Raw genomic sequence first — 55,825 nt, forward strand, 5'->3', positions numbered from 1 at the left:
TCGTCGAACTGCCCGCCCTCGCGTGCCGCCTTGGCGGCAAGCTCGCGCTTGGCCTTGGCATTCAGGCCATCGGCCAGAACGGGCTGCGCGCTGAGCAACGCCGCAAGGACAATGGAGAGCGTGCGCTTCATGTAGCGGAAACCTGGATGGAGCCGTCGGCCATCACCGTTCCGGAAAGCACCTTGCCGCTGTCGACATTGCGGACCTTGATCAGGTCGCCGGCGGAGCCTGGCTGCAAGGTTACCGCGGAGGCGGAGATGGTGAGCACGCCGGCCGTGAAGAAGACCTGGACGGTGGCACCCTGTTCGACCAGCCATGCATCGCGCACCGAGTTGGCCGGGATGTAGCGGCCTGGCAGCAAGGTGCGCTTGGCGACCTTGCCGTCGAGTTCGGTGGCGACGGTAGCCACGCCATCGGGCTTGCGCTTGCCAGGAGCGAGCGTGACTTCCTTCAACGCGGCAAGGGCGATCGTTTCGCCGGGATAGATGACGCGGTTGGGGATCAGCACGACCTCGCCGGCGAACGCCGGCAGCGCACCCATGGCCAGAGCCAGGGTGAGTGCCAGAGGACGGGACATGGAGCAGAGAGCGTGCCGGATCATCGCTGTCACCGGATGTTCTTGGAGACGACCGCGGCCATTTCGTCGGCCGCCTGGATAACCTTGGAGTTCATCTCATAGGCCCGCTGGGCGGAAATCAGGTCGGTAATTTCCTTGACCGGATCGACATTGGAGTTTTCGACATAGTTCTGACGGATGGTGGCGAAGCCCGGATCTCCTGGCACGCCGACATTGGCCGGGCCCGATGCTTCCGTCTCCTGGAAGAGATTGTCGCCGAGCGGAGCGAGACCCGCTTCGTTGGCGAAGGTGGCTACGGTCAGTTGGCCGAGGTTCTGCAATTCCAGCTGGCCGTCGACGCGGGCGAAAACCTGGCCAGACTTGTTGACGATGAGTTCCTTGGTATCCAGCGGCACGGTGATGGCCGGAACGATCGGTGCACCGTCGACAGTCACCATCTGGCCTGTCGCGTTCGTGTTGAACGTGCCGGCGCGCGTGTAGAACGTCTGGCCGTCAGCGCCTTCGATCTGGAACCAGCCCTTGCCGTCGAGGGCAAGATCATAGGCATTGCCGGTGTTGGTGAAGCTGCCCTGGATGTGGACATTGCGCACCGCGCTGGTCTTCACGCCGAGACCGATCGATACGCCTTCCGGCACGACCGACGTGTTGCCGCGATCGGGAACGCCCTGGGTACGGTCGACCTGGTAGAGCAGATCGGAGAACTCGGCGCGCGCGCGCTTGTATCCGGTCGTGTTGATGTTGGCGATGTTGTTGGCGATGACTTCCAGATTGGTCTGCTGGGCGTTCATGCCTGTGGCTGCAATGGCAAGAGCTTTCACGGGTGCGTCCTCAGATGCTCATGCGGCTGACTTCGAGATAGGCCGTGACGATCTTGTCGCGGATGGCGATGGTCGTCTGGAGCGCCTGCTGCGCGCCCATCACGGCGTCGACGACCTGCCGGGTGTCGACGTCGCCTTTCAAGGCCTGGAGGGAAACCTGTTCGGCATTTTGAAGCGTATTGACCGTCTTCGTCGCGGCCTGGTTCAGTGCTTCGGCGAATGTGGACGCGACCTGCGTGCCGGTGGGCTGGGTGCCCGTTGTGCCGAAAAGATCGGTCGAGGTTTCCGAGCCGCTGGTGGCGGGTTTCAGTTGGACTGCGCCGATACCGCCAATCATGATTGGTTCCTCATAAGGTCTATGGTCATCGAGATAAGGTCGCGAGCCTGTTTCACGACCTGCAGGTTCGCTTCGTAGGAGCGGTTCGCCTCGGTCATGTCGGCCATTTCAATCAGCACGTTGACGTTGGGCATCTTGACGTAGCCCTTTTCGTCGGCGGCCTGGTTGCCGGGCTGGAACTCGACCGGGAAATCGGATGGATCCTGGGCGATCGAATTGATCTCGACCGTCGAACCGCCGGAGGCACGGTCGAGCTCCGAGACGAAGGAGATCGTCTTGCGTCGATAGGGGTCGGCACCCGGCGTGGTGCCGGTGGATTGCGCATTGGCGAGGTTTTCGGAAACGACGCGCATCCGTTCGGACTGGGCGCCGAGGCCGGAAGCTGCAACCTTGAGTGCGGCGGTGAGAGCGTCCATCAGGTCAGCCCTTTATCGTCGTCATCATCATCGTGTGGAATGCCTTCACGATGGCCGTGTTCAGCTCGAACGACCGGCGGATTTCACCGGCTTTCATGAGTTCGTTCTCCATCACCACCGTGTTCTTGGACGGCATGGCTGGGCCCGTGGGCTCCTGCGGCTTTACGGTGAAGCCGGCCTCGGTGGCGCCGCCGAGATGGCCGCTCTGCGTCGCGCTCAGGCGAACGGCGGTGCGATCCAGAACCTTTTCGAAAGGCTCGACGTCGGTCGCGGTGTAGCCAGGCGTGTTCGCATTTGCGATGTTGCCGGCGACGGATGACTGGCGCACCGACAGCCATTGGGACTGTCTGGTCGCGAGATCGAAAAGGTTGACGGGCCCCATGGGAATCTCCGGATCGTTAACCGGAAATTAGGACACCAGTCTTGCGCGGGCCTTGCGCGTGACTGCAAGGCCGAACGGTCGCTAATTGGAGATTTCGAGTACGCGGTCGGTGTTGGTGACCAGAACCCATTTGCCCGCGCGCTGTTCGATCGATTTCACGCGCGAGGAATCCGGCAGCGTCGAACCGGCCTGCACGACCCACAGACCCGCATTGTCCTCGATCATGGCCCGGCCATTTGCGATATGGACCAGACGGAAGGCTACGGCTTCGATGGGATAGGGTTGTTCTTCGACGCCCGGCGCCTGCTCGGGCGCCAAGGGCCGGCTCTGCAGCGTGGCGGTGAAGGACATGTCGAGGTTTGGTTCCAGCGCTTCGGCCTGACCCGCCATCGGGTTGGTTCCGCTGCCGTCGGGCGCCACCACCAGGCGTCCGGCATTCTGGCCACGGCCACCGAACTTGATGCCCTGCACGCCGAACTGTTCCGGATTGAAAAAGATGTACCAGGGGAAGAGTGCGCAAACGAGGCCGAGCATGACGCCCGAGGCCGCCATGACGAAGTCGCTGCGCCTGGTATCCTTCTTCATCCTCTGGAACGGCTCGCTCGCATGCAGGGGCCGATTGCCAAGGGAATCGGTTCCGGCAGTTCTAGCGGGTCGGCGGCTTAGATTTGGTAAATGGGCCTTGGGTTCAGGCGTGATATCCGGCGGCGCGAACAGCTCGGCCAGCGCATCGACGCTGCAGATTCCCTGTTCGGCGCTGTCTGCCTTGGTTGATTTGCCCGCTGATGTCCGCTTGCGTCCCAGCCCTCGAAGCGGGTTTGACAGCCTGGACAGCAGCCGGTTCTTTGGCCGCGCGCGCTGTTCGGCAGCTGTCGCTTCGGCCAGCATCTCATGCAGCAGCGCTTCGGTCTGCTGCAAATCAGTCTGTCGGATCGGCATTGTGCCTGCCTCTCAGATGATGGGCGAGATCCGAGAAGGGATCAGGCGAGGCGCCGTCCTTCGGCGATTGCGTCAGGGCTTCGTAGATCAGCGGCACCTGACGCACGGCCATGTCGAGTTCGGGGTCCGCGCCCCCTTGATAAGCGCCGAGCAGGCGGATGTCGCGGGTGTCCTCGAAGCGCGAGATCATCGACTTCAGCCTGGTCACCAACGTCTGCTGGTCCGGCGTCCAGGCTTTCGAGGCGAGACGCGAAATCGAGGCAAGCGGATTGACCGGCGGATAACGACCCTGTTCGGCGATCGAACGATCGAGCACGACGTGACCGTCAAGAATGCCACGCACGGAATCGGCGACAGGGTCGTTGTGGTCGTCGCCATCGACCAGCACGGAGATGATGGCGGTGATCGAACCGGTGCCTTCAAGGCCGGGACCAGCGCGCTCAAGCAGTTTCGGCAGGTCGGTGAAGACCGACGCTGGATAGCCACGCGCCACCGGCGGCTCGCCGGTACCCGTCGCCACCTCGCGCAAGGCATGTGCAAAACGCGTGATCGAGTCCAGAACCAGCAGCACGCGATCGCCTTGATCCCGGAAATATTCGGCTACCCGCATGGCGGTGTCGGGCGCGCGTCGCCGCATCATGGCGCTCTCATCGCTTGTTGCGACCACAGCCACGGTCTTGGCCATCGCGGTCGCACCGATCGTGTCCTCGAGGAACTCGCGCACCTCGCGACCACGTTCGCCGACGAGTGCCACAACCACCGTGTCGAAAGCATCCGCGCCGGCCAGCATGGCGAGCAGCGTCGACTTGCCGACGCCTGAGCCAGCGAAGACGCCCATGCGCTGGCCAAAGCAGAGCGGGGTGAAGATGTCGATGACCCGCACACCCGTCATGAACGATGTCCCGACGCGTTGCCGCGCCATGGCGCCGGGAGTGGCGTCATGCGGAAGTTCGCTTCCGGTCTTGCGCAACAGGGGCGCTCCACCATCGATGGCGCGCGCAAGCGCGTCGATGGTGCGGCCGCGCCAGGACGCATGTGGGGTCACTGCAAGCGGCCCGCGCCGGAAGACAGTATCGCCTATACCCGCATCCGGGCTGCGTTCGAAGGGAGCGACAACGATGTCGTCGCGGCCGATGTGGACGATTTCGCCGCGCCGATTGCCGCTGCGACTGCGGTGTTCGACAATGTCGCCGAGCCTTGCGATATCCGACAGACCGCGCACCTTGTAGTGGGTAGCCGACACTTCCGCGACGAGACCACCCCGCTTCAGCATCGCTTCGTCACCGTCGAAGCGGCGCCAGACATTTTCCAGCACAGCGAGCCGGTTTTCAGGCCTGGCATCGCGTTCAGTGGTGCGGATCAGGGACCGGTCGGCGGCCATCGCGTGTTACTTCGAACCCAGCGTCTTGATCGCCTCGTCGGTCGAACTGCCGGCTTGCCGGACCATCGCAGCGACATTCTCGAAGGCACGCTGTACTTGGATCAGCCGCATCATTTCCATGACTGGATTGACGTTGGACTCCTCCAGGAAGCCCTGTGCCACGCCGACGTCCGTACGATCCGTGATCGGTTCAGGCGCGCGCGGCGGCACAATTCCGGAATTGCCGTAGCGGGTGAAGTTGACGCCGGGATCGAAGGTGAACAGGCCGATGGCGCCGACCTGGCGGTCACCTTGATGCAATGCACCGTCCGCTCCGACCTTGGGTGGTCCGCCACGCGGATCGAGCTGGATCGGGGCACCGCCGGCGTCGAGCACGGGATGGCCTTCGATCGACAGCAATTCGCCGTTCTCGTTCATGGAGAAACGGCCGTCGCGCGTCATGATGGTGCCCGATGGCGTCTGGATGCCGAACCAGGCATTGCCCTTGACCGCGAAGTCGAATGGATTGCCGGTTTCCTGCATGCCGCCATTGGCACCGGAAAGAAAGGTGTCGCCCGTGGAAGCAAAGGCGACAGACCGCTGTCCCGTGCCGGAGACGATATCTTCGAATTTTACCCCCGTGGCCCGAAAGCCGATGGTCGAGGCATTGGCGACATTGTCGGCAATCGTGTTGAGGCGCTTTTCAAGCGCGATCTGGGAGGACAAGGCGACGTAGAGACTGTCTTGCATGGTGGTCAGAACTTCAGCCGCTGCATGGCAAAGAGGAGATCGGTGGAAACGCCGACGGTGGTCGGCTGGGCAAACAGGATGGTAGCCGCAGACATCTGGGGCGACGACGGATTGTTGAGTTCGTACATGGTGGTGTAGCGGGTGATGAATTTGCCGAGCTTCACCGGGTCGGCGAAATCCTTGATGTTGAATTTGCTTTCGAACAGCTTCACTTGCTTGTCGATGTCGGCCTTTGCGAAGGCTTCGGGCAGACCAAGCGCCGTGCGTACCACCTGGGAAAGCGCCTTGTCGGCCAGCACCTCGTACCAGTTGGTGAGCGTCGGCGCCTTGCGCTGGAAGTAGAGAGCCAATCTAACGCCCTCGTTGGTCTTGCCGGCGTCCTGTTCGAGTGTCTGGCGCACATATTTGTCGGTCGCCGGTTGTTGTGCCTGCGAACGGGTCATCGCCTTCTCGCCGTACTGCGCAAAGTTGAAGGCAGTGACGAATGCTACATAGTTCTTGCTGCCCGACTTGTTGGCCGGACTGTTCGGATCGGTGATACCGCCTTCCAGCAGCTGCCGGATGCGCGCCGGCGTTTCCCGGGTGGGGTCAAGACCATAAGCTGTCAGTGCGTAGTTCAGCAGGCGCTTGTCGGCCATCAGGTCGTCAATGGAGCCCAGCTTGACGACATTGGCGTTGTAGTAGGCGGTCTCGGCGGCGACGTAATCGGAACCGGGCTTGATCAGGCCAAGTTGGCTCTTGGTGGTGTAGAGCTTCAGCGTGTCCTTCTGCACTGCATCGCGTGCAGTCGTATCCCGGCCGTATTCGACAAAATTGAAAGCAGTGACGAAGTCGACATAGGCTTTGTTGCCCGACAGGTTGGCTGGGCTTGTCGGGTCGGTGACACCGCCCTCCAGCATCTTGCGGATGACCTTTGGATCCTCTGCATCGGCATCCAGCCCATAGGCAGCCATGGCGACCCTGAGCAGACGCTTGTCGTTGAGCAGATCGTAGCTCGATGTCACCTTGCCGATATTGGCCTTGTAGTAGTCGCTCTCTGCCTTGGTGTATTCCGCGCGCGGAATGATCGTGGTGAGCCCGACGGCCGTAATGAACTGCTTGGGTACGATACTTTGAACTGCATCCTTCGATGTGGTGTCGGCACCATATTGGGCGAAATCGAAGGCGGCGACGAAGTTCGCATAGCGCTTGTCTCCCAGATCGCTCAGCTTGTTGGCCGGGCTGTTTGGATCGCTGACCCCGCCCTCCAGCATTTCGCGAATGCGCTCTGGTGTCTCTTTCTTGGCATCCAGTCCGAAAGCACCCATTGCAACGTAGAGCAGTCGGGAATCGGCCATCAGGTCGTCGATCGATTTCACGCTCGAGATGTTGCCGATGTAATAGCCGACTTCGTCTTGAACGAAGCCCAAGCCCTGCTGCGTGTAGGTGATGCCGACCTGCAGGTTGAAATTCGTCGGTACGTCGTGCTGCGCCCCGTTGTAGGTGGTCGCCAACTCGCCATAGCGCGCGAAGTTGAAGGCCTTGACGAACTCGGCATACCGCTTGTCCGTCAGCTCGTTGGCGAACGAGTCGGGCTTGTCGATGCCTTCGGTCAACGCCTTTTTCATGAAGGCCTTTGCATAGGCCATATCCTCGAGGCCGAAAGCCTTCATGGCGTATTTGAAAAGGCGATCGTTCTTCATGAATTCATCGATCGACTTCACCTTGCCGATGTTGTCGAGATAATACTTCGTATCGCGTGAGACTGTGGCCTGCTTGCTGGTCCGGTCGAGCGAACGGGCAAGATCCCTGGTGATCAGTTGGTAGTCCAGATACGTATTCACGCACGCCTCCCGCTGAAGCAGTTCGTGCCAAAGTAAGGCAACTTCCTTGCGCGAGGCTGAATCGTGTCGGTCAAAAGCGATGCGGGTGCGGCTCCACGATTCAAGCCTCACACAAGGCACGGCGTCTATTGCGTGATGCAGTTGAATTGCGGAAGGACCGGCAGTGGGCATTCTGATCGGCTTGGTGGTGACGCTCGGTTGCGTTCTTGGCGGCTTCATGGCCATGGGCGGGCACGTCCAGGTGCTGATCCAGCCATGGGAAGCCGTGATCATCTGCGGCGCGGCGCTGGGTTGTTTCCTCGTCGCCAACCCGATGAAGACGGTGAAGGACACCGGCAAGGGCATCATGGAAGCCTTCAAGCAGTCGGTGCCGAAGGAGCAGGATTATCTCGAAACGCTGGGCGTTCTGCATTCGCTGATGCGCGAATTGCGTTCCAAGTCGCGTTCCGAGGTCGAAGCCCATATCGACAATCCGGAGGAGTCACCGATCTTCCAGGCGTTTCCGACGGTGCTCAAGAACCACGACCTCACCCATTTCATCTGCGACTACTGCCGCATCATCATCATCGGCAATGCCCGTCCGTTCGAGATCGAGGCGCTGATGGATGAAGAGATCCAGACCATCAAATCCGACAAGCTGAAGCCCTATCATGCAATGGTTGCCGTCGGTGACGGCCTGCCGGCGCTCGGCATCGTGGCGGCAGTGCTGGGCGTGGTGAAGGCGATGGGTGCGCTCGACCAGTCGCCGGAGATCCTGGGTGGTCTCATCGGCGCCGCGCTTGTCGGCACCTTCCTTGGCATCTTCCTTTCCTATGCCGTGGTGGGTCCCATCGCCACCAAGATCAAGATGGTGCGCGAGAAGAAGAACCGGCTCTACATCATCGTGAAGCAGACGCTGCTCGCCTACATGAACGGTTCGCTGCCGCAGGTCGCGATCGAGTTTGGCCGCAAGACGATCTCGTCTTATGATCGTCCGTCAATCGACGCCGTCGAGCAGAGCACGCTGAGCACAGGCGCCGCGGACAAGAAGGCGGCGTGAGCATGGCGTGCAAGGGCAACTGTGTGATGGCGTCATGAGCGGTCTTGCCACCATGGACGACAGCCGCGCGCTGGTGATCGAGCGGCTGGTCGGCGACAGCGGAGAAGCGTCGCATGTGATCGGCGCTGGCCGGTCCATGGCCGAACGCATTGTTTCCCCGCTGCAGAAGCGCCTTTCCGGCGAGATCGGTGCGCAGGTTACGATTGACCTGCGCGCGGTCGAGGTATCCCGCACCACCCAGGCGCGTTCGCATGCAGGCGACTATTTCGCCATGGCAGTGGTGCCTTCGACGGTTTCGTCGGACGCTCTGACGATGGTGATGGATGCGCAGGCCGTGGCGGTCATGGTCTGCGCCCTCTTCGGCGGAGATCCGGAAGCCGCGATCTCGCCTATCGAGCGCGACCTGTCACCGCTGGAAGCCGATGTCGCCACACTGGTTTTCGAAGAAATCGCGCAGGCACTGAATGGATCGGGCAAGCGCTCGCTCGATCTGCGCTTTCCTGTTCCCCGCGCTATCTCGGGCCTGGAAGCCCGGCGGCGCGTATTGCGCGATGGCGCGGCTGTGCGCCTCATCTTCGGCCTGTCGACGCCGGCGGAAAGCGGCACGATAACCGTGATGATCCCGCAGCGCGTGCTGTTGGTACAGCGCAACGGCGCGGCGGTCGGCGAGGACGAGACGTCTTCGCAAACCGACTGGCACGAACGCTTCTCCGAAGAGGTGATGCGCTCGGCCGTCACTCTCGAAGCGACGATGCCGCTGGCAAGGATGACGCTGGGCGACCTCGCGCGGCTTCATGTCGGGCAAGTGCTCGATATCGAGGAAAACGCGCAATCGCAGGCGCAACTTTCGGCCCGCAACAAGACGCTGTTTGTCTGCGAGTTCGGCAAGCTCGGTCAGAATTACACGGTCCGCATCAAGCAACCCTTTGATGCAGGCCAGGACTTCATCGACGGGTTGATGCCTGGCTGACGCCGGGAAATATTTGGAGACGACGCATGAGCAAGACCAACCCGGAAGCCGACCTCGAAGCCTCGGACGATCAGCTCAACCGCGCGATCGAAGAGTTGCGCGGTGTCCTGCAGGAAGAAGAGCAGCGGGCCGGCGCTCCGGCGCGTGAGGCGACCGCGACCAATCCCGGCGTCATTCTCAACATCCCGGTCGACGTACAGATCGTGCTCGGCAGCGCCGAGATGCAGGTATCGGACCTGATGGCCTTGCAGAAGGGATCGACCGTGGCGCTCAACCGTCGCATCGGCGAACCCGTCGATGTCGTCGTCAACGGCCGGCGCATCGCGCGCGGCGAGATCACGGTTCTTGAGAACGACCCGTCGCGCTTCGGCATACGCCTGACCGAAATCGTGACCACCAAGAAGGGCGGCTAACTGGACATGCGACCCGCCAGGCAAGCAGCGAGGACGAGGGGATGAGCACGCCGCTGACGCTGACCCGCGCGCAGAAGGCCGCCGCGATCCTGGTTGCGATGGGCAAGCCTTCGGCCAGCCGGCTCCTGAAGTTCTTCAAACAGGAAGAACTCAAGGCGCTGATCGAGGCGGCACGCCTGCTGCGGACCATTCCGCAGGCCGATCTGGAACGCGTCGTCGCGGAATTCGAGGCGGAATTCACGGAAGGAGCGGGCCTTCTCGATTCCGCCGACAAGATGGACACCATCCTCAACGAGTCTTTGTCGCCGGAGGAAGTCGACGCCATCATGAGCGGCAAGAAGGCGGAACCGGAGCCGGCTGGCCCGCCGTCGATATGGCCGCAACTGGAGAAGCTGGAGCCACAGCGGTTGGGCAGCTTCCTGGCCGGGGAACATCCACAGACTTCAGCGGCAGTCCTTTCGATGCTGTCGCCGCAGCCAGCGTCGGCGGTGCTGCTCACGCTGGACAAGCCGCTGCGCAGCGAGATTCTGCGGCGCATGGTGACGATGAGCGTGGTTCCGGAAGCCGCGACCAGGATCGTCGAAAGCCAGCTTCGTGCGCGCGTACTGGCCGAAACCGCATCGAAGGATACGACGGCAGGACAGATCCGCGTTGCCAGCCTGCTCAATGAAATGGACAAGGCCCAGCTCGATGAGACGATGCTGGACCTCGAGGCCGTGGGCACGCCCGATCTCGACGGCGTGCGTGCCCGCATCTTCAATTTCGACGATCTGCCGCTGCTTGTTCAAAAAGCGCGCGTGCTCGTATTCGACGGTCTGTCCAGCGAGGTGGTGACACTCGCCCTGCGTGGCGCGCCGCCGGCGCTGACCGAAGCCGTGCTGTCCTCGATCGGCCAGCGTTCCCGCCGCATGATCGAGGCGGAACTCAGCCAGGGTTCGGAGGGCATTCCTCTGGCCGACATCATGGCGGCGCGCAAAACCGTCGCAGCAGCGACGGTTCGCCTTGCGCGCGAAGGGGCGTTCGAGTTGCCAGCGGCGCAAAGCGCCGATGCGGCCTGATCCGAAATAGCACGGCAGGCGCGGCATGGCGGAAGCCGACGACAAGGATTCCAAAACAGAGGAACCCACCGAGAAGAAGATCCGCGACACGATGGAGAAGGGCAAGCTGCCCCACTCCAAGGAGGCCGCGCTCCTTACCTCCTTCGTAGCCATCCTGGTCTTCACGATTTTCTATGCGCGCGAAGCGACCGTGAGTCTCAGCGTCTTCCTGGCTTCGTTCCTAGAGCGGCCGGAATCCTGGTCGATCGATACCGAGACGGATGTCATTCATCTCTATGGAATGGTCATGGCCGAGATCGGTCGGGCTGTGGTTGCCCTGCTGGTGCTTCTGGTAATCGCGGGCGTTGGTGCTTCGGTATTCCAGAATGTACCGCAGTTCATTGGTGAGCGGATCAGACCGCAATGGTCGCGCATTTCGCTCGCCCAAGGCTGGAAGCGGCTGTTCGGCCTGCAGGGATTCGTCGAGTTCCTGAAGTCACTCGCCAAGCTCGGCTTCGTCATCGCCGTGCTGATCTTCACCTTGTCGCAGGACCATCGCCGACTGCTCAACGGCATGATCACCGGTCCCGTCGAATTCAGTCTGGTCATCCGCTCGATCGCCATCCAGATCCTTGTGGCGATCGTCTTCGTCATGACGGTCATCGCCGCCGCCGACTTCGTCTGGTCACGCTTCCATTGGCGGCGCGATTTGAGAATGAGCAAGCAGGAAGTGAAGGACGAGCTGAAACAGTCGGAAGGCGACCCGATCGTCAAGTCGAGATTGCGCTCGCTGGCGCGCGACAGGGCAAGGCAGCGCATGATGACGGCGGTGCCCAATGCCACACTCGTCATCGCCAACCCGACCCATTTCTCGATCGCGCTGCGCTACGTCCGCGATCAGGATGCGGCACCGGTGGTGCTCGCCAAGGGTCAGGACCTGGTGGCGCTGCGCATCCGTGAAATCGCGCGCGAGCACAATATCCCGATTTTCGAAGACATTGCGCTTGCTCGCTCCATGTACAAGCAAGTTTCGGTTGATAGCGTCATCCCATCACAATTTTACCAAGCAGTGGCAGAGCTGGTACGCATCGTCTACTCGAAAAAGGCAGAGCGCCGACGGACCTCATGAACCGACAGCCACACACACTTTCGCGCGAAGTCATCGTAGCCCGTGCCATCGAACAGGTGGTGGCCGAACTAAGGCTCATCGATGTCGCCGACTACATCGCTTTCATCCGGCTCGAGCATTTCGCGTGCCTGTCGGATCTGGTGGATTCAGCATCCGAACTGTTCTTCGTTCCGGGCACGCTGCGGCTCGGCAATGGCGGCGAGGCGCATGTCGACTGGAGCGGCTCGCCGCGCATCGTGCTCGACCTGGAGCTCAGGCCCCGCGGCGTCACGGTCTATTTCCAGCTCACGCTGACCGAAAACGAAGCCTCCGTGGTGTTGAACTACATTTCGTTCGAGAAACCGGACGAAGATCCCGAGCGAAACACCGCGTTGCTGGAGACGATGTTGGAGAGCTCCCGCATACGGCGTCCGGAACCGATCGGATAAAGCAGGCTCAGTCGATGAGGCCGAGGCGCAACGCCTTGGCGACCGCCTGCGCGCGGTTTACCGCATCGAGCTTTTGCGCCGACTGGGTGAGATATTGATTGGCGGTGTGAACTGACAGCTTCAGAAGCCGGGCGATCCCCTCGCTGGTGTAGCCATTGGCGGTCAACTTCAGGCACTCCAGTTCGCGCTTCGACATGGTTCGCGCCCGACTGGCATCACTTGGCTGGATGCGAGACACGGCATCGAACAGCGAGAAGCAGCGGGCGTGGATGTCGTAGATGACGTCGCCGAGCAGCGGTGTGATGTTCGTGCCGAAGAAAACAACCAGTCCACTCTGGCTACGCTCGGCATGGACGGGGAAGGCGATGCCGGTTGTATTGGAAACCAGGGCGGTCGTGCGCTCGATCCAGGGAAAGACGTTGCTGCTCTCGGCGCTATGGTCAGCTTCATCCGACCAGCATCGCGGGCCGGTGGAGCGGCGCGCATGCAGGATGATCTCCTCGCTGGCGGCAGCGGAAATATTGCGGGTTGCTCCGGCCAAACCCGGATAGTCGGAATCGAAACACGGCATCAGCCGTGGCCGGTCGGCCGACGGGGTGATGAAATAGAGACCGAATGCGCTGGCGTTGATGTCCATGGCGATCCAGCGGCAGCGGCGCACCGCGTCGGGTATCGTGACTGTATAGAGATCGGAGTTCGCCGTTGCGGCGCCGAAAGGATTGCGATGCGCAAAGAACGGATCGTCCGCAATCTCGTGTGCGCGAGCGTGGGTCAAATGATGCCACTCCTGATCGCTGTCGCAATTGCCATCGCCCGGTTGGAAGCGGAGAACTTCTGGATGGCGTGTGTAATGTAGCTGTTGACCGTGTTGGCGGAGACGCCAAGGATGACGGCCACCTCCTCGGTGGTCTTGCCTTCCGAGACCCAGAACAGGCATTCGCGCTCGCGGTCGGAAAGCGGGTCCTGGAGCGCGGCGGCAGCGAGAAGCTGCGGCACCTGCGAGAGCGCATAGCAGCATTTCAACTGGGCCCTGCTGAGGGCTGCCTGTTGGATGCTGCCGGCCTCAGCCGCGGAGAACAACACGAAAAGACGCTGACGGCCGACATCGAGACGCAGAGAATAAAGCTCTCCGTGCCCCAGCACGTCGAGCAGCCTGGCTTCCTCACCACTCAACAGCCCCGCCGACGTTTCTGCGTGGGAGGCTACCAGTGCGCGAGGGCGATTGCCCGGCGAAGAGGTGAGGGGACCGTAGGCAAGAGCGGCGATCAGATGTTTGCCGATCAATTCGATCGCATCGTACAGCCAGTTCGAGGCGACGATGCGGGCATCGTTGCGTTCCTCGTCATGAATGATGGCCACCAGCATGTAGCTGTCGGCACCGATCTCGTCGGAGAGCTGGGTCAGAAACCCGGTCAGGTCCGCGCGAGAGGCCAAACGTGTTCCGATCGTGTCGGACGTTATAGGCGCTGCAAAGGCTGTCATAGTCTTCAGGCCAGAATCGATTCTTATGCCCGGTGCTGGTTCAGCAGCCCCGGACGCCGGTACGCGTCACATTCACCTAAAACGCACGCTTGGCGCAGAACGGCGCCTGTCGGCCGAATCCGGAAGGGAACGCGAAACCCATCGCGTCTTGCGCCGGAAAATTCCGGTACAACAGGACTTTAGAAGGTTCGCCGCGCCCCCGCGGAACGGCTGATTCGGGTTTAATTTAGCTGTTGATGAATCTGACTTCAAACGGGAATTGACAGATTGTGAATCAGCGGACTCACAAGCCCGACTCAGGCCTTGCATTTGCTGGATTTCGAGCCGTGAAAAAATGCCTCGCGGACTGTCGTCCGCAAGGCGGACGGGGATCTAACGCCCCTCGAACCCGGTCAGGACGCCAACCGCATTCACGCCGATTTCGTCGACGGCATAGCCGCCTTCCATCACGAACAGTGTCGGCAGGTTCAACTTGGCGATGCGCGAGCCGATCTTGGGATAGTCGCTGCTCTTGAGCTTGAACTGGCTGATGGGATCCTTTTCGAAAGTGTCGACGCCAAGTGAAACGACGACGATGTCCGGGCCATAGGCCGTGAGTTTCGCGCAGGCGTCCTCCAGGGCGGCATTCCAGGTTTCCCAGGTCGTGCCGAAGGGCAGCGGGTAGTTGACGTTGAAGCCTTCTCCGGCACCCTCGCCACGTTCATCGGCGTGGCCGAGGAAGTAGGGGTATTCAACCATGGGGTCGCCATGCAGGTTCAGCACCTGCACGTCGGGCCGGGAATAGAAGATCTCCTGCGTGCCGTTGCCGTGGTGATAGTCGACGTCGAGGATTGCGACGCGTTTTGCGCCCTGGTCGAGGAACCATTGCGCGGCGACGGCAGCGTTGTTGATGTAGCAATAGCCGCCCATGAAACCGGCGCCGGCATGGTGACCGGGCGGGCGGCACAGCGCGAAGGCAGCCGGCTCACCATTCTTGACCAGCTTGGCTCCGGTCAGAGCCACGTCATAGGACGACTTGATCGCTTCCCATGTGCCTTTGACGAAAGGCGCGCCGGCGTCGAAGGAATAGTAGCCCAGTTTGGCATCGATGGTGCCGGGCACGACATCGCCCCGCAGGCCGCGCGTCGGCCAGGCGTAGGGGATAGCCGAGCCGGAACGGCCAAGCGCTTCCCATTCAGGATAGACGGTTGGCAGGAAGTCGATGTAGTCGGCCTTGTGAATGCGCCTGGCTGCGACAAGGTCATGGATCTCCGGCGCCAGGATCGGCCCCAGCTTTTCGCTCTCGACGCGTGCCTTGATGATCTCGGCGCGGGACGGTTTTTCGAAGCCGGGGACTATCGCACCCGACATCAACTCCATCGTGCCGGCGTGGCCGGCATGGAGTGGCGAATAGACGGTCTTCATGAAGTTCCTTCCCTGGAGTGGTTATTGGTTGAGGTCGAGATAGGGAGTAACCAGGGCGATCCACATGATCTCGACATCGTCCTGGATGAGATCGAAGGTCCTGCGGTCCTTCTTGAGGCCGACGAGGCGGCAGACGTGCCCGACCTCCATCATCACCACACCCAGCCGGCTCGCGACTTCGCCTTCAAGTGAGGGGTTCACGTGCCGCAGCCAGGCTGCGTAAAGGGCGATGATCTGGTCATCGTATTCGTTCTGGATAGGCCTCAGATCCGGATTGCCGGTGATGGCCTCGATGACCGGCATCAGACTGGCATTTTCAAGATAGAGCCTGGATGTGTCGATGAAGAGTTCGCGCACTTCGCGCTGAAACGCATCGCGGGTCGTCGGGCGCGGAACTCTGGTGCGTTTCTCGATCACTTCGGGAAATGCTCCCAGCCAACGCCGGGCGAGGTCGAGAAGAATGGCTTCCTTGTTGGGATAGTATTGATAGATCGAGCCGACAGACAAGCCGGCGCGCTGCGCAATGGCAAGCGTTGTCGGTGTCTTCGTTCCCTGCTCTCTGGTCAGAATCAACGCGGCATCGAGAATTCGATCGACTACCTTGCTCGATCGTTCCTGCCGCGGTTGCTTGCGCGGTTCGAGCGCTATCTTGGTCTTGCGTTTGAGATCGCGCTTCACTGCTTGGATCCTTCGTTCCCCCTCAGCTCTCAGCATACGCGCAGGGTGCTGTCCACAAGGCATCGTCGATTCCACATATTGACAAACGCGAATAAATAGTCGCATTTTTTCTACACGCTGTCTTTAGGGAAACTCAGGGGAATTCCAGAGGCGGCGAACCGGCATCAATTCAGTTCCCTCCGGCCGCTCCAGCGGGGCGATCGGGCGTGAGGTACAGATTGAGGCGGTCTCGGTCAGTCAAAAGCGCGGAGTCGCGATGTCTGTCACTGGTGCGGTTCAACATGCCGATCTGATCGTGATCAACGGCCGTGTGCTGACCATGGATGACGATTGTCCCGTCGCCGAAGCCGTTGCCATCAAGGATGGATCTATCCTTGCAGTCGGGGGCCTCGCTGCCGTTGAGGCCCTCAAGGGGCCGGCCACCAAAGTCATCGACGCCAAGGGCGGTTCGGTGCTTCCCGGCTTTATCGAAGCGCATATGCATCTGTTTTCCGGTGCTGCCGAGTTGGCGCATCTGCAACTTTCCGGCGTGCACGGGTTCGACGCCCTAAAGGATGCGGTTCTTGCTTATGCAGCCTCCCGGCCTGATGCGCCGATGCTGGTCGCGCAGAGCGCCGACTACACGATCCTCGGCGAGGAGCGGGTGACGCGGCACCATCTCGATGCGATCCTGCCTCACCGACCGTTCTGCATGGCCGCACCCGACCACCATACGATGTGGGCCAACACCAAGGCGCTCGAAGCAGCCGGCGTGCTGCATGGCCGCACGCTCGGCCCCGGCAATGAGATCGTCATGGGCGAAGACGGATTGGCCGAGGGCGAACTGCGGGAAGGTGAGGCGTTTGGGCCCGTGCTGGCCTTGGCCGGCGAAGAGCGCGTGCGGCTCGGCCTGTCGACCGGCGGGGAGCCCGATCCCGCGCCAACGCCTCAGCAGCGTGCGGCCGATCGCGACATCATGCGGCGTGGCCTGGCCTGGTGTGCCGAGCACGGCATCACCTCGATCCAGAATATGGACGGCAATCTTTATCAGCTCGAATTGCTGGCTGAGATCGAGGCCGAGGAAGGGCTTTCCTGCCGCGTGCAGATACCTTTCCACTTCAAGAATTTCATGAAACTCGACATTCTGGAGAAAGCCTCGGCGATGGCTGAGCGCTTCGACAGCGAGTGGCTGTCGTCCGGCATCGTCAAGGTTTTCTACGACGGCGTGTTGGATTCCTGGACGGCGGTGATGATCGAGCCTTATGCCGACCGTCCCGATTGGGTCGGTGAACCGCTGTTCACGCCGGACGAGTTCAAGCAGCTGGCCGTCGCCATCGACGCACGCGGCTTGCAGATCGCGGTGCATTCCATCGGCGACGGGGCTGTGCAGGCGGTTCTCGACGGTTACGAAGCGGCGGCTGACACCAATGGCAAGCGCGAGAGCCGTCACCGCATCGAACATATCGAGGTGGTTGCCCCTTCCGATATTCCGCGGTTTGCCGAACTTGGCGTCATTGCCTCGATGCAGCCTCCGCATCCGCCGGGCGCGATGGATTTTCCGTTGGAGCCGACCATATCGCGTATCGGCAAGGCGCGCTGGCCATTGAGCTATGCCTGGCGCACGCTGAAGAACGCGGGCGCCCACGTCGTCTTCGCCTCTGACTGGCCGGTTTCGCCGATCGACCCGATCCTTGGCGTCCAGGCGGCAGTGCTGCGCAAGCCGTGGGCGGAAGGCGATCCCGACCAGAGCTTCTCGCTGATGGAGTCGCTTGCCGCCTACACGGTGGAAGGGGCCTATGCGGAATTCATGGAGCATCGCAAGGGCAGGCTGAAGCAAGGGTTCCTCGCCGACCTTGTCGTGCTTTCGCGGGACATCGAAGCGGTGGCGCTGCAGCGGCTACACGAGGTGCGGCCGGCTGTCACGATCTGCGGCGGCAAGATTACCTATCAGGCCTGAGGTGAACATTCGTTTCGTCTCTGGAACCGGTATTCGATCCAATTGTTGCCAAGCACGATCGCTTGTGGTGACAATCTGAAACAGAAAAAAGGCCTGCTTTCGGGGGCAGGCCAAGAACACAAAGAGGGGTTTGCGTGCCGGAACAACCGGGTAAGAACGCGATCGAAGTCCGCGGCGTGCGGAAGGTCTTCGGTTCTGGGGAGGCGGCGGTTGCCGCATTGGACACGGTCTCGGTTTCGATCCGGGAAAACGAGTTCTTCACACTGCTAGGGCCTTCGGGCTGCGGAAAGACGACGCTGCTTCGGCTGATCGCCGGCTTCGACTATCCGAGCGCCGGCGAGATCCTGCTCTATGGCGACGACATCGCGCTGCTGCCGCCGTTCAAGCGTCCGGTCAACACAGTCTTCCAAAGCTATGCGCTGTTCCCGCATATGACAGTAGCCCAGAATATCGGCTTCGGCCTTGAAATGCTGCGCAAGCCCAAGGCCGAGGTCAAGGCCCGCGTGGCCGAGATGCTGAAGCTCGTGCGCATGGAGCATCTGGCTTCGCGGCGTACCAGCCAGATTTCCGGCGGTCAGCAGCAACGCGTAGCGTTGGCCCGTGCGCTGGCGCCACAGCCGAAAGTGCTGCTGCTCGACGAGCCGCTGTCGGCGCTCGACTACAAGCTGCGCAAGGAGATGCAGATCGAATTGAAGCGGCTGCAGAACCAGACCGGAATCACCTTCATCTTCGTCACGCACGACCAGGAGGAAGCGTTGACCATGTCCGATCGCATCGCGGTGATGTCGTCGGGCAAGATCCTGCAGGTAGGCTCGCCGTGGGATATCTACGACAAGCCGGCCGACCGCTTCGTTGCCGACTTCATCGGCGAGACCAATTTCCTGACCGCCTCGATCGCCGGCGTCGAAAACGGCAAGGCGCGCGCCACGTTGAAATCCGGCGCCACCATCACGGCCAGCGTCGCCGACGGCTTCCAGCCGAAGGCGGAAGCCACAGTGGTGGTGCGGCCCGAACACGCCAAGCTGGTCAAGGGCAAGGCGGAGCTTTCGGGCACGGTTGAAAACATCGTTTATTTCGGCACCGACACGCATATCCATGTGCGGCTCGACGGCAGCAATGACCTGTTCATCGTGCGCCAGCAGAATGCACGCAGCGCCGGCTGCGGTTTCGAAGCAGGCGACAAGGCCGGCATCGCCATCGGCGACGACGCAGCGCAAGTGTTGAGGGATTGATGGCCACCGCCGAGGAAATCGCCAGGGCGGCCGACCGGCGCGACATCCGCAATCGCTGGTACCTCTCCGCGCCCGCCTTGCTCACCATTTTCTTCGCCGCTGTCGGTCCGCTGGCGATCGTGCTCGTCTATTCCTTCCTGACGCCCGGTTCCTATGGCGATGTGAAGTGGCAATTCTCGCCCGAGGCCTGGGTCTCGGTGCTGTTCGAGCGCGACATCTTCGACGACACGCTGTCGCTGGCAGGTGCCCATATCAGCATCTTCTGGCGCTCGGTGAAGCTCGCGATCATCACGACGCTCATCACCTTGGCGCTCGGCTTTCCGACCGCGTACTTCATGGCGACGCGCAGCGAAAAGACGCGCGATCTTTGGCTGTTCCTGATCACCATCCCGTTCTGGACGAACCTGCTCATCCGCACCTTCGCGGTGCTGCAGATCATCCGCAACGAAGGCATCGTCAACACTGTGCTGATGAAGCTCGGCATCGTCTCGGCTCCGATCCAGATCCTCTACACCGACGTCGCGATCCTGATCGGCATGGCTTATGTCTACCTGCCGCTGATGGTGCTGCCGGTCTATGCCTCGATGGAGAAGCTCGATTTCCGCCTGGTCGAGGCCGGCTACGATCTCTACGCCTCGCGCTGGCAGGTGCTGCGCCGCATCATCTTCCCGCTGGTCAAGCCGGGCGTCATAGCCGGTTCGATCCTTGTCTTCATCCCGGCCATCGGCGCCTATGTGACGCCCAGCGTGCTCGGCGGCGGCAAGAACATGATGCTATCCAACCTGATCGAGCTGCAGTTCGGCCAGGGCCGCAACTGGCCGCTGGGCTCGGCGCTGTCGATCACTGTCATGCTCATCGTCATGGTTGCGCTGCTCGTCTATGTGCGTAACGCCGGTTCGCAGGAGGTGCGGCATGGCTAAGAGCTTCTCGATCCGCCACCAGCCGGGCTTCACGACGATCGCCGCCGTGTGCTTCGTTGCGCTCTACATGCCGATCATCGTACTGGTCGTCTATGCCTTCAACGAGGCGCCGTCGACGTCGGAATGGGGCGGCTTCTCGCTGAAATGGTTCCAGTCCGCATCGCAGAATGCGCAGGTCATCGACGCCACGCTGCGGTCCTTCCAGATCGCGGCGATCGCCGCGACGCTTGCCACGATCGCTGCCACGATGGCGGCGCTGGCGACCACCCGCACGCCGCCCTATCCAGGACTGACCTTCAAATATGCGATGATCAACCAGCCGCTGATGGTGCCGGAAATCGTCACCGGCGTGGCGCTCCTGATCTTCTTCTCACGCATCAAGATCTTCACCGGCTATTCGGGCCTAGGTTATCTGATCGCCGCCCATACGGCCTTCTGCATTCCCTTCGCCTATCTGCCGATCCGCGCGCGGCTGGAAAACATGGACCTGTCGCTGGAACGCGCGGCTGCGGACCTCTACGCGACGCCCTGGCAGGCGTTTCGGCGGGTGACGCTGCCGCTGCTGTGGCCGGGCATCCTGGCCGGACTGATGTTGGCGTTCGTGATCTCGCTCGACGACGTCGTCATCACCGAATTCGTCAAGTCGGGCGGCCAGGACACGCTGCCGACCTACATGCTCGGCCAGATCCGCCGCGGCATCACGCCTGAGATCAACGCGATATCGACGGCCTTCCTGCTGCTGTCGGTGGTCATCGTCACGTTGTTTTTCTTCGTCAGCAGGAAACGCGACTGAAGCCGAAAGCCGAGGTCAATAACAAAGCAATAATGGGAGAACAGAATGAACTGGAAGACCACTGCGACAGCCGTAGGGCTGGCGCTGCTCGCCTCGTCGGGCCTTGCCCATGCCGAGGGCGCGCTCAACATCTATAACTGGGGCAACTACATCAGCCCCGACATGATCAAGAAGTTCGAGAAACAATACAACGTCAAGGTCACGGTCACCGACTACGATTCCAACGATACCGCGCTCGCCAAGGTGCGCCAGGGCGGCACCGGCTTCGACATCGCCATTCCGTCGCAGACCTTTATCCCGATCTGGATCAAGGAAGGTCTCATCCAGGAGACCGATCCCGGCAAGATGGAGAACTTCAAGAACGTGGCGCCGGAATGGGCGAATCCCGATTTCGACCCCGGCCGCAAATACACCGTGCCATGGGCCTGGGGTACGATCGGCGTGGTCGTCAACACCGATGCCTACAAGGGGCCGGCAAACAGCTGGGGCATCATCTTCGACACGCCAGACGAGCTCAAGGGCAAGGTCAATGTCGTTCCCGAAATGAACGACGTGATCTTCGCCGCCATCAAATATGCGGGTGGCCAGCAGTGCACCGAGGACAAGGCAGTGCTGAAGAAGGTGCGCGACATGCTGGTCGCAGCCAAGCCGAACTGGATCGCGATGGAATACAACACCATCGAGAAGATGGGCGCCGGCGACTTCAAGGCGACCAGCGACTGGAACGGCTCGGCTCTACGCCAGCGGCTGGCCAATCCGGCCATCCACTACAACTATCCGAAGGAGGGTTATGGCCTCTGGAGCGATAACGTCGTGGTGCTCAAGGAAGCCAAGAACGTCGAGAACGCCAAGCTGTTCCAGAACTTCATGATGGACCCGGAAAACGCCGCGCTGAACTCGGCCTTCCACCGCTATGCCAACGGCATCGCCGGTTCGGAGAAGTTCATGCCCGCCGACATGAAGGATGCGCCGGAGGTGAACATCCCTGCCGACGTGAAGTCGCTCGGCGAGTTGCAGCGTCTGTGCTCGCCGGAAATTCAGGAGATCTACAGCAAGATCTGGACCGAGCTGCAGAAGTAAGCAGCTTCAAACCCCGCCAGAGCAATTCCAGGAAAAGCGCGTAGCGGTTTTCCGTCCGGAATTGCGTAAAAACAAAGAGTTAGAGCGTTTCCGTTAAAAAACGGAAACGCTCTAGCACGAAGCCGGGACCGACAAACGGTCCCGGCCGTCACAAGCTTTTTGCCTGAAGAAGGCAGAAACATCGCAGATTGGAAGAAGGAGCCCTTGTCATGAACTCGAGATTGTTTGCCGCGACGGCGGCGCTGGCGCTGCTTGCAGCGACGGGCCTGGCCCGCGCGGAAGGCGCGCTCAACATTTACAACTGGGGCAACTACACCAACCCGGACGTGATCAAGAAGTTCGAGGAAAAGTACAAGGTCAAGGTCACCATTACGGACTACGATTCCAATGACACGGCTTTGGCCAAGGTGCGTCAGGGCGGCTCCGGTTTCGACATCGTGGTGCCCTCGCAGACGCATCTGCCGATCTGGATCCAGGAAGGCCTGCTGCTCGAGACCAATCCAGGTGGCATGGACAATTTCAAGAACATCGCGCCGGAATGGGCCAATCCCGACTTCGACCCCGGCCGCAAATACTCGGTGCCATGGGCCTGGGGCACGGTCGGCGTCGTCGTCAACACGGATGTCTACAAGGGCGACATCAACACCTGGGATATCGTCTTTAAGACGCCCGACGAGCTGAAGGGCAAGGTCAACGTCGTTCCCGAGATGAAGGACGTGATGACGGCCGCCATCCGCTATGTCGGCGGCGAGCAGTGCACGGCCGACAAGGAAGTGCTGAAAAAGGTGCGCGACCTGCTGACGGCTGCCAAGCCGAACTGGATCGCCATGGAATATGGCGCTGTCGACAAGATGGGTGCTGGCGACTTCAAGGCCTCGTCCACCTGGAACGGCGCCGGTCTGCGCATCCGCCTGGCGCATCCCGAGGTTCACTACGGCTATCCGAAGGAAGGCTTCACCTACTGGTCCGACAATGTCGTGGTCCTGAAGGACGCGAAGAATGCCGAGAACGCCAAGCTGTTCCAGAACTTCATCATGGATCCAGAAGTCGCTGCCGGGCTTTCCGCTTTCCACCGCTACGCCAATGGGGTCGCCGGTTCGGAAAAGTTCATGCCGGCCGAGATGCGCGATGCGCCGGAGATCGTCGTTCCGGCCGAGGCCAAGCCGCATGGCACCATGGCGCTGATGTGTTCGGAAGAAGCGGACACGCTCTACAAGAAGATCTGGACCGAGCTGCGTAAGTAGCAAGTCGTCTTGTCGTCCGGCGGCAATGGCTGCCGGACGGCCTACCCGATGCTGGCGAACCGTCGTCGGTTGCGCCAGACATCGTTTCAAGAATTCAGAAAATGTCGCAGGAGGCGCTCCCATGCAGCCCTACCGCAACAGTGATCCGCGCCCGCCGATCATGCAAGGCTCGCCGCCGGCCCTAGTGCCGCCCCGGCTCGATTGGGACAGGGCACCCTGGAACCGCTGGGCCTTCCAGAACATGCGCCAGATCGTGCCAACCGTGGAGGTCTGGCGCGGTGCTGGCCCGGTAAACGAATTGCCGCGCGCCGAGATCGATCTGGATGCACTGTCGGTGACCGACAGCGTTGGCCGCCCCTCGACGCTCGCCGGCCTGCTCGATGAAACCTTTACCGACGGCTTCCTGGTGCTGAAAGACGGCGCGGTGGTCTATGAGCGCTATTTCAACGGCATGACGCCGCGCTCGCTGCATCTATCCCAGTCGATGGCCAAGTCGGTCACGGCGGCGGTCTGTGGAATCCTTGTCGGTCGTGGCCTGATCGATCCGGCAAAGCCGGTAACGACCTATCTTCCCGAACTTGCGGTGACTGGCTGGGCGGGCGCGAGCGTCCAGCATGTGCTCGACATGACGACCGGCGTGACGTTTTCGGAGGCCTATACCGATCGCTATTCCGACATCGGCCAGGTTGACGTTGCTTCCGGCTGGAAACCGGTGCCACCGGGCAGCGATCCTTCCTTCCCGTGGCCGGCACATGTGTGGGAACTCATCCTGCGGCTCAAGCAGACCACGCGGCCGCATGGTGCTGCCTTCGAATATCGGTCGATCGAGACGGATGTGCTGGCCTTCATCATGGAGCGCGTGACCGGACGCAGGCTGGCCGACCTTGTTTCGCAAGAGCTGTGGCAGAAGCTTGGCGCGGAGGAAAGTGCGTGCTTCACCGTGGACAGCGCCGGCTACGCACTGGCCGATGGTGGCTTCAACGCCACGCTCCGTGACTATGCACGGTTCGGCCAGATGATCCTCGACAATGGTGCGGGCATCGTGCCTGCCGATTGGATCGAGGCGACGAGGGTTGGTGTGCATGGCTCGCAGTTCTCGGAAAGCCTGCCGGAAGGCAGCTATCGAAACCAGTTCTGGATCCAGGATCCGCGTTCGCGTGCACTGATGTGCCGGGGTGTCTTCGGCCAGCTCATCCATGTGGATTGGAACAGCCGGATGGTGACGGTGAAGCTGTCGTCCTTTCCGGATTTCTCGAACACGCCTTATGCGGTGGCGACGCTGAAGGCGATCGCGGCCATCGCGACAGAGCTGGGCTCCGTCGCCGAATAGATCAATCGATGTAGAGCGCGGGTACCCAAGCCTCCTGCGCTGCGCACTATCCAGGAAGGACAAGACGTGACCAGCCCAACCCAATTCGAGGAGAAATTCGGCTTCCGCCGCGGTGACGTGACTTTGGTGAACTGGCGCACGGCGCCGTTCAATCGCTGGTCGTTCCAGAATGTCGGGGAGCTGGTGCCAAGCGCGCGCATCGGCGCCTCAGCGGGTGCTTCTGAAACAACTGGAGCCGATTTCAGCGGCTTGCTCGGCGAAACGGTTTCGCTTTCCAGTGGAACCGAGACGATTGCGGCATTTCTCGATCGCTCCAGCGCCGATGCACTGGCCGTCATGAAAGGTGGCAGGTTTGTCGGCGACTGGTTCGCGCCGCATATGCCGTCTGGCAACCGTCACATCGCCTTTTCGATCAGCAAGTCGTTGACGGCGATCCTCGCCGGCATTCTGGAAGGCGAGGGACGGTTTGATCCGGAAGCGCCGATCACGGCCTACGTTCCGGGAGCAACCGGTTCGGCCTATGGCGATGCGACGGTGCGCCACGTGCTCGATATGACGGTGAGCCTCGATTTCGAGGAAGCCTATCTCGATCCTGAGAGCGCGTTTGCGCGTTATCGCCGCGCGACGCTGTGGAATCCGGGCGGCGGCGACGAAGGGCTGGAAGAGTTCCTGCTGTCGCTCAAGCGCAGGCCCGAGCCGCATGGCGAAGTGTTCCGCTACCGCTCGCCGAATTCCGACCTGCTCGGTATTCTGGTCGAGCGCGCTTCCGGCAAGCGTGTGCCGGAGCTGTTCAGCGAAAAACTATGGGCGCCGCTCGGTGCCTGTGGCGAAGGTGCCATCACGGTCGACCGTGCCGGCACCGCGCGCGCCGCCGGTGGCGTCTCACTGACGCCGCGTGACCTTGCCCGCGTCGGCGAGATGATGCGCCAGGGTGGCGTGGCCAATGGCCGGCAAGTGGTGCCGGAAGCCTGGGTTCGAGACACGACGACCGCAGGCAGTCTCGAGGCCTGGAAGCGAGGCGACTTTGCGCATCTGTTTGCAGAAGGGCGCTACCGCAACAAATGGTATCAGAGCGGCAAGGGTTCCTATTGCGGCATCGGCATTCATGGCCAGTGGCTGTTCGTCGATCCGGCAAGCGAGGTGGTCATCGTCAAGATGTCGTCGCAGCCGACGCCGGTCGATGATCCGCTCGACCACGATAATGTCGATTTCTTCGAAGCGCTCGCAAAGATGGTGTGACGCAGCTTCTCAGCTGTCGGTTGCCTGGCGATCTATCTTTCGGCCCGAAGCATGCCGTCGAGGATGCGGAGCAGTTCTCCCACGCGTCCTCCACCGGCTGGTGGCGAAGGATAGTGGCACAGAACCTCGATGACTGCCGGGCTCGCATGCTTGGCGGTGCGTTCGAGATGGCGGATTGCAACATCCGCTGCATCTCCCTCCGCAAGCTCGGCTGCGTGGCCACCATGCGCGGCCGCGCCAAGAATGTGCCTGACCTGAGTGGAGCGGGCCAGCGGATGCAGGTAAGGCGCCGAGGAGGCGCACATGGCAGCCCGTGCGGCCTGGTTCGCGGCCGCGTCTTCGCATTCCTGTGCTGCCTTGAGGGCAGCCCAGGACGCATCGCGCAGCGCTTTGCCGCGCTTGTCTCCCCGAGCAAATGCCCAGGCGGCGTCGATGGCTTTGCGCGGGCGGGTATCCAACGGATGCAATGTTTCGAATATCTTCAGTACAGCCGCGGCGTTTTCGGCGGCAAAAGCCGTGACTTCGCGCAGATCGTCCATACTCAGGATGATCTCGTCCGTCATCGCTCGGTTGCCCCGCTGTCCGTTTGCGGCAGTTTGGTGAGCAGCCAGCTGCGGAAACTGGCGACCGGCGGGTAGAGCCGCTTTTCGTTGGGCACCACTAGATAGTAGGCGCTGCGGCTCTGCATCGCGCGGCCGGGCGCTGGCACCAACTGGCTGCGCTGCAACTCGCCGGTGATCAGGAACAGCGGCAGCAGCGCGATGCCGAGGCCGGCGATGCAGGCCTGGGCTGCCGTCGAGAACTGCTCGAACTGCATGCCGGGCCCGGTGGGCGCGGCGAGCCCCTGATGCTCGAACCACTCAGCCCAACCGCCGGGGCGCGAGGCCATGTGCAGCAGCGGCAGCCGGCCAAGATCGCGCGGTTCAGCCACCGCGTTTGCCCTCAGGAACTCGGGCGCTGCGACCGGCGCCACCTCCTCACGCATCAGAAGGGTCGACGTTGCGCCCGGCCAATCGGGCTGACCGACGTGAATGGCGGCATCCAGTCGCTCGCGGGCAAAGTCGAAACGGCCGATGCGGGTGGCGAAGTTGATGGTGATGTCCGGGTTCTGCTCGACAAATTCCGGGATCAGCGGCATCAGCCATCGCGTGCCGAAAGTGGGCAAAATGGCGAGGTTCAACACCCCGCCATGCCGATTGCTCATCAATCCAAGTGCTGCTTCGCGAAGCTGGCCAAGTGCGGCGCGCACCGTTTCGGCATAGATCTCGCCTTCAGGCGAGAGTTGGACATTGCGGCTGTCGCGTTCGATCAGCCGCTTGCCGAACTGGTCCTCCAACAGCTTGATCTGCCTGCTGATGGCGCCCTGGGTCAACGCCAGTTCCTGTGCTGCCGCGGTGAAGGAACCGAGCCGCGCCACAGCCTCGAATGCGGCCAGCGCTCCGGTGGTCGGCAAAAGGCGGCGTTGCACACTCATGATCCATTACTAATCGTCATTGATCTCCGAGGCAATTTCATTTGCTTTTTTCCGGACAGGGGCCGATAAGCCCGGCATTCTGTGCCTTCTGGCCGCGCTTTCTGGGAGAAATATGCATGGCTGCCGAAAAGAACGCCTTCGTCTGGGACGATCCGTTGCTCATCGAGGACCAGCTTTCAGAAGACGAACGCATGATCCGCGACGGTGCTGCGGCGTTTGCCGCCGACAAGCTCGCGCCGCGCATCGAAGACGCCTACATGGAAGAAAAGACCGATCCGGCGATCTTCCGCGAGATGGGCGAGGCCGGCCTGCTCGGCATCACCGTGCCGGAAGAGTATGGCGGGCTTGGCGCCAACTATGTCACCTACGGTCTCGTCGCCCGCGAAGTCGAGCGGATCGACAGCGGCTATCGTTCGATGATGAGCGTGCAGTCATCGCTGGTCATGTATCCGATCCACGCCTACGGTTCGGAGGAGCAGCGCAAGAAGTATCTGCCGAAGCTCGCTTCCGGCGAATGGATCGGCTGCTTCGGCCTGACCGAGCCGGACGCCGGTTCCGATCCGGGCGGCATGAAGACCCGCGCCGAAAAGACGGCAAACGGCTATCGCATCTCCGGTTCGAAGATGTGGATTTCCAACGCGCCGATCGCCGACGTGTTCGTGGTCTGGGCAAAGTCGGCTGCGCACGACAACCAGATCCGTGGTTTCGTGCTGGAAAAGGGTATGAAGGGCCTGTCGGCTCCGAAGATCGGCGGCAAGCTTTCGCTGCGCGCCTCGATCACGGGCGAGATCGTCATGGAGGGCGTCGAGGTCGGCGAAGATGCGCTGCTGCCCAACGTCTCCGGTCTCAAGGGTCCATTCGGCTGCTTGAACCGTGCCCGTTACGGCATTTCCTGGGGCGCCATGGGTGCCGCGGAAGACTGCTGGCATCGTGCCCGCCAGTATGGCCTCGACCGCAAGCAGTTCGGCAAGCCGCTGGCTGGCATGCAGCTCTATCAGAAGAAGCTCGCCGACATGCAGACCGACATCGCGCTCGGTCTGCAGGGCTCGCTGCGCGTCGGCCGGCTGATGGACGAGGGCAAGATGGCGCCGGAGATGATCTCCATCGTCAAGCGCAACAATTGCGGCAAGGCGCTCGACATCGCCCGCATGGCGCGGGATATGCACGGCGGTAACGGCATCCAGATCGGCTACCATGTCATGCGCCACGCGCAGAACCTCGAGACGGTCAACACCTATGAGGGCGCGCACGACGTGCACGCGCTGATCCTCGGCCGGGCTCAGACCGGCCTGCAGGCTTTCTTCTGAGATGTGCTCCGCCTTCTCCCCGTCGCGGGGAGAAGGCATCCAGCGCCGTGATGCTCAGACGATGGCAATCGGGCGTTTGTCGTTGCTGCTGAGAAATGCGGCGTCGATCAATTTCTGCATGTTGGTGGCACGGCGAAACGACGGGTCGCCGTTGACGCCGGAAAGCAGCGCGTCAACGAAGCGGCGTGCATTGCGCCTGATCTGAGGCGACTCGAGATCGCGCCAGGCGACAGTGTCGATATCCTCGCCGAAACAACCCTTCAGCGACGAAGTCCTGCCGTTGGTCTCTACCCAGAGCGCGCCCTTCGTGCCGTGCAGCTTCAATTCGAGATCGTTCAGGTGGCCGGTCGCATAACGCGTGGCGACGATGGTGGCCAGCGCACCGGACTGGAAGCGCGCGGTCATCGCCACGCTGTCATTGGCATCCAGTCGATACTTGTCGATCTGGTCGCCCGGAGCCTTGGGGAAGGTGACCAGTTCGGCGTTGAGGCTGGCGATGTCGTCGGCGGCGCCATAGGTCGCGAAATCGAGAATGTGGATGCCGACATCGCCGAGCACGCCGGTCGAGCCGTGTTCGGTCGACAGCCGCCAGAGCCATTGATCGGCCGTGCGCCAGTCGCCCCAGGCTTTGCCGACCAGCCAGCTTTGCCGGTAGCTTGCCTCGACATGGCGCAGTTCGCCGAGTTCACCGGCCTCCACCATCTGTCGGGCGCGTTGCAGGGCTGGCGAGTTGCGATAGGTCAGATTGACCATGTTGATCAGGCCGGCGCGTTCGGCGGCCTCGGTCATCTCCAGCGCATCGGCATGGTTGGGTGCCAGCGGCTTTTCGCAGAACACGTGCTTGCCGGCGGCAAGCAGCGTGAGCGTCGTTTCCCGGTGCACGCCATCCGGCGTGGCATTGATGGCCGCATCGAATTCGCCCCAGGCGAGCGCCTCTTCCAGGCCGTCGAAGGCGTGGGGGATACCGTTCTTTTCCGCATAGGCCGCTGCCCGGCCCGGCAATGCATCGGCGCAGGCAACGATGCGGCATTCGGGCACTTTGCCGAATTCCTCCATATGCTGGCCGGCGATGCCGCCGGTGCCGAGAAGCAGCAGCCGGCGCATCAACGCAGGCCCTCGTCGCCATCCTTGTGCAGCTTGGGTCCCTTCTCGACCAGCGGCTCCTTGGCAGCCGATACCGGCACGTTCGGCGCGTCCGTGATCGTTGCCCAGGCCGGCGCCGGGTTATGCGCCCAATGCACGGCATTGCGCAGCACGGTGTGCACGTCGGGATGGTGGTAGGTTGGGTAGGTCTCATGGCCTGGACGGAAATAGAAGATACGGCCAGCGCCACGCTGATAGGTGAGGCCTGAACGGAACACCTCGCCACCCTCGAACCAGGAGACGAAAACCGTCTCCATCGGTTCCGGCACGGTGAAGGGCTCGCCGTACATTTCCTCGTTCGGCAGCTCGATGCATTCGCCCAGCCCCTTGGCGATGGGATGGTTGCGGTTGACCACCCAGATGCGCTCACGTTCGCCGGCCTCGCGCCATTTCAAGGAGCAGGGTGTGCCCATGAGCCGCTTGAAGATCTTGGAGAAATGGCCGGAGTGCAGGACGATCAGCCCCATGCCTTCCCAGACCCGTTGCTGCACGCGTTCGACGATGGCGTCCTCGACCTTGCCGTGGGCGGCATGGCCCCACCAGACGAGCACGTCGGTCTTTGCCAGGCGCTCTTCGGTCAGCCCGTGTTCGGGATCCTGAAGGACAACGGTTTCGGCCGCGATGTCCTTGTCCTGGTTGAGGGCCGCCGCAATGGTGCCGTGCATGCCGAGCGGATAGATATCCGCAACGACGGCACTTTCCTGTTCATGCACGTTCTCGCCCCACACCAGTGCTCTGATCGGCATGCCGCATCTCCCACGATCGAATTGATTGGATCGGTTCAATTACAGCATGAGCGACGGGGACCGCAAGAGACAATCGTGCAGGAGAATGGCCGGCCCTGTCGGGCCGGCTGAACGCCGGTTAAGCGAGGAATTTGGCGATGATGGCATCGCCCATGGCGGTTGTCCCGACTTCCGTCTTGCCTTCGGACATGACGTCCTTCGTGCGCAGGCCATCGTCCAGCACGGCGGCGATGGCCGCCTCGAGGCGGTCGGCCTCGGCCACCATGTTGAAGGAATAGCGCAGGCACATGGCGAAAGAAGCGATCATGGCGATGGGGTTGGCGATACCCTTGCCCGCGATATCAGGCGCGGAGCCATGCACCGGCTCGTAGAGCGCCTTGCGTTTGCCGGTCTTGGCATCCGGCGCACCGAGCGAGGCCGACGGGAGCATGCCGAGCGAGCCGGTCAGCATGGCAGCGACATCCGACAGCATGTCGCCGAACAGGTTGTCGGTCACGATGACGTCGAACTGCTTGGGCCAGCGCACCAACTGCATGCCGCCGGCATCCGCCAGCATGTGGTCGAGCTTGACGTCGGCGTATTTCGCCTTGTGGGTCGCGCTGACGACCTCGTTCCACAGAACGCCTGATTTCATGACGTTGCGCTTTTCCATCGACGTCACGTGGTTCTTGCGGGTGCGGGCGAGCTCGAAGGCGACGCCGGAGATGCGTTCGATTTCGAAGGTATCGTAGACCTGCGTGTCGATGCCGCGCTTCTGGCCGTTGCCGAGGTCGATGATCTGCTTGGGCTCGCCGAAATAGACGCCGCCGGTCAGTTCGCGGACGATCAGGATGTCGAGACCCTCGACGACTTCCTGCTTGAGCGAGGAAGAGGCGGCGAGCGCCGGATAGCAGATCGCCGGGCGCAGATTGGCGAACAGCTCCATGTCCTTGCGCAAGCGCAGCAAACCGGCTTCCGGGCGCACCTCGTAAGGCACGCTATCCCACTTCGGGCCGCCGACGGCGCCGAACAGCACCGCGTCCGCGGCAAGTGCCTTGCCCATATCCTCTTCCGAGATCGCTTGGCCGTGCGCATCGTAGGCGCAACCGCCCACCAGGCCCTCGTCGATCGCAAAGCCTGCTCCCTTCTCGTTCATCGCCGCGATCAGTTTCTTGACCTCGGCCATGGCCTCTGGGCCGATGCCGTCGCCGGCGAGCAGGAGAAGTTTTTTCGTTGCCATCTGAAGGACCTTCCACGGGTTCGGAGAATTGCAGCCTTGCTAACGGCAAGGCCGTTGTGGTGCAAGCCCGTTGGCATTGTCTGCACGCCAGGAGTGGCGGCTCAGGTTCCGATCGATTGGTGCTGCCGACGAGCTAGTCGTGCTGGAGGATGTTGATCAGCTTGCCGAAAGGGTCGCGCACGAAGAAACGGCGCACGCCCCAGGGTTCGTCGGCCGGGCCATATTCGATGGCGAAGCCGGCTTTCTTCATGCCGGTAAGCACGGCGTCGACGTCGTCCACCTCGATGGAAAGATCGGGCACCGGGGTATCGGCACCGCCCTGTTCGGCGAAGGAAACCTGCACCGTCATGCGCTCGCCATTGCCGTAGGTGGCGATCCAGCCGTGATCCATCAGGATATCGAGGCCGAGCACGTCGGCATAGAAACGCCTGGCGGCCGAGACATCGGCCGTGGCGACATTGGCGACGATGCGCTTGACCGTCACAGGCCCGTTGCTCCGCGTCGCAGTGCGGTGACCTCGATCTCGATCTTCATTTCCGGCTTGTTGAGTTGGCAGATGATCATGGTCGCGGCCGGGCGGATATCGCCGAAATATTCGCCGAGGATAGGGAAGACCTTGTCCACGTCGTTCTGGTCGGTGAGGTAGTAGTGCGCGCGCACGACATCGGCCAGTTCGAAGCCACCTTCCTTCAGCGCCTTGGCAATGGTCTCCATGCAGTTGCGGGCCTGCGCCTCGACGGTGTCCGGCATGGTCATCGTGGCATAGTCATAGCCAGTGGTGCCGGCGACGAAGCACCAGTCGCCTTGCACGACGGCGCGCGAATAGCCCGCCGTCTTTTCGAAAGGCGAGCCCGTCGAAATCAGTCTGCGCATCGATAGTCCTCCCGATGGACGCTATTGCGGTTGCTGAAGTGCCTTCTTCAAGGCGTCCTTGATCTCGTCCGGCCATTCCTTCAGCGCCGGCCAGGCATTCGGTTCAGGCTTGTCGGTTTGCTGGGCGAAATAGAGCGCCTTGTTCTTGACGTCGACTGCCATGAAGCCGTTGCTGCCGCCGCAGGCATGTGGCACGCAGCCGGTTGCGTAGAACGCGCCGGAGGATGTCTTTTCCGTACCGCCTCCAACCAGGAGGCTGGTCGCGACATTGCCCATCTGGTCGCCGAGCAGCTTTTCGGCGGCCTCATAAACGGCCTCATTGTGGAAGGCGTCGATGATGTTCTGGTATTTCGACGGGTCGATGTCGGTCCAGCCGGTGTTGGGTTGGGGCTTGTAGGTCAGCCGGCCAGCGATCTGCAGGCCGTCCTGCGGTGACCACTGCAAAGCGTCGTTGGAGTCACCGGGCATGAGATAAGGCACGAAATAGATGGCGTTTTCGGCGACGGCCGTCGGTGGGGCGCCGCATTCGTCCTGTTCGACCCGCACGCTTTGGAGCGTGGCGCTGCCTTCTGGTTTCCAGGCGATTATAGTCGCGGGGCCGCACTGGTTGCCGCCCGATCCGACATTGAACAGTGCGACATCTATGCCAGCCACTTTCACGATCTGGTCGAGGCCAACGTAGTAGTCCCGGGCAATTTCCTTGCCATCATAAGCCAGGATCTTGTCCATCTCTGGTTGCTCGGTGATGGTGAAGGTGCCGCCAGCGAAAGGGACTGGTGCCGGCTTCTCGTCGCCATCGGTGGTTGCAGGCGCGCTGCTGTCGGAAGATGTTGCGGCAGGAGCATCCTGCGGGGCAGGAGCCTGTTCCTGCGCAAGGGCAGTTCCGGCCAAACCGACCGAAAGAATGCCTGCCGTCAGAAGGCGTGAAAACGGTCCCATTGCGGCTCTCCCTTTGTCACGGCAACATCGTTGCCGTAGCTGCCTAGGGCTGGTCAACCGTGGTCCTGCCTAGGCTAAAGGCCCCGACGAAGTCAGCCGGGGCGCCGTTCCGGTTATGGCCTCAGGCCCAGGGGCGCTGCTCGGCGTTGCGCTTTTCGAAGCTGGCAATGGCGCCGGACTTTTCCATGGTCAAGCCGATGTCGTCGAGGCCATTGAGCAGGCAGTGGCGCTTGAAGTCGTCGAGGTCGAAGGTGACGACGCCGCCATCCGGGCCGCGGATTTCCTTGGCTTCAAGGTCGACCGAGAGGGTGGCGTTGGCACCGCGCTCGGCGTCGTCCATCAGCTTGTCGAGGTCTTCCTGGCTGACAGTGATCGGCAGGATGCCGTTCTTGAAGCAGTTGTTGTAGAAAATGTCGGCGAAAGAGGTCGAGATCACGCAGCGGATACCGAAATCGAGCAGTGCCCAGGGCGCGTGCTCGCGGCTGGAGCCACAGCCGAAATTGTCGCCGGCGACCAGGATCTGCGCCTTGCGATAGGCCGGCTTGTTCAAAACGAAATCCGGGTTCTCGGAGCCATCCTCATTGAAACGCATCTCGGCAAAGAGCCCCTTGCCAAGTCCGGTGCGCTTGATCGTCTTGAGATAATCCTTGGGGATGATCATGTCGGTATCGACATTGACGATCGGCAGGGGAGCGGCGACGCCGGTGAGCTTGGTGAACTTGTCCATGGCTTTTGCCCATCTTGGGAGTTTGCTGGCACCGCTTTACACAAGGCGACGGGCAAATGAAAGGCGACAGTTGCCCGCATCGTTGAGGCCAGCCAAGGCTTGATGAGCGAAAATGCATGTTGGATCCTGTTGTGGACAACACTTGACCTCAGGCGGCTAGCAACGTTCTAGATCATTTATGGCGAGCGGGAATCAGCAGCAGCGATCGGAGCATGCCGGGCAGGCGCACAGCCTGCTCGAACATTATCAGCCGATCGATGGTGTCGTCGATGAGATGGTTGATGCCTCGGGCGATCCGCGGCCGCTTTGGAAGTCGTTTATCGCTGCGCTGCAGGCGCTCGGTCCGGAAAAGCTGGCGCAGCGCTTTGCCAGAGCGGATCAATACCTGCGCGATGCTGGCGTCTATTACCGGGTCTACGACAAGGCAGGCGCCAATGAGCGCGCGTGGCCGCTGGCGCATGTGCCTTTGCTGATCGACGACAAGGAGTGGTCGACAATCAGCGCTGGTCTGATCCAACGCGCCGACCTGTTTGAGCAGATCGCGGCAGACATTTACGGACCGAACCGGCTTGTCGCGAACGGCTTGCTGCCGCCCGGCCTCGTCGCGAGCAGCCCGGAATATCTGCGCCCATTGGCAGGAACGATACCTGCCGGTGGCCATTTCCTGCATTTCTGCGCCTTTGAACTTGGCCGAGGGCCGGATGGGCGCTGGTGGGTGCTGGGTGACCGCATGCAGGCTCCGTCAGGTGCCGGTTTCGCATTGGAAAACCGTGTTGCCACCACGCGTGCGCTTTCCGAACTTTACGGCGAACTGCATGTGCATCGCCTTGCCGGATTTTTCCGCCGCTTCCGCGATGCCTTGAATTCCGCGGCAGCGGCCTCGCGAGGTCGCGTCGCCATCCTGACGCCCGGTCCGCTCAACGAGACCTACTACGAACACGCCTATATTGCCCGCTATCTCGGCATCATGCTTCTCGAAGGCGAGGACCTCGTCGTCTCCAAGGGGCGGCTGATGGTGCGCACGGTGGCCGGCCTGGTACCGATCTCGGTGCTGTGGCGGCGCCTCGACGCGGCCTTCGCCGATCCGCTGGAATTGCGAACCGATTCACAGATCGGCACGCCAGGGCTGGTCGAAGCGGTGCGCCAAGGTGCGCTCACATCAGTGAACGGTCTTGGTTCGGGATTTCTCGAAACGCGCGCGCTGCTCGCGTTTCTGCCGCGCATCAGCCAGGAATTAGGCAAGGAAGATCTGTTGCTGCCCGCCGTTGCAACCTGGTGGTGTGGACAGGAGGCCGAGCGCCAGCATGTGTTGGCCAATCTCGACCAGATGGTGATCGGACCGGCGCTCTCGACGCGTCTGGCCTTCGAGGATGACGGCGCCAGCGTGCTGGGGTCGTCTCTGTCCGCGGAGGCGCGGGCGGATCTGGTCGCGCGCATCGAGACCGATGGCAGCGCGTTCGTGGGGCAGGAAGCGGTGACGCTTTCGACCACGCCGGTCTACGTCGACGGGCGGCTGGAGCCGCGACCGGCCAGCCTGCGTGTCTATCTGGCGCGGACCCAAAACGGCTGGACCGTGATGCCCGGCGGCTTCGCACGCGTCGGCTTCTCGCTCGATCCAACGGCGATCGCCATGCAGCGGGGCGGCCAGGCGGCCGACGTCTGGGTGGTCAGTGACAAACCGGTGGAACGCGAGACGCTGTTCCCGCGCGATAGCGAGGGTTTCGACCGCACCATGCCCGGCAGCCTGCCGAGCCGTGCCGCGGAAAACCTGATGTGGCTCGGCCGCTATATCGAGCGCGCCGAAGACACCGCCCGCATCCTGCGTGCCTACCACGTTCGGTTGGCCGAAACCTCGGATGCGGCGATGCCGCTGCTCGGCGAACTGCGTGCGTATCTCGATCCGCTCGGCATCGATCTCGCCGATCCGATACCGCACGGCCTGCTCGATATGATGGACAGCGCCGTCTATAGCGCCGGTCAGGTGCGCGACCGGTTCTCGCCGGATGGCTGGCTGGCGCTCAAAGATCTGTCGAAGACGCTGCATCTGTTCGAGACGACGGTCTCGCGTGGCGACGATGCCACACGCGCCATGACGGTGATCCTGCGCAAACTGGCCGGCTTTTCCGGTCTGTTGCATGAAAACATGTACCGCTTCACTGGCTGGCGTTTCCTGGAGATCGGGCGGCGGCTGGAACGCGGCATCCAGACGGCGCGGATGCTGGCACGGTTGACCCACCCGGACGCGCCGGAAGGCGCGCTCGACATGATGCTGGAGATCGGCGACAGCGTCATGACCCATCGCAGGCAATATCCGGTCCAGGCGGGGCGCAGCACCGTTGTCGATCTCCTGGTGCTCGACCCACTCAACCCGCGTTCGATCTTTTTCCAGCTCGAGCGGCTGAAGATGGAGATAGGACTGCTGCCGGGCAGGAATGGCAGCGGGCACCTGTCGCCAGCGGCCAAGGATATCCTCAAGCTCAACACAGCGCTTGCGGTCAAGGAACCGTCGGACATGACAGCCGCAGCACTCAACATGCTGGCGGATGAAATCGGCGGGCTCTACGGCAGCCTCGCCAAAGCCTATTTCGGCTGAGGCGCCTGATGCTCTACGACATCCGCCTCAACCTGCACTACGACTACGAGACAGCCGTCGGCGGTGGTCGTCATCTGGTGCGCGTGTTGCCGTCAAATCTCGGCCAACGCCAACGCGTCGTGGCTGCTTCATTGTCTTTCTCGCCGACCCCTGGTGAACGCTCGGATTTCAACGATTTCTTCGGTTCGAGTGTGGCGGCGATCGCCTTCCGCGAGCCGCATCAGACGCTGGATGTGCGCATGAGCGCGCGTGTTTCCGTGACGCGGCCGGAAGCCGGGCTTGACGTTTCGCCACGCATCGATGCGCTCGCTCGCGAAACCGCGGCGGTACGCTCGCTCGATTCCGATTCGCCCCATCATTTTCTTGCAGCCACCGATTTTGCAGACCTTGACCCCGCCATCACAGCCTATGCTCGTGAGAGTGGCGATGGCTCGGTGGCGACGATCGCGATGGACCTGTGCAATCGCATCCGGCGCGACTTCGCCTATGACGGTACTGCGACCGACGTGCAGACGCGCGCTTCCGATGCCTTCGCGCTGAAACGTGGCGTCTGTCAGGATTTTTCGCATGTCATGATTTCCAGCCTGCGTGGGCTAGGCATTCCGGCGGGCTATGTCAGCGGCTTCCTGCGCACCATCCCGCCCGCTGGCCAGGAGCGGCTGGAGGGGGCGGATGCCATGCATGCCTGGGTGCGGGTCTGGTGCGGCCGCGAGGCCGGCTGGCTGGAGTTTGACCCGACCAACGGGATGCGCGCCTCCAATGACCATATCACGGTCGGCTTTGGCCGAGATTATGGCGATGTCGCGCCGATCGTCGGCGTGCTCAAGACCACTGGCGGGCAGGCCGGCGCACAGGCGGTGGATGTCGTTCCGGTGGCCTGAATCGGCATCGTTGCCGTGAAAAGAAATCACGGATTTTTTATCGACGTGGTGTCGGGAAGCGCCTAACTCTTTCGTCCTTGAAGCAATTCCAGGAAAGATGCGCAGCGGCTTTCCGTCCGGTATTGCGTACGGCGTTTCCGTGAAAAACGGAAACGCTCCGGAGACAGAAAGGGCCCACCATGCTTTATGCAGTTCTTTGCTACGCTTCCGAAGACGTCGTCGGCTCCTGGACCAAGGAGCAGGACGACGCGGTCATGGTCAAGCTGCTCGACGTCCAGGAGAGATATGCGAAAGCCAACAAGCTCGGCCCGGTGGCCAGGCTGTTGCCGACGACGGCCGCGACAACGCTGCGCAAGGTAAAGGGCGAATCCCTCGTCATCGACGGACCATTTGCCGAGACCAAGGAACAGTTCCTCGGCTTCTACACGGTCGACGTCGAGAACCTCGATGAAGCCCTGCAATTCGCGCGTGAGCTTTCAGAGGTCAATCCCAGCGGCGGCTCCTACGAGATCCGCCCCATTTCCATATTCAGTCCTGCAACGGTAAAATCATGAGCGACCTGTCCTGGATCAGCAATGTCATCAGCGCCGCGCGGCCGCAGGCCATGGGAGCGTTGCTGCGCTATTTCCGCGATCTCGATACGGCGGAAGAAGCATTCCAGGACGCATGCCTGCGCGCCCTGAAGAATTGGCCGCAGAACGGGCCGCCGCGTGATCCTGCCGCCTGGCTGATCTTTGTCGGCCGCAACAGCGGTATTGACGCGGTGCGCAAGAGAAGCAAGCAGACGGCGATGCCGGATGAGGACCAGGTGTCGGACCTGGAGGATGCAGAGACCGACATCGCCGAGCGGCTGGATGGCGCACATTATCGCGACGACATCTTGAGATTGCTGTTCATCTGCTGCCACCCGGACCTGCCGCCCACGCAGCAGATTGCCGTGGCGCTGCGCATCGTTTCCGGCCTTTCGGTCAAGCAGATCGCCCGCGCCTTCCTGGTTGGCGAAAGCGCGATGGAACAGCGTATCACGCGTGCCAAGGCACGCATTGCCGATGCCGGCGTGCCGTTCGAGACGCCCGGGGCGGTCGAGCGGTCGGAACGCCTCGCTGCCGTCATGGCGATGGTCTACCTCGTCTTCAATGAAGGCTATTCCACCAACAGCGGAGAGGCACAGGCGCGCGAACCTCTTTGCGAGGAGGCGATCCGACTTGGCCGACTGCTGTTGAGACTGTTCCAGACGGAACCGGAAGTCATGGGTCTTCTGGCTCTGACGCTGCTGCAGCATGCCCGTGCGCCGGCCCGCTTCGATGCCAATGGCGAGATCGTGCTTCTGGAAGATCAGGACCGGAAGCTCTGGAGTGGCAAGATGATCGAGGAGGGGTTGGCTCTCGTCGACAAGGCTTTGCGTCACCGCAAGCCCGGACCCTACCAGGTGCAGGCTGCGATCGCAGCCTTGCATGCCCGGGCGCCCAAGGCCGAGGACACCGACTGGCAGGAAATCGACCTGCTCTACAGCCTGCTTGAGAGCATGCAGCCTTCGCCGGTGGTGACGCTGAACCGCGCGGTTGCAGTTTCCAAGGTCCGCGGAGCGGAGGAAGCGCTTGCCATGATCGAACCGCTGGAGGACCGGCTCTCCGGCTATTTCCACTTCTTCGGCCTGAAGGGTGGGCTTTTGATGAAACTCGGCCGCCACGACGAGGCGCGCGTCGCCTTCGACAGAGCGATCGCGCTGGCCAACACGGCCGCCGAGGCCGCGCATATCCGCATGCATATTGACCGGCTCAAGGCCGAAGCCACGCAAGGCAAATCCGAAAAGGCGAGCTAGATCGCCTTCTGCTCAGTTTGATCTCCTCTTCGCTGGATCAATGGTCAGCGCTGCCGGCTTGGACCATGCCGGGGTGGCGGATTGTGCGCGAAACGGGTAATGCCACGCCAAAGACCTGCCAGAGGAGCGGCGGGGTGGCGGATGGCCTGGCTGTCGCCATATCAGCACATATTCGAAAGGGAAGACGATGACGATTGCGAAGGAAACCACCGATCTGCTCGCGAAACTCGGCGTTGCCAAGGACGTGTTTTCGGGCGGGAACCTTGTGGTGCGCAGCCCTGTGACCGGCGAGCAGCTTGCTGCGTTGAAGACGATCTCGGCGGCCGATGCGAACAAGGCTATCGACGCTGCGCATGAGGCTTTCAAGGCCTGGCGTCTGGTGCCGGGTCCGAAGCGTGGCGAACTGGTGCGCCTGCTGGGCGAAGAGCTGCGCGCCCACAAGGCCGAGCTCGGCCGGCTGGTTTCGATCGAGGTCGGCAAGATCCCGTCCGAGGGCCTCGGCGAAGTCCAGGAAATGATCGATATCTGCGATTTCGCCGTCGGCCTTTCGCGCCAATTGTACGGCCTGACCATCGCCACGGAACGTCCTGGCCATCGCATGATGGAAACCTGGCATCCGCTCGGTGTCGTCGGCGTCATCTCGGCTTTCAACTTCCCGGTCGCGGTGTGGTCGTGGAACGCAGCCCTTGCGCTGGTCTGTGGCGATGCCGTGGTTTGGAAGCCGTCGGAGAAGACCCCGCTCACCGCACTGGCCTGCGAGGCGATCTTCGCACGCGCCGTCAAGCGCTTCGGCGGCGATGCGCCGGCCGGGCTCAGCCAGGTGCTGATCGGCGAGCGCGAGATCGGCGAAGTGCTGGTCGATCATCCGAAGGTGCCGCTGGTTTCGGCGACCGGCTCGACCCGCATGGGCCGCGAGGTCGGTCCGCGGCTGGCCAAGCGTTTCGCGCGCGCCGTTCTGGAGCTCGGCGGCAACAATGCAGGCATCGTCTGCCCGACGGCCGATCTCGACATGGCGCTGCGCGCCATTGCCTTTGGCGCCATGGGCACCGCCGGTCAGCGCTGCACCACGCTGCGCCGCCTGTTCGTGCACGAGAGCGTCTACGATCAGATCGTCCCCCGCCTGAAGAAGGCCTATGAGAGCGTTTCGGTCGGCAACCCGCTCGAAACCTCGTCGCTGGTCGGTCCGCTGATCGACAAGATGGCGTTCGACGGCATGCAGAAGGCGCTGAAGGAAGCCGGAGAGCATGGCGGCAAGGTCACTGGCGGCGCCCGTGTCGAGAACGGTCATGCGGACGCCTATTACGTGCGTCCGGCACTGGTGGAGATGCCGAAGCAGGCCGGCCCGGTGCTGGAAGAGACCTTCGCTCCCATCCTCTACGTGATGAAATACTCAGACTTCGATACGGTGCTCGACCTGCACAACGCCGTCGGTGCCGGCCTGTCGTCGTCGATCTTCACGCGCGACCTGCAGGAATCGGAACGTTTCCTCAGCGCCGACGGTTCGGACTGCGGCATCGCCAACGTCAATATCGGCACGTCGGGTGCCGAGATCGGCGGTGCGTTCGGTGGCGAGAAGGAAACCGGCGGTGGTCGTGAGAGCGGTTCGGATGCGTGGAAGGCCTATATGCGCCGTGCCACCAATACCGTGAACTACTCCAAGGCGCTGCCGTTGGCGCAGGGCGTGTCGTTCGACATCGATTGATCGCTTTCCCAATTCCGACTTTTAACGAACGGCGGGCCTCGGTCCGCCGTTTTTCTTTATTTCGACAGAGATGCGTTCCGGGTAGCGCCCGACCTATCCGGGGTGGGGCTTTGCCTACCCGGCAGGCAGGTTTGGCCCGACGCTTGATGGCGGAAGGTTCCACCTTGGCAGGTGTTGTGAGGAATTGACCAGGAAAAGATTATTCTTCCCACGGCGGAACCCGCCGAATGCCTGCCGGTCTCCTTTGAAGCCGGCGCAGACAGATCGGGAGGATCATCATGGCTGGTTTTACGCATCTCTTCGTCCCTGGGCCGACCAACGTTCCGGAAGCCGTCCGGCAGGCCATGAACCTGGCGATGGAAGACATGCGCGCCTCGACCTTTCCACAACTGACGCTCGGCCTGTTCGAGGGGCTGAAGCAGGTGTTCAAGAACGAGACTGGCCGCGTCTTCATCTACCCATCGTCGGGAACCGGTGCCTGGGAATCGGGCATCACCAACACGCTGAACCCCGGCGACCGCGTGCTGATGTCGCGCTTTGGCCAGTTCTCGCATCTGTGGGTCGACATGGCCGAACGGCTGGAACTCGACGTCGATGTCGTGGATGTGGAATGGGGTATCGGAGTACCGGTCGAGATCTACGCCGAGCGGCTTGCGGCCGACAAGGAACATCGCATCAAGGCGGTGTTCTGCACGCACAATGAGACGGCGACGGGCGTGACCAGCGATGTCGCCGGCGTGCGCAAGGCGCTGGATGCCGCTGGCCACCCGGCATTGCTCTTTGTCGATGGCGTGTCGTCGATCGGTTCGATCGATTTCCGCCAGGAAGAATGGGGTGTCGACTGCGCCGTCAGCGGTTCGCAGAAGGGCTTCATGCTGCCGGCTGGTCTCGGCTTCCTGTCGGTCAGCCAGAAGGCGCTTACTGCCGCCAAGACGGCAAAGGGCCGGCGTTGCTACTTCTCCTTCGAGGACATGATTCGCGCCAACGACACCGGCTACTTCCCCTACACGCCGGCAACCCAGCTGCTGCGCGGCCTGCGCGTCTCGCTTGACCTGATCGAGGCGGAAGGGCTGGAGGCGATCTTCGCCCGCCACCATCATCTCGCCGAAGGCGTGCGCAAGGCAGTCGATGCCTGGGGCCTGAAACTCTGCGCCAAGGAGCGCAAGTGGCATTCCGACACGGTGAGCGCCGTCTATGTGCCGGAAGGCATCGACAGCGCGGAAGTGGTGAAGCGCGCCTATCACAAATACCAGACCTCGCTCGGCGTCGGCCTGAACAAGGTCGCTGGCAAGGTGTTCCGCATCGGCCATCTCGGCTGGCTGAACGAGGTGATGGTGTGCGGTGCGCTGTCGGCCGCTGAAATGGCGTTGCGCGACTGCGGCGTGAAGCTGGCTCCGGGCTCAGGTGTCGGAGCGGCGCTCGAGCACTTCCGCCTGGCCGAGCCGGCTGCTGTCGCCAAGGCCGCTTAAACTCCGGTCAGGGAGGAGACCTGCGATGAGCCATACGATCAACCACCTGCGCAAGCTGCGCCTGCAGCGTTCCGAGCTTGCGGTTCCGGGCTCCAATCCGGAGATGATCACCAAGGCGGCGGCAAGCGCTGCCGACTTCATCTTCCTCGATATCGAGGATGCGGTCGCGCCACCCGACAAGGAGCGGGCGCGCCGCAACATCGTCGAGGCGTTGAACGACATCGACTGGCGCGCCAAGGGCAAGACCGTGTCGGTGCGCATCAACGGCCTCGACACGCACTACATGTACCGCGACGTCGTCGACATCATGGAACAGGCCGGCGATCGGCTGGATACGATCCTGGTTCCCAAGGTCGGCGTGCCGGCCGACCTCTATATGGTCGAAGCGATGGTCAACCAGATCGAGATGGCCAAGGGCTACAAGACCCGTGTCGGCCTGGAGGCACTGATCGAAACGGCGCTCGGTATGGCCAATGTCGAGGCGATCGCGGCTTTCGGCGGACGGCTGGAAGCTCTGCATTTCGGCGTCGCCGACTATGCCGCGAGCTGCAAGGCGCGCACCGTCAACATCGGTGGACTCAATCCCGACTATCCAGGCGACCAGTGGCATTTTGCACTGTCGCGCATGACGGTTGCCTGCCGTGCCTACGGCCTGCGCGCCATTGACGGCCCGTTCGGCGATTTCTCGGATCCGGATGGATACATGGCTGCCGCTCGCCGCGCCGCAGCTCTCGGCATCGAAGGAAAGTGGGCGATCCATCCCTCGCAGATCGAGCTTGCCAATGCGGTGTTCTCGCCGCCGGAGAAGGAAGTCACCCGCGCCAAGCGCATCATCGAGGTGCTGAAGGAAGCGGAAGAGCAGGGCAAGGGCGCGGCCGCACTGGATGGCAAGATGATCGATGCCGCTTCCGAGCGCATGGCCCGCAACGTTCTGGTGACGCACGAAGCAATCGAGCAGTCGGCGCGTTCGCGCCAGCCGCTGCCGAACTGAGGAGGAGTTCGACATGGATATTCATGAATACCAGGCCAAGGAACTGCTTTCACGCCATTCGGTCCACATTCCGCGCGGTGGGCTCGCCTACAGCCCCGAACAGGCGGCCTATCGCACGCGTGAGATCGGTGGCGACAAGTGGGTGGTGAAAGCCCAGATCCATTCCGGTGCGCGCGGCAAGGCCGGCGGCATCCGCATCTGCAAATCCGACAAGGAAGTGTCCGACGCAGCGGAAGCGATGCTTGGGCGCAAGCTGGTGACGCACCAGACCGGGCCACGCGGCAAGCTGGTCTCGCGCCTCTATATCGAGGAAACCGTCGACATCCGCCAGGAAATCTATCTCGGCTTCGTGCTCGACCGCAAAGCGGAGCGGGTGATGATCGTGGCCTCCGCCTCGGGTGGCATGGAGATCGAGGAGATCGCCGAGCGTCAGCCGGATTCGATCATCCGCGCCATTGTCGACCCGGGCGTCGGCATGCAGCAATTCCAGGCGCGCGAGATCGCGTTTGGGCTCGGGCTGGAGAACAGCCTGATCGGCAAGGCGACCGACACCATCATGGGTTGCTACCAGGTATTCCGCGACTATGACGCCTCGATGCTGGAGATCAACCCGCTGGTGGTGACGCGCGACGGCAGTCTGATGGCACTCGATGCCAAGATGTCGTTCGACGAGAACGCGCTGTTCCGCCGGCCCGAGATTTCGGAATTGCGCGACAAGTCGCAGGAAGATCCGCGCGAGACCTTCGCCAGTGATCGCGGCCTCTCCTATGTCGGGCTGGAAGGCAATATCGGTTGCATCATCAACGGTGCCGGGCTCGCCATGGCGACGATGGACATGATCAAGATCGCCGGCGGTGAGCCCGCCAACTTCCTGGACATTGGCGGCGGCGCTTCGCCGGAACGTGTCGCCAAGGCATTCCGTGCCGTGCTGGCCGACAAGAATGTCGAGACCATCCTGGTCAACATCTTCGCTGGCATCAACCGCTGCGACTGGGTGGCTGAAGGCGTTCTGAAGGCGATTCACGAGGTTGGCGTCAACGTGCCCCTGGTGGTGCGGCTGGCAGGCACCAATGTCGAGGAAGGCCGCCGCATCCTGAGTGCGTCGGGTCAATCGATCATCGTCGCCGACACGCTTGCCGAAGCCGCCGAGAAGGCGGTCGCGGCGATGCACCAGTCAACACTCAAGAAAGCCAGCTGAGGGAGGACAAGATGTCAGTTCTGCTTAATCGCAACACGAAGGTCATCGTCCAGGGACTCACCGGCAAGATCGGTTCCTTCCATGCCGAGGACATGAAGCGCTATGGCACCAACGTCGTCGGCGGCGTGACGCCTGGAAAAGGCGGACAGTCTCAGCAGGGCATTCCGGTGTTCAACACGGTCAAGGGCGCGGTGCGCGAGACCGGCGCGGAAGCCAGCATCGTGTTCGTGCCGCCGCCCTTTGCGGCAGACTCGATCATGGAGGCCGCGGATGCAGGCATCAAACTCTGCGTCTGCATCACCGACGGCATTCCTTCGCAGGACATGATGCGGGTGAAGCGCTACATGCTGCGCTATCGCCGCGAGGACCGCATGACGCTGATTGGCCCGAACTGCGCCGGCGTCATCACGCCGGGACAGGCGTTGATGGGAATTATGCCGGGTTCGATCTATTTGCCTGGCCGCGTCGGCATCGTCGGTCGCTCGGGTACGCTGGGTTATGAAGCCGCTTCGCAGATGAAGGCGCTGGGTATCGGGGTGTCGACCAGCGTGGGCATCGGTGGCGATCCGATCAACGGCTCATCTTTCAAAGACATCCTCGAATTGTTCGAGAATGACGATGAGACGGATGCAGTGGTGATGATTGGCGAGATCGGCGGGCCGCAGGAGGCGGAGGCTGCCGAATGGGCCAAGACCAATATGAAGAAACCGCTGATTGCCTACATCGCCGGCCTGTCGGCGCCGAAGGGCAAGCGCATGGGCCATGCGGGCGCCATCATCTCCGCCTTCGGTGAATCCGCGCAGGAGAAGGTCGAGATCCTGCGTGATGCCGGTGTTACTATCGTAGCCACGCCGGCCTCTTTCGGGCCAACCGTCGCCGGCGTGCTGGATGAGCAGCGCAAAGCAGCCTAAACAGGTCGACGCAATCGTCTTGAGGGGCGGTGCCGGTCCCGGTGCCGCCCCAGCCATGCCAAGCAGGAGCAGATAATGAAGCCACGCGTGATCGTGACCCGGAAGTGGCCGGCCGCCGTCGAACAGGTGCTGGCCGAGCGCTTCGATACCACCCTCAATGCGGGCGACATTCCGTTCACGGCCACGCAGCTCAAGGCAGCCTTGCTGAATTTCGATGCCGTGCTGCCGACCGTCAGCGACAAGCTGCCGGCCGAGGTTTTCCCTGACGAGCAGCCCCGAGCCAAGATCATCGGCAATTTCGGCGTCGGCTTCAGCCACATCGATGTCGAGACGGCGAAACGACGTGGCATTGTGGTGACCAATACGCCGGGCGTGCTCACCGATTGTACCGCCGATATCGCGATGAGCCTGTTGCTTGCCGTTGCCCGCCGCACCGGTGAGGGCGAACGTCAGCTTCGCGCCGGCGAGTGGCAAGGCTGGTGCCCGACCCACATGATCGGCGCCAAGGTGACCGGCAAGACGATCGGCATCATCGGCATGGGCCGCATCGGCAAGGCAATGGCTCGTCGGGCGCATTTCGGCTTCGGCATGAAGGTGATCTTCTTCAATCGATCCCGCGTGGACGACGAGGAGACGCGTGCGATGGGCGCGACGCAACTGCCTTCGATCGAGGCGGTCCTGGAACAGGCCGATTTTGTCTCTCTGCATTGCCCCGGCGGCGCCGAAAACCGCAACCTGATCAATGCCGAGCGGCTTGCACGCATGAAGAAGAGCGCCTTCCTGATCAACACGGCGCGCGGCGACGTGGTCGACGAGACCGCGCTGGCCGATGCGCTGGAGGGCGGCGTGATCGCAGGCGCGGGGCTCGACGTCTTCGCTCAGGAACCGCAGGTGCCGGAACGACTGATCAGGCTGGAGAACACCGTGCTGTTGCCGCATCTCGGCAGCGCCACCGAAGAGACCCGTGTCGCCATGGGAATGAAAGTGGTCGACAACATCACCGCCTTCTTTGCAGGGGAGGCTATTCCTGATCGCGTTGTCTGATCGCGATCCATTTCAACAGAGGTTGCGAGCGCAAGCTCTTGTCTAATCCACCGACCTAAGCGGATTGGTTTTCTCCGATCTCCGCACACTTCGCCACATCCATCCTTTGGACTTGAACCAAAGGGTGAATATGTTTACCTATGGTGAACACGCGAAGTTTCGGGGGTATATAATGGACAAGTCTGTCAAGGAGGGTAAGGGCGCCAGTGCCGCTACCAAGGCGGCGAAAACGTCCAAGAAGGACTCGGCTTCCACACAGCTCAAGGCAGCGCCGCTGCATCAGGATCCGCATGCAGTCCGTGATACGCGGGAAAAGGTTCTTGAAGTCGCCATTGGCCACGAAGTGCGCGCATTCCGGAAGAAACTCGGCATAACCGTCGCCGACCTTGCCGCGACGACCAATATTTCACTTGGTATGCTGTCGAAGATCGAGAACGGTATTACATCACCTTCGCTGACAACCTTGCAGGCATTGTCGCGCGCACTTGGCGTGCCGCTCAGTTCTTTCTTCCGGCGCTTCGAGGAAGACCGCAATGCGGTCTTTGTAAAGGCTGGCGAAGGTGTCGACGTCGAAAGGCGCGGTACCCGCGCCGGCCACCAGTACAATCTGCTTGGTTATATCAGCTCGAATACAGCGGGTGTGACGGTCGAGCCCTATCTCATCACGCTGACGGAAGACTCGGATGTCTTTCCAGCCTTCCAGCATGACGGCATGGAATTTCTCTACATGCTGGAGGGCGAGGTGGTTTATCGCCACGGCAGCAATCTTTACCGGATGCTGCCCGGCGACAGCCTGTTCTTCGACGCGGACGCCCCGCATGGACCGGATGAACTGACGAAACTGCCGATCCGTTATCTGTCGATCATTTCCTACAGGCAGGGATCGGGAAGCGAATAGCGCGCCTTTCGGCGCGCTATTGCAGGGACATCGCCGGAATCTAATCCGGGGTGAAACCGGGCGAGGTGGGGGCTCCGTCGTCATATTTCGACAGCCATTCGATGACGGCCGGCCGATAGCGGGTGAGGCCCTTGTATTCGACCAGTTCGTTCGGCAGGTCACGTAGGACGCGATGGAAGCGACGTGCCCATTTCGGCACCGTCACCAGTTCCTCCATCTTGATCAGATAGCAGCGGATCGGGAAGACCAACGCGTTGGAGCGCGGCAAGCGCCAGAAGCTCTGCAACTCGACCCGCAGATGCACTTTGTCGCCGACATTATCCGGCGTGACGGTGGTCCGGTCCGGTCCCCATTTGTGATAGTTTTCCGGGCTGGTGTCGAGGCGCGGGTTGATGGTCATTGTCCAGTTCAACCGCCGTGCGGGCTTGCCTTGCTGGATGTTGGTGAGGAACTTCAGCGCCCGGGTAAAAATGCCTTTTTCATGCGCCAGCGGCACAGGCGCGTGCCACTCGAAGAAGTTCATGCCGATGTCGAAATCGAGCGACCAGTCGGCCTGGGTGGTGACCATGCCGGCATCCATCCACAGATTGCCGTCGCGCTGGTCGAGGATGCAGAAATCCCCCTGACTCTGGCGCGTGATGTATTCCATCGGCCCATAGGGCAGGGTGGAAAGGTCGCCGAAGGTGAAGGTGTCGTCGACGCCCAGCGGCCGATTGATCCAGCGCCAGCGATCGCCGTCGCGGGTCAATGTGAAATGCTCAGGATAACCCTTGGCCTGCTCGGTCATCAAAAGTTCGAGCAGGTCCCAGCCGGCCAGCGTCATATGCGGCAGCGACTGGCAGCGCAGCGGATCTTCGGCCAGCACCTTGGCACGGTCCTGCATCTCGGAGACGTAGTGCTCATCGACATCGATGAGGTTCTCGAAGACCGTGCCTTTCGGGCCCTGCACATGCGGTTCGATGTTGACCGCATACATGTAAGCGTCTTCGTGGAACGGGAACGGAAACCGCCGGATGAATTCCGGGCTGTTCCTGAAAGTGAAATCGTCGCGGAACGTCTCTTTCCTGAAATTGATACCCATAGGTTCCTCCCTGTGGTTCGGACCGCTGGAGCGGAATGCGCCTGAGATGGAGCGATACTCCGCTCTATCTCTTCATTTTGCCGCATGATCCTTGTCCGAAAAGTCTGCAACTTTTTGCTTCGCTGACCTTCGGTTCGGGATCATGCTCAGCGCTCGAGCACGAGCGACTTGCCCTCGAAGCGTGACACGCAAGGCATGATCTTCTTGCCTGAGCAGTGCTCGGCTTCGGTCAGCCAGTGGTCGTTGTGTCTGAACGTCCCGTCATAGGAGACGACATTGGTCTCGCACTGGCCGCAGACCCCGCCGCGGCACAGATAGGGTGGATCGATGCCGGCGGCTTCCATCGCCTCGAGCAGGCTCTGTTCTTCGCCGACGCTGATCTGCATCTTGCTGAGCGCCAGCGTGACATCGAAGGGTAAGCCGGGTTGCGGCGCGGCGAAGTGTTCGTAGTGGACGGTTTCGTCCGGCCAGCCATGAGCTGCTGCCGTCTCCCGTACCCAACGGATCATGCCGGCGGGACCGCAGACATAAAGATGGGTGCCAAGCGGCTGCGAGGTCAGAAGACGTTCGAGCGGCAGCCGCTCATTGGTATCGTCGTAGTAGATGTTGACCCGCTTGCCGTAGCGATCACGCAAAACATCGGCATAGGTGCCGAGCGCCGGCGTGCGGCAAGTGTAGTGCAGTTCGAAATTGCCGCCTTCGCCGGCGAGCTGCGCGGTCTGAGCCATGAAGGGCGTGATGCCGATGCCGCCCGCCAGCAGCAGATGTTTCCTGGCCCTGAGGTCGAGCGAGAACAGATTGACCGGATAGGAGATCACCATCTCCATGCCGCGCTTGACGCGGTTGTGCATGAACAGCGAGCCGCCACGACCGGAATCATCGCGACGCACGCTGATCGTGTAGTCGCGCGTGTTGTGCGGCGAACTCATCAGCGAGTAGGGGTTCAGTCGCGATTTGTCGCCGTCACGCATTTCCACCACGACGTGCGCGCCGCCGGAAAAGGTCGGCAGGTCGCCGCCGTCGCTGCGCTCGAAATGAAAGCGCTTCACCAGTTCGTTGACCGCGACCACGTCGGTCACGGTGACGTTCAGTTTCGTGGTTCCTGCGCTCACCGGAAAATCTCCTCTTTCTGAGGGATCTCGCTCGGATCCTCGGCGTTGATGCACACCCCCTGGAAGGCTGCCAGGCGGCGCGAATAATGATCGCGCACCAGAAGCAACAGGCCGCAATGGGCGCAGGTGGCCGGCTGCGTGGTGACGTTCTCGGTGATGCCCTTGCAGTGGACGCACTGCACCCGGCGTGCCCAGGAGCCGCGATGTTCGGTCTGGATCGAGGAATGGTCAATGCCCGCTTCCAGCGCCACCTGCATGGCCTGGCCGATGAGCCCTTCCGTTCCCGCGAGATAGATGCGTAGCCCCATATGCGCGTTGGCGAGAGTCTGTCTGAGACGCGGGAGGGCTGCCGCGATGGAAGGGCCCTCGTAGAACTGAGCCGGTTTCAAGGCCCTGAGCGGTGCCTGAAACTGGCTCCGGCTTGTCTCCGGAATGAACATGATGTGCGCACCGGCGAAGAAACCATCCGGTGCTTTCTTCGCCAGGTCGAGGATCGCGGACGCACCTTCGGCGTCCGCGACGAAGAGATGGTTCTTGCCGGTCTGGGGCGACAGGGTTCCGTAGACCGGGCGACTGAGGATCGTCTTTGCCGGCATCCCGTCCAATGGATCAGCCTTTCGCCGTACGCTTCAGCTTCTTCGGATCGTCGAATGGCAACGCCTGCGCGGTTGCCTTCACCGATCCAGATGCATTGCGGACCTCGAGGGGCGTGCCGATGATGGCGCAATCCACATCGAGGCGGGCGATGCCCATCGATTTTTTCACCAGCGGTGAATACATCGCGCAGGTGACGACACCGACCTTCTTGCCGTCGCGATAGATCGGCGCGCCTTCGTCCGCAGGCTTGGTGCCTTCCAGCACGACGCCGAAAATCTTGAACCGCTCCTTGCCTTTGAGGCGATAGTGCTCCTCGGCGCCGCGGAAGCCGGTCTTGCCGGGGCTGACCGTGAAGTCCAGCCCAAGTTCCCACAGGGTATCGCCAGGTCCTTCGTTCTCGAAGGGGTATTTCTGCGAATTGTCGTATGGATAGAAGAGCAGGTAGCTCTCGACGCGAAGCATGTCGAGCGTGGTGAAGCGGCACGGTATGATGCCGTCGCTCTTACCTTCTTCGAGGATGCGATCCCAGATCGTCCCGGCATCCTGGCCGCGGCAGAAGATCTCATAACCGCGCTCGCCGGTATAACCGGTGCGCGAAATCATCACCGGCAGGCCGAAAAGCTGGGTCTGCATGTGGTGGAAATAGTTGAGGTCGCGGATGCCGGGCACATGTTTGGCCAGGTAGTCGACGGCCGTCGGACCCTGCAGCGACAGGTCATGCAAATTGTCATCGAAACGAACCGAGACGTCGCGGCCGATGGATGCCCGGGTCAGTTCTTCATGGCCGGTACCCGAACCGTGCACGACCATCCATGAATTGGTGCTGATGCGATAGACGACGCAATCGTCGGTGAATTTTCCGGCCTCGTTGAGCATGCAGGCATAGACCGACTTGCCCGGATAGATCTTCTCGACATCGCGCGTCGTGCACAGATCTATGAGATGGGAGGCATGCGGGCCGGTGATATGGACCTTCTTCAGGCCCGAAACGTCCATCAGGCCGGCCTTGGTGCGGATGGCGACATATTCTTCGTCGGCGTCCTTGTCATAGCTCCAGGCCGTGCCCATGCCGCTCCAGTCTTCTAGCTTGGAGCCCAGGGCGCGATGACGGTCGGCCAAAGTCGAGAAACGCCAGGAAGCAGTCATGTGGGAATCCTTCTCCTCAAGGGTACCTTTGAAATGCGGCCATTCTTTTCTTATCGGCCCGCGCATTCGCCAGACACATATTGACTCGAATTCCGTCGTCTGGGCAATATCTTTGTGCAAGAAATATTACTGATAGGCAACTTTCCCTGGTTCCGACTTTAGTCCTCCCGTGAGGTCTCGGTTCCGCGGCGAGGCATGGAACGGGACTTTTCTGTAGGGAAAAAAACATTCATAGCAGTTGAATTCGATTTTCAAAGCTGCTAGCGTTCAATCATCGGACCGCTGCCATTGGAGGTAACGTCGTGTGCGGAATTGTGGGACTGTTCTTGAAGGACAAGACATTGGAGCCGCAACTCGGCGCCATGCTTTCTGAAATGCTGGTGATGCTGACCGACCGTGGCCCCGACAGCGCGGGCATCGCGGTCTACGGCGCGTCCACCAAGGGTAAGGCCAAGGTTACGATCCAGTCACCCTCGCCGGAGACGGATTTTGCGGGCCTGGAAGCCGATCTCGGCAAAAAGATCGACGCCAAGGTGAAGCTGCTTGCCAAATCCACTCACGCGGTGATCGATGTGCCGGCCGACAAGGTCGAGGCTGCACGCGAAGCCATTGCGGAACTTCGTCCCTCCGTGCGCATCATGGGCGCCGGCGAAGCCATTGAGATCTACAAGGAAGTCGGTCTGCCGGTCGATGTCGTGAAGCGCTTCGACGTGACCAAGATGACCGGCACCCACGGCATCGGCCACACCCGCATGGCAACCGAATCCGCCGTCACCACGCTCGGCGCGCATCCCTTCTCGACCGGCCCGGACGAGTGCCTGGTGCACAATGGCTCTCTGTCCAACCATAACAATCTGCGGCGCGAACTGGTCCGTGAAGGAATGAAGTTCGAAACCGAGAACGACACCGAGGTGGCAGCCGCCTATCTGTCCTCCAAAATCGCGCATGGCCAGAATCTCGGCCAGGCACTGGAAAGCAGCGTGAACGATCTGGACGGCTTTTTCACCTTCGTGGTCGGCACCAAGAACGGTTTCGGGGTGGTGCGTGATGCCATCGCGTGCAAGCCGGCCGTGCTTGCCGAGACCGATCGCTACGTCGCTTTCGGCTCCGAATATCGCGCGCTGGCCAAGTTGCCTGGTATCGAGGATGCCAAGGTATGGGAGCCGGAGCCGTCAACCGTCTATTTCTGGGAGCACTGAGCCGATGAACGTGACCACTCTCGCCAAGTCGCCTCAGCGCGAAGTCAACTATGCGCCGCGCGTCTTCGACCTCGACGCAGCACCGCTGCGTGAACTCAACCTTGCTTTGCATCAGGTGACGGATGCGTCCGACGAGCCGAGCTGGGAAGTGATCAACCCGAAGGGCAGCCACGCCGTGGCCGCCGGTGTCGCACAGCCTATCGCCGTCGAGGTTCGCGGCAGCGTCGGCTATTACTGTGGCGGCATGAACGACAAGGCCAGCATCACCGTGCACGGTTCTGCGGGGCCGGGCGTCGGCGAAAACATGATGTCGGGCCAGATCACGGTGAAGGGTGACGCCAGCCAGTACGCCGGCGCGACCGGCCGTGGCGGACTGCTGGTCATCGAGGGCAATGCCTCGTCGCGCTGCGGCATCTCGATGAAAGGCATCGACATCGTCGTGCGCGGCAATGTCGGCCACATGTCGGCCTTCATGGCGCAATCCGGCAACCTCGTCGTGCTCGGCGACGCAGGCGATGCGCTGGGTGATTCCATCTATGAAGCGCGTCTGTTCGTGCGCGGCTCAGTCAAAAGCCTCGGCGCCGACTGCATCAAGAAGGAAATGCGGCCGGAGCATATCGCCAAGCTCGCGGAGCTGCTCGACCGTGCCGGCATCACCGACGTCAAGCCGGAAGAATTCACACGCTACGGATCGGCCCGTACGCTCTACAACTTCAATATCGACAACGCCGACGCGTACTGAGGGGACGCCTAAATGACATATCATAATCCTCCGACGACGCCTCGCAGGTCGGCTACGTTCGATGACTATACGATGTCGGAGATCCGCCGTGCGGCGGCGACAGGCATCTATGACATCCGCGGCTCCGGCGCCAAGCGCAAGCTGCCGCATTTCGACGACCTGCTGTTTCTCGGCGCTTCGATCTCGCGCTATCCGCTGGAAGGTTACCGCGAGCGTTGCGACACCAGCGTCGTACTGGGCGCCCGTCATGCGAAGAAGCCGATCGAACTGAAGATCCCGATCACCATTGCCGGCATGAGCTTCGGCTCGCTGTCGGGACCGGCCAAAGAAGCGCTCGGCCGTGGGGCGACGATCGCCGGCACCTCGACGACCACCGGCGACGGCGGCATGACGGAGGAAGAGCGCGGCCATTCGCAGACACTCGTCTATCAGTACCTGCCGTCGCGCTACGGCATGAACCCGCGTGATCTGCGCCGTGCCGACGCGATCGAGATCGTTGTCGGGCAGGGCGCCAAGCCTGGCGGCGGCGGCATGCTGCTCGGCCAGAAGATTTCCGACCGCGTCGCTGAGATGCGCACGCTGCCCAAGGGCATCGACCAGCGCTCGGCCTGCCGTCATCCCGATTGGACCGGCCCGGACGATCTCGAAATCAAGATCCTGGAACTGCGCGAGATCACCGACTGGGAGAAACCGATCTATGTGAAGGTCGGCGGCGCGCGACCCTACTACGACACGGCTCTTGCCGTGAAGGCGGGCGCAGACGTGGTGGTGCTCGACGGCATGCAGGGCGGCACTGCGGCAACGCAGGAAGTGTTCATCGAACATGTCGGCCAGCCGACGCTCGCCTGCATTCGGCCTGCAGTGAAGGCGCTGCAGGATCTCGGCATGCATCGCAAGGTGCAGCTCATCGTCTCCGGCGGTATCCGCAATGGCGCCGATGTGGCCAAGGCACTGGCGCTGGGCGCCGATGCGGTCTCGATCGGTACGGCCGCGCTGATCGCGCTGGGCGACAACGATCCGCGCTGGGAAGACGAATACCAGAAGCTCGGTACCACGGCTGGTGCCTATGACGACTGGCACGAGGGCAAGGATCCCGCCGGCATCACCACCCAGGACGCAGAGCTGATGAAGCGTGTCGATCCGATCGCCGCCGGCCGGCGTCTGGCGAATTATCTCAAAGTGATGACGCTGGAGGCACAGACGATCGCCCGCGCCTGCGGCAAAAATCACGTACACAACCTGGAGCCGGAGGATCTCTGCGCCCTGACAATCGAATCCGCGGCCATGGCTGGCGTTCCGCTCGCCGGCACCGGCTGGATACCGGGAAAGGGCAGCTTCTAGGCAATTTCTTCGATCAACCAAACAACAAGAAGAACAACCCAGGGGAAAACAATGGGAACCAATTTCGAGGCCAGCACGGCAGTTACCGCAGAGCTGAAGGATTTCGCCCGGGCGCGTAACGTCAAATATTTCATGATCTCCTACACGGACCTGTTTGGCGGCCAGCGCGCCAAGCTGGTGCCTGCACAGGCGATATCGGACATGCAGAAGGACGGAGCCGGCTTTGCCGGCTTTGCCACTTGGCTGGATCTGACGCCCGCGCATCCCGACATGCTGGCAGTGCCGGACCCGGACTCGGTCATCCAGCTGCCGTGGAAGCCGGAGGTTGCCTGGCTGGCTTCGGACTGCCTGATGGAAGGCAAAAGCGTGGCGCAGGCGCCGCGCAATACGCTGAAGCGGCTGGTTTCGGAAGCCGCCGAATTCGGCATCCGCGTGAAGACCGGCGTCGAGCCCGAATTCTTCCTGACGACGCCGGACGGCAAGCAAATCTCCGACGAATACGATACCGCTGCCAAATCTTGCTACGACCAGCAGGCGGTGATGCGCCGCTATGACGTGATCGCCGAAATCTGCGACGCGATGCTGTCGCTGAACTGGGAGCCCTACCAGAACGATCACGAGGATGCGAACGGCCAGTTCGAGATGAACTGGGCCTACGATGATGTGCTGGCGACCGCCGACAAGCACTCCTTCTTCAAGTTCATGGTGAAGTCGATCGCCGAAAAGCACGGTCTGCGCGCCACCTTCATGCCGAAGCCATTCCAGGGCCTGACCGGCAACGGCTGTCATGCGCATATCTCGGTCTGGGATCTCGGCGGCAAGACCAATGCCTTCGCCGACAAGAGCATGGAACTCGGGCTTTCCGAGCAGGGCCGCCACTTCCTTGGCGGCATCATGAAACATGCTTCGGCGCT

At 61.9% G+C, this 55,825-nt stretch carries 57 protein-coding genes (2 of these 57 only partly in view); 30 read left to right on the forward strand and 27 right to left on the reverse strand.

Annotation, left to right across the window (positions count from 1 at the left end; genetic code table 11):
• From ACFWXH_RS29755 to ACFWXH_RS29800, 10 genes are all read right to left on the reverse strand, one after another.
• A protein-coding gene (locus ACFWXH_RS29755) for a flagellar basal body P-ring protein FlgI (RefSeq protein ID WP_379125040.1) crosses the window boundary here: on the reverse strand, positions 1-131 show its beginning. The gene continues 1,120 nt to the left of window position 1, outside the view; the window shows 131 of its 1,251 coding nt (coding positions 1-131); the start codon lies at positions 129-131; its stop codon lies off the left edge, out of view.
• A complete protein-coding gene (gene flgA / locus ACFWXH_RS29760; RefSeq protein WP_379125041.1) occupies positions 128-601 on the reverse strand; it encodes a flagellar basal body P-ring formation chaperone FlgA in 474 nt (157 codons plus the stop codon). The genes ACFWXH_RS29755 and flgA overlap by 4 nt, the downstream gene beginning before the upstream one ends.
• A 5-nt stretch (positions 602-606) precedes the next feature.
• Entirely contained in the window at positions 607-1,395 is a 789-nt protein-coding gene (gene flgG, locus ACFWXH_RS29765; RefSeq protein ID WP_054308474.1) for a flagellar basal-body rod protein FlgG, read from the reverse strand.
• Positions 1,396-1,405: 10 nt separating this feature from the next.
• A complete protein-coding gene (locus ACFWXH_RS29770; RefSeq protein WP_379125042.1) occupies positions 1,406-1,732 on the reverse strand; it encodes a flagellar hook-basal body complex protein FliE in 327 nt (108 codons plus the stop codon).
• Complete coding sequence (flgC, locus tag ACFWXH_RS29775; RefSeq protein WP_379125044.1) at positions 1,729-2,148, reverse strand: flagellar basal body rod protein FlgC; 420 nt, start codon at positions 2,146-2,148, stop codon at positions 1,729-1,731. The genes ACFWXH_RS29770 and flgC overlap by 4 nt, the downstream gene beginning before the upstream one ends.
• Before the next feature lie 4 nt (positions 2,149-2,152).
• The gene (gene flgB, locus ACFWXH_RS29780; protein ID WP_054308477.1) at positions 2,153-2,530 is read right to left on the reverse strand and encodes a flagellar basal body rod protein FlgB; all 378 of its coding nucleotides are present in this window, start codon (positions 2,528-2,530) and stop codon (positions 2,153-2,155) included.
• Between the two features lie 81 nt (positions 2,531-2,611).
• Complete coding sequence (locus tag ACFWXH_RS29785) at positions 2,612-3,469, reverse strand: hypothetical protein (RefSeq protein WP_379125045.1); 858 nt, start codon at positions 3,467-3,469, stop codon at positions 2,612-2,614.
• The gene (fliI, locus tag ACFWXH_RS29790) at positions 3,450-4,850 is read right to left on the reverse strand and encodes a flagellar protein export ATPase FliI (protein WP_379125046.1); all 1,401 of its coding nucleotides are present in this window, start codon (positions 4,848-4,850) and stop codon (positions 3,450-3,452) included. Before fliI ends, ACFWXH_RS29785 begins: the two co-directional genes overlap by 20 nt.
• 6 nt (positions 4,851-4,856) lie before the next feature.
• Positions 4,857-5,579: a flagellar basal-body rod protein FlgF gene (flgF, locus tag ACFWXH_RS29795; protein WP_054308480.1), complete on the reverse strand. Its 723-nt coding sequence runs from the start codon at positions 5,577-5,579 to the stop codon at positions 4,857-4,859.
• A 5-nt stretch (positions 5,580-5,584) separates the two neighbouring features.
• A complete protein-coding gene (locus ACFWXH_RS29800; RefSeq protein WP_379125047.1) occupies positions 5,585-7,402 on the reverse strand; it encodes a DUF1217 domain-containing protein in 1,818 nt (605 codons plus the stop codon).
• A gap of 163 nt (positions 7,403-7,565) precedes the next feature.
• Between ACFWXH_RS29800 and motA the strand changes: the two genes are divergently transcribed.
• The 6 genes from motA to ACFWXH_RS29830 are packed head-to-tail and all read left to right on the forward strand — an operon-like array spanning position 7,566 to position 12,418.
• Positions 7,566-8,441: a flagellar motor stator protein MotA gene (gene motA / locus ACFWXH_RS29805; RefSeq protein ID WP_054308482.1), complete on the forward strand. Its 876-nt coding sequence runs from the start codon at positions 7,566-7,568 to the stop codon at positions 8,439-8,441.
• 34 nt (positions 8,442-8,475) lie between these two features.
• On the forward strand, positions 8,476-9,411 hold the full coding sequence (locus tag ACFWXH_RS29810) for a FliM/FliN family flagellar motor switch protein (RefSeq protein ID WP_379125048.1): 936 nt from the start codon (positions 8,476-8,478) through the stop codon (positions 9,409-9,411).
• Between the two features lie 26 nt (positions 9,412-9,437).
• Positions 9,438-9,824, forward strand: coding sequence for a flagellar motor switch protein FliN (fliN, locus tag ACFWXH_RS29815; RefSeq protein ID WP_379125049.1), 387 nt, complete (start codon positions 9,438-9,440; stop codon positions 9,822-9,824).
• A 41-nt stretch (positions 9,825-9,865) separates the two neighbouring features.
• Positions 9,866-10,882, forward strand: a complete 1,017-nt coding sequence (locus ACFWXH_RS29820) for a flagellar motor switch protein FliG (protein WP_379125050.1) — start codon at positions 9,866-9,868, stop codon at positions 10,880-10,882.
• Positions 10,883-10,907: 25 nt separating this feature from the next.
• Complete coding sequence (flhB, locus tag ACFWXH_RS29825; protein ID WP_379125051.1) at positions 10,908-11,990, forward strand: flagellar biosynthesis protein FlhB; 1,083 nt, start codon at positions 10,908-10,910, stop codon at positions 11,988-11,990.
• Positions 11,987-12,418 (forward strand): hypothetical protein, encoded by a 432-nt coding sequence (locus ACFWXH_RS29830; RefSeq protein ID WP_379125052.1) that lies wholly within the window; start codon positions 11,987-11,989, stop codon positions 12,416-12,418. Before flhB ends, ACFWXH_RS29830 begins: the two co-directional genes overlap by 4 nt.
• Positions 12,419-12,425: 7 nt before the next feature.
• Here the strand turns inward: ACFWXH_RS29830 and ACFWXH_RS29835 are convergent, their stop codons facing one another.
• The 4 genes from ACFWXH_RS29835 to ACFWXH_RS29850 form a co-directional block, all read right to left on the reverse strand.
• On the reverse strand, positions 12,426-13,193 hold the full coding sequence (locus tag ACFWXH_RS29835; protein WP_379125053.1) for a response regulator transcription factor: 768 nt from the start codon (positions 13,191-13,193) through the stop codon (positions 12,426-12,428).
• Entirely contained in the window at positions 13,190-13,900 is a 711-nt protein-coding gene (locus ACFWXH_RS29840) for a helix-turn-helix domain-containing protein (RefSeq protein WP_054308489.1), read from the reverse strand. Before ACFWXH_RS29840 ends, ACFWXH_RS29835 begins: the two co-directional genes overlap by 4 nt.
• Before the next feature lie 372 nt (positions 13,901-14,272).
• Complete coding sequence (locus ACFWXH_RS29845) at positions 14,273-15,304, reverse strand: histone deacetylase family protein (protein ID WP_379125054.1); 1,032 nt, start codon at positions 15,302-15,304, stop codon at positions 14,273-14,275.
• Between the two features lie 21 nt (positions 15,305-15,325).
• A complete protein-coding gene (locus ACFWXH_RS29850) occupies positions 15,326-15,982 on the reverse strand; it encodes a TetR/AcrR family transcriptional regulator (protein ID WP_054308491.1) in 657 nt (218 codons plus the stop codon).
• A gap of 256 nt (positions 15,983-16,238) precedes the next feature.
• On the opposite strand from ACFWXH_RS29850, the gene ACFWXH_RS29855 reads away from it, so the two are divergent.
• The 8 genes from ACFWXH_RS29855 (at position 16,239) to ACFWXH_RS29890 (ending at position 25,756) form a co-directional block, all read left to right on the forward strand.
• Entirely contained in the window at positions 16,239-17,918 is a 1,680-nt protein-coding gene (locus ACFWXH_RS29855; protein WP_379125055.1) for an amidohydrolase, read from the forward strand.
• Positions 17,919-18,052: 134 nt separating this feature from the next.
• Positions 18,053-19,150, forward strand: a complete 1,098-nt coding sequence (locus ACFWXH_RS29860) for an ABC transporter ATP-binding protein (RefSeq protein ID WP_379125056.1) — start codon at positions 18,053-18,055, stop codon at positions 19,148-19,150.
• Positions 19,150-20,070, forward strand: a complete 921-nt coding sequence (locus tag ACFWXH_RS29865; RefSeq protein ID WP_054308493.1) for an ABC transporter permease — start codon at positions 19,150-19,152, stop codon at positions 20,068-20,070. Before ACFWXH_RS29860 ends, ACFWXH_RS29865 begins: the two co-directional genes overlap by 1 nt.
• Positions 20,063-20,863 carry an ABC transporter permease gene (locus ACFWXH_RS29870; protein ID WP_054308494.1) on the forward strand — a complete coding sequence of 267 codons (801 nt, stop codon included), beginning with the start codon at positions 20,063-20,065 and terminating at the stop codon, positions 20,861-20,863. Before ACFWXH_RS29865 ends, ACFWXH_RS29870 begins: the two co-directional genes overlap by 8 nt.
• Before the next feature lie 45 nt (positions 20,864-20,908).
• The gene (locus ACFWXH_RS29875) at positions 20,909-21,943 is read left to right on the forward strand and encodes an extracellular solute-binding protein (RefSeq protein ID WP_054308495.1); all 1,035 of its coding nucleotides are present in this window, start codon (positions 20,909-20,911) and stop codon (positions 21,941-21,943) included.
• 209 nt (positions 21,944-22,152) lie between these two features.
• Positions 22,153-23,187, forward strand: coding sequence for an extracellular solute-binding protein (locus ACFWXH_RS29880; protein ID WP_379125057.1), 1,035 nt, complete (start codon positions 22,153-22,155; stop codon positions 23,185-23,187).
• 121 nt (positions 23,188-23,308) lie between these two features.
• Positions 23,309-24,517 carry a serine hydrolase domain-containing protein gene (locus tag ACFWXH_RS29885; protein WP_379125058.1) on the forward strand — a complete coding sequence of 403 codons (1,209 nt, stop codon included), beginning with the start codon at positions 23,309-23,311 and terminating at the stop codon, positions 24,515-24,517.
• A 66-nt stretch (positions 24,518-24,583) separates the two neighbouring features.
• Complete coding sequence (locus ACFWXH_RS29890; RefSeq protein WP_379125059.1) at positions 24,584-25,756, forward strand: serine hydrolase domain-containing protein; 1,173 nt, start codon at positions 24,584-24,586, stop codon at positions 25,754-25,756.
• Between the two features lie 32 nt (positions 25,757-25,788).
• Here the strand turns inward: ACFWXH_RS29890 and ACFWXH_RS29895 are convergent, their stop codons facing one another.
• Both ACFWXH_RS29895 and ACFWXH_RS29900 read right to left on the reverse strand, forming a co-directional pair.
• On the reverse strand, positions 25,789-26,319 hold the full coding sequence (locus ACFWXH_RS29895) for a putative immunity protein (RefSeq protein WP_379125060.1): 531 nt from the start codon (positions 26,317-26,319) through the stop codon (positions 25,789-25,791).
• Entirely contained in the window at positions 26,316-27,230 is a 915-nt protein-coding gene (locus ACFWXH_RS29900) for a LysR family transcriptional regulator (RefSeq protein WP_379125061.1), read from the reverse strand. The genes ACFWXH_RS29895 and ACFWXH_RS29900 overlap by 4 nt, the downstream gene beginning before the upstream one ends.
• Before the next feature lie 116 nt (positions 27,231-27,346).
• Here ACFWXH_RS29900 and ACFWXH_RS29905 point away from each other — a divergent pair, with 116 nt between their 5' ends.
• Entirely contained in the window at positions 27,347-28,537 is a 1,191-nt protein-coding gene (locus ACFWXH_RS29905; protein ID WP_379125062.1) for an acyl-CoA dehydrogenase, read from the forward strand.
• Between the two features lie 54 nt (positions 28,538-28,591).
• Here ACFWXH_RS29905 and ACFWXH_RS29910 read toward each other — a convergent pair whose 3' ends face one another.
• From ACFWXH_RS29910 to leuD, 7 genes are all read right to left on the reverse strand, one after another.
• Positions 28,592-29,641 (reverse strand): Gfo/Idh/MocA family protein, encoded by a 1,050-nt coding sequence (locus ACFWXH_RS29910; protein ID WP_379125063.1) that lies wholly within the window; start codon positions 29,639-29,641, stop codon positions 28,592-28,594.
• Positions 29,641-30,426, reverse strand: a complete 786-nt coding sequence (locus tag ACFWXH_RS29915; RefSeq protein WP_379125064.1) for a ThuA domain-containing protein — start codon at positions 30,424-30,426, stop codon at positions 29,641-29,643. Before ACFWXH_RS29915 ends, ACFWXH_RS29910 begins: the two co-directional genes overlap by 1 nt.
• Positions 30,427-30,544: 118 nt before the next feature.
• Entirely contained in the window at positions 30,545-31,645 is a 1,101-nt protein-coding gene (gene leuB, locus ACFWXH_RS29920; protein WP_379125065.1) for a 3-isopropylmalate dehydrogenase, read from the reverse strand.
• 133 nt (positions 31,646-31,778) lie between these two features.
• Positions 31,779-32,129: a VOC family protein gene (locus ACFWXH_RS29925; protein ID WP_379125066.1), complete on the reverse strand. Its 351-nt coding sequence runs from the start codon at positions 32,127-32,129 to the stop codon at positions 31,779-31,781.
• The gene (locus ACFWXH_RS29930; RefSeq protein WP_054308505.1) at positions 32,126-32,518 is read right to left on the reverse strand and encodes a RidA family protein; all 393 of its coding nucleotides are present in this window, start codon (positions 32,516-32,518) and stop codon (positions 32,126-32,128) included. The genes ACFWXH_RS29925 and ACFWXH_RS29930 overlap by 4 nt, the downstream gene beginning before the upstream one ends.
• A gap of 21 nt (positions 32,519-32,539) precedes the next feature.
• The gene (locus ACFWXH_RS29935; RefSeq protein ID WP_379125067.1) at positions 32,540-33,457 is read right to left on the reverse strand and encodes a hypothetical protein; all 918 of its coding nucleotides are present in this window, start codon (positions 33,455-33,457) and stop codon (positions 32,540-32,542) included.
• A gap of 121 nt (positions 33,458-33,578) precedes the next feature.
• A complete protein-coding gene (gene leuD / locus ACFWXH_RS29940; protein WP_054308507.1) occupies positions 33,579-34,184 on the reverse strand; it encodes a 3-isopropylmalate dehydratase small subunit in 606 nt (201 codons plus the stop codon).
• Between the two features lie 178 nt (positions 34,185-34,362).
• Here leuD and ACFWXH_RS29945 point away from each other — a divergent pair, with 178 nt between their 5' ends.
• The 11 genes from ACFWXH_RS29945 (at position 34,363) to ACFWXH_RS29995 (ending at position 47,693) form a co-directional block, all read left to right on the forward strand.
• Positions 34,363-36,777, forward strand: a complete 2,415-nt coding sequence (locus ACFWXH_RS29945) for a circularly permuted type 2 ATP-grasp protein (protein WP_379125068.1) — start codon at positions 34,363-34,365, stop codon at positions 36,775-36,777.
• Positions 36,778-36,785: 8 nt separating this feature from the next.
• Positions 36,786-37,658 carry a transglutaminase N-terminal domain-containing protein gene (locus tag ACFWXH_RS29950; protein WP_379125069.1) on the forward strand — a complete coding sequence of 291 codons (873 nt, stop codon included), beginning with the start codon at positions 36,786-36,788 and terminating at the stop codon, positions 37,656-37,658.
• Between the two features lie 179 nt (positions 37,659-37,837).
• Positions 37,838-38,212 carry a YciI family protein gene (locus ACFWXH_RS29955; protein ID WP_054308510.1) on the forward strand — a complete coding sequence of 125 codons (375 nt, stop codon included), beginning with the start codon at positions 37,838-37,840 and terminating at the stop codon, positions 38,210-38,212.
• Positions 38,209-39,480: an RNA polymerase sigma factor gene (locus ACFWXH_RS29960; RefSeq protein ID WP_379125070.1), complete on the forward strand. Its 1,272-nt coding sequence runs from the start codon at positions 38,209-38,211 to the stop codon at positions 39,478-39,480. Before ACFWXH_RS29955 ends, ACFWXH_RS29960 begins: the two co-directional genes overlap by 4 nt.
• Before the next feature lie 187 nt (positions 39,481-39,667).
• Positions 39,668-41,182, forward strand: coding sequence for an aldehyde dehydrogenase family protein (locus ACFWXH_RS29965; RefSeq protein ID WP_379125071.1), 1,515 nt, complete (start codon positions 39,668-39,670; stop codon positions 41,180-41,182).
• Between the two features lie 278 nt (positions 41,183-41,460).
• The gene (locus ACFWXH_RS29970; protein WP_379125072.1) at positions 41,461-42,651 is read left to right on the forward strand and encodes an aminotransferase class V-fold PLP-dependent enzyme; all 1,191 of its coding nucleotides are present in this window, start codon (positions 41,461-41,463) and stop codon (positions 42,649-42,651) included.
• Between the two features lie 25 nt (positions 42,652-42,676).
• Complete coding sequence (locus ACFWXH_RS29975; protein WP_379125073.1) at positions 42,677-43,642, forward strand: HpcH/HpaI aldolase/citrate lyase family protein; 966 nt, start codon at positions 42,677-42,679, stop codon at positions 43,640-43,642.
• 13 nt (positions 43,643-43,655) lie between these two features.
• The gene (locus ACFWXH_RS29980) at positions 43,656-44,840 is read left to right on the forward strand and encodes a malate--CoA ligase subunit beta (RefSeq protein WP_054308515.1); all 1,185 of its coding nucleotides are present in this window, start codon (positions 43,656-43,658) and stop codon (positions 44,838-44,840) included.
• 11 nt (positions 44,841-44,851) lie between these two features.
• A complete protein-coding gene (gene sucD / locus ACFWXH_RS29985; RefSeq protein ID WP_054308516.1) occupies positions 44,852-45,751 on the forward strand; it encodes a succinate--CoA ligase subunit alpha in 900 nt (299 codons plus the stop codon).
• Between the two features lie 75 nt (positions 45,752-45,826).
• The gene (locus ACFWXH_RS29990) at positions 45,827-46,795 is read left to right on the forward strand and encodes a 2-hydroxyacid dehydrogenase (RefSeq protein ID WP_379125074.1); all 969 of its coding nucleotides are present in this window, start codon (positions 45,827-45,829) and stop codon (positions 46,793-46,795) included.
• A 172-nt stretch (positions 46,796-46,967) separates the two neighbouring features.
• Entirely contained in the window at positions 46,968-47,693 is a 726-nt protein-coding gene (locus tag ACFWXH_RS29995; RefSeq protein WP_379125075.1) for a helix-turn-helix domain-containing protein, read from the forward strand.
• Between the two features lie 40 nt (positions 47,694-47,733).
• On the opposite strand, the gene ACFWXH_RS30000 is transcribed toward ACFWXH_RS29995, so the two are convergent.
• The 4 genes from ACFWXH_RS30000 to ACFWXH_RS30015 form a co-directional block, all read right to left on the reverse strand.
• The gene (locus ACFWXH_RS30000; protein ID WP_379125077.1) at positions 47,734-48,774 is read right to left on the reverse strand and encodes a DUF3445 domain-containing protein; all 1,041 of its coding nucleotides are present in this window, start codon (positions 48,772-48,774) and stop codon (positions 47,734-47,736) included.
• A gap of 146 nt (positions 48,775-48,920) precedes the next feature.
• The gene (locus ACFWXH_RS30005) at positions 48,921-49,886 is read right to left on the reverse strand and encodes a PDR/VanB family oxidoreductase (protein ID WP_054308520.1); all 966 of its coding nucleotides are present in this window, start codon (positions 49,884-49,886) and stop codon (positions 48,921-48,923) included.
• On the reverse strand, positions 49,883-50,482 hold the full coding sequence (locus tag ACFWXH_RS30010; protein ID WP_054308521.1) for a dimethylamine monooxygenase subunit DmmA family protein: 600 nt from the start codon (positions 50,480-50,482) through the stop codon (positions 49,883-49,885). The genes ACFWXH_RS30005 and ACFWXH_RS30010 overlap by 4 nt, the downstream gene beginning before the upstream one ends.
• A 13-nt stretch (positions 50,483-50,495) precedes the next feature.
• Complete coding sequence (locus tag ACFWXH_RS30015) at positions 50,496-51,629, reverse strand: aminomethyltransferase family protein (protein ID WP_054308522.1); 1,134 nt, start codon at positions 51,627-51,629, stop codon at positions 50,496-50,498.
• A gap of 302 nt (positions 51,630-51,931) precedes the next feature.
• Between ACFWXH_RS30015 and ACFWXH_RS30020 the strand changes: the two genes are divergently transcribed.
• The 4 genes in view from ACFWXH_RS30020 to glnT are tightly spaced (at most 51 nt apart) and all read left to right on the forward strand, a layout consistent with a single transcriptional unit that may run on beyond the window.
• A complete protein-coding gene (locus ACFWXH_RS30020; RefSeq protein WP_379125078.1) occupies positions 51,932-52,828 on the forward strand; it encodes a glutamine amidotransferase family protein in 897 nt (298 codons plus the stop codon).
• A gap of 4 nt (positions 52,829-52,832) precedes the next feature.
• Positions 52,833-53,570 (forward strand): protein GlxC, encoded by a 738-nt coding sequence (locus tag ACFWXH_RS30025; protein ID WP_379125079.1) that lies wholly within the window; start codon positions 52,833-52,835, stop codon positions 53,568-53,570.
• Between the two features lie 12 nt (positions 53,571-53,582).
• The gene (locus ACFWXH_RS30030; RefSeq protein ID WP_054308525.1) at positions 53,583-54,911 is read left to right on the forward strand and encodes an FMN-binding glutamate synthase family protein; all 1,329 of its coding nucleotides are present in this window, start codon (positions 53,583-53,585) and stop codon (positions 54,909-54,911) included.
• A 51-nt stretch (positions 54,912-54,962) separates the two neighbouring features.
• On the forward strand, positions 54,963-55,825 hold the 5' portion of the coding sequence (gene glnT, locus ACFWXH_RS30035; RefSeq protein ID WP_054308526.1) for a type III glutamate--ammonia ligase. It continues 475 nt past the right edge of the window; 863 of the gene's 1,338 nt are visible here — the first part of the coding sequence; the start codon lies at positions 54,963-54,965; its stop codon lies off the right edge, out of view.

Source organism: Mesorhizobium sp. NPDC059054 (genome assembly GCF_042739215.1).
Lineage (GTDB): Bacteria > Pseudomonadota > Alphaproteobacteria > Rhizobiales > Rhizobiaceae > Mesorhizobium.

What these genes read in the sequence shown, in the direction of transcription:
- ACFWXH_RS29960 (WP_379125070.1), top strand. Translation starts at nt 38,209, where the DNA reads ATGAGCGACCTGTCCTGGATCAGCAATGTCATCAGCGCCGCGCGGCCG.
- ACFWXH_RS29980 (WP_054308515.1), top strand. Translation starts at nt 43,656, where the DNA reads ATGGATATTCATGAATACCAGGCCAAGGAACTGCTTTCACGCCATTCG.
- fliI (WP_379125046.1), bottom strand. Translation starts at nt 4,850, where the DNA reads ATGGCCGCCGACCGGTCCCTGATCCGCACCACTGAACGCGATGCCAGG.
- ACFWXH_RS29930 (WP_054308505.1), bottom strand. Translation starts at nt 32,518, where the DNA reads ATGCGCAGACTGATTTCGACGGGCTCGCCTTTCGAAAAGACGGCGGGC.
- ACFWXH_RS29845 (WP_379125054.1), bottom strand. Translation starts at nt 15,304, where the DNA reads ATGAAGACCGTCTATTCGCCACTCCATGCCGGCCACGCCGGCACGATG.
- ACFWXH_RS29880 (WP_379125057.1), top strand. Translation starts at nt 22,153, where the DNA reads ATGAACTCGAGATTGTTTGCCGCGACGGCGGCGCTGGCGCTGCTTGCA.
- ACFWXH_RS30000 (WP_379125077.1), bottom strand. Translation starts at nt 48,774, where the DNA reads ATGGGTATCAATTTCAGGAAAGAGACGTTCCGCGACGATTTCACTTTC.
- ACFWXH_RS29970 (WP_379125072.1), top strand. Translation starts at nt 41,461, where the DNA reads ATGGCTGGTTTTACGCATCTCTTCGTCCCTGGGCCGACCAACGTTCCG.
- leuB (WP_379125065.1), bottom strand. Translation starts at nt 31,645, where the DNA reads ATGGCAACGAAAAAACTTCTCCTGCTCGCCGGCGACGGCATCGGCCCA.
- ACFWXH_RS29965 (WP_379125071.1), top strand. Translation starts at nt 39,668, where the DNA reads ATGACGATTGCGAAGGAAACCACCGATCTGCTCGCGAAACTCGGCGTT.
- ACFWXH_RS29830 (WP_379125052.1), top strand. Translation starts at nt 11,987, where the DNA reads ATGAACCGACAGCCACACACACTTTCGCGCGAAGTCATCGTAGCCCGT.
- ACFWXH_RS29895 (WP_379125060.1), bottom strand. Translation starts at nt 26,319, where the DNA reads ATGACGGACGAGATCATCCTGAGTATGGACGATCTGCGCGAAGTCACG.
- ACFWXH_RS29840 (WP_054308489.1), bottom strand. Translation starts at nt 13,900, where the DNA reads ATGACAGCCTTTGCAGCGCCTATAACGTCCGACACGATCGGAACACGT.
- sucD (WP_054308516.1), top strand. Translation starts at nt 44,852, where the DNA reads ATGTCAGTTCTGCTTAATCGCAACACGAAGGTCATCGTCCAGGGACTC.
- ACFWXH_RS29905 (WP_379125062.1), top strand. Translation starts at nt 27,347, where the DNA reads ATGGCTGCCGAAAAGAACGCCTTCGTCTGGGACGATCCGTTGCTCATC.
- ACFWXH_RS29975 (WP_379125073.1), top strand. Translation starts at nt 42,677, where the DNA reads ATGAGCCATACGATCAACCACCTGCGCAAGCTGCGCCTGCAGCGTTCC.
- leuD (WP_054308507.1), bottom strand. Translation starts at nt 34,184, where the DNA reads ATGGACAAGTTCACCAAGCTCACCGGCGTCGCCGCTCCCCTGCCGATC.
- ACFWXH_RS29875 (WP_054308495.1), top strand. Translation starts at nt 20,909, where the DNA reads ATGAACTGGAAGACCACTGCGACAGCCGTAGGGCTGGCGCTGCTCGCC.
- ACFWXH_RS29770 (WP_379125042.1), bottom strand. Translation starts at nt 1,732, where the DNA reads ATGATTGGCGGTATCGGCGCAGTCCAACTGAAACCCGCCACCAGCGGC.
- flgB (WP_054308477.1), bottom strand. Translation starts at nt 2,530, where the DNA reads ATGGGGCCCGTCAACCTTTTCGATCTCGCGACCAGACAGTCCCAATGG.
- ACFWXH_RS29910 (WP_379125063.1), bottom strand. Translation starts at nt 29,641, where the DNA reads ATGCGCCGGCTGCTGCTTCTCGGCACCGGCGGCATCGCCGGCCAGCAT.
- ACFWXH_RS29785 (WP_379125045.1), bottom strand. Translation starts at nt 3,469, where the DNA reads ATGCCGATCCGACAGACTGATTTGCAGCAGACCGAAGCGCTGCTGCAT.
- ACFWXH_RS30030 (WP_054308525.1), top strand. Translation starts at nt 53,583, where the DNA reads ATGACATATCATAATCCTCCGACGACGCCTCGCAGGTCGGCTACGTTC.
- ACFWXH_RS29950 (WP_379125069.1), top strand. Translation starts at nt 36,786, where the DNA reads ATGCTCTACGACATCCGCCTCAACCTGCACTACGACTACGAGACAGCC.
- ACFWXH_RS29870 (WP_054308494.1), top strand. Translation starts at nt 20,063, where the DNA reads ATGGCTAAGAGCTTCTCGATCCGCCACCAGCCGGGCTTCACGACGATC.
- ACFWXH_RS30015 (WP_054308522.1), bottom strand. Translation starts at nt 51,629, where the DNA reads ATGACTGCTTCCTGGCGTTTCTCGACTTTGGCCGACCGTCATCGCGCC.
- ACFWXH_RS30010 (WP_054308521.1), bottom strand. Translation starts at nt 50,482, where the DNA reads ATGCCGGCAAAGACGATCCTCAGTCGCCCGGTCTACGGAACCCTGTCG.
- flgA (WP_379125041.1), bottom strand. Translation starts at nt 601, where the DNA reads ATGATCCGGCACGCTCTCTGCTCCATGTCCCGTCCTCTGGCACTCACC.
- ACFWXH_RS29945 (WP_379125068.1), top strand. Translation starts at nt 34,363, where the DNA reads ATGGCGAGCGGGAATCAGCAGCAGCGATCGGAGCATGCCGGGCAGGCG.
- ACFWXH_RS29990 (WP_379125074.1), top strand. Translation starts at nt 45,827, where the DNA reads ATGAAGCCACGCGTGATCGTGACCCGGAAGTGGCCGGCCGCCGTCGAA.
- ACFWXH_RS30025 (WP_379125079.1), top strand. Translation starts at nt 52,833, where the DNA reads ATGAACGTGACCACTCTCGCCAAGTCGCCTCAGCGCGAAGTCAACTAT.
- fliN (WP_379125049.1), top strand. Translation starts at nt 9,438, where the DNA reads ATGAGCAAGACCAACCCGGAAGCCGACCTCGAAGCCTCGGACGATCAG.
- ACFWXH_RS29885 (WP_379125058.1), top strand. Translation starts at nt 23,309, where the DNA reads ATGCAGCCCTACCGCAACAGTGATCCGCGCCCGCCGATCATGCAAGGC.
- ACFWXH_RS29995 (WP_379125075.1), top strand. Translation starts at nt 46,968, where the DNA reads ATGGACAAGTCTGTCAAGGAGGGTAAGGGCGCCAGTGCCGCTACCAAG.
- ACFWXH_RS29955 (WP_054308510.1), top strand. Translation starts at nt 37,838, where the DNA reads ATGCTTTATGCAGTTCTTTGCTACGCTTCCGAAGACGTCGTCGGCTCC.
- flgC (WP_379125044.1), bottom strand. Translation starts at nt 2,148, where the DNA reads ATGGACGCTCTCACCGCCGCACTCAAGGTTGCAGCTTCCGGCCTCGGC.
- ACFWXH_RS29820 (WP_379125050.1), top strand. Translation starts at nt 9,866, where the DNA reads ATGAGCACGCCGCTGACGCTGACCCGCGCGCAGAAGGCCGCCGCGATC.
- ACFWXH_RS29810 (WP_379125048.1), top strand. Translation starts at nt 8,476, where the DNA reads ATGAGCGGTCTTGCCACCATGGACGACAGCCGCGCGCTGGTGATCGAG.
- ACFWXH_RS29915 (WP_379125064.1), bottom strand. Translation starts at nt 30,426, where the DNA reads ATGCCGATCAGAGCACTGGTGTGGGGCGAGAACGTGCATGAACAGGAA.
- ACFWXH_RS29865 (WP_054308493.1), top strand. Translation starts at nt 19,150, where the DNA reads ATGGCCACCGCCGAGGAAATCGCCAGGGCGGCCGACCGGCGCGACATC.
- flgF (WP_054308480.1), bottom strand. Translation starts at nt 5,579, where the DNA reads ATGCAAGACAGTCTCTACGTCGCCTTGTCCTCCCAGATCGCGCTTGAA.
- flhB (WP_379125051.1), top strand. Translation starts at nt 10,908, where the DNA reads ATGGCGGAAGCCGACGACAAGGATTCCAAAACAGAGGAACCCACCGAG.
- ACFWXH_RS29855 (WP_379125055.1), top strand. Translation starts at nt 16,239, where the DNA reads ATGTCTGTCACTGGTGCGGTTCAACATGCCGATCTGATCGTGATCAAC.
- ACFWXH_RS29900 (WP_379125061.1), bottom strand. Translation starts at nt 27,230, where the DNA reads ATGAGTGTGCAACGCCGCCTTTTGCCGACCACCGGAGCGCTGGCCGCA.
- ACFWXH_RS29935 (WP_379125067.1), bottom strand. Translation starts at nt 33,457, where the DNA reads ATGGGACCGTTTTCACGCCTTCTGACGGCAGGCATTCTTTCGGTCGGT.